Annotated in this window: 47 protein-coding genes and 1 pseudogene (2 of these 48 running past the window's edge); 27 read left to right on the top strand and 21 right to left on the bottom strand. The window is 52.0% G+C overall.

Features of this window, described 5'->3' with window-relative positions:
• Positions 1–1,844, bottom strand: the 5' portion of a protein-coding gene (locus ACO08I_RS15875; RefSeq protein ID WP_421946437.1) for a ComEC/Rec2 family competence protein. It extends 250 nt beyond the left edge of the window; the window shows 1,844 of its 2,094 coding nt (coding positions 1–1,844); it begins with the start codon at positions 1,842–1,844; its stop codon lies beyond the left edge, outside the window.
• A 357-nt stretch (positions 1,845–2,201) separates the two neighbouring features.
• On the opposite strand from ACO08I_RS15875, the gene ACO08I_RS15870 reads away from it, so the two are divergent.
• Complete coding sequence (locus ACO08I_RS15870; protein ID WP_063978259.1) at positions 2,202–2,960, top strand: NUDIX hydrolase; 759 nt, start codon at positions 2,202–2,204, stop codon at positions 2,958–2,960.
• A gap of 10 nt (positions 2,961–2,970) precedes the next feature.
• Here ACO08I_RS15870 and ACO08I_RS15865 read toward each other — a convergent pair whose 3' ends face one another.
• On the bottom strand, positions 2,971–3,759 hold the full coding sequence (locus tag ACO08I_RS15865; protein WP_421946436.1) for a hypothetical protein: 789 nt from the start codon (positions 3,757–3,759) through the stop codon (positions 2,971–2,973).
• Positions 3,760–4,028: 269 nt separating this feature from the next.
• On the opposite strand from ACO08I_RS15865, the gene ACO08I_RS15860 reads away from it, so the two are divergent.
• From ACO08I_RS15860 to ACO08I_RS15830, 7 genes are all read left to right on the top strand, one after another.
• A complete protein-coding gene (locus ACO08I_RS15860; RefSeq protein ID WP_044218049.1) occupies positions 4,029–4,736 on the top strand; it encodes an ABC transporter ATP-binding protein in 708 nt (235 codons plus the stop codon).
• Positions 4,729–5,952 carry an ABC transporter permease gene (locus tag ACO08I_RS15855; RefSeq protein WP_282777096.1) on the top strand — a complete coding sequence of 408 codons (1,224 nt, stop codon included), beginning with the start codon at positions 4,729–4,731 and terminating at the stop codon, positions 5,950–5,952. The genes ACO08I_RS15860 and ACO08I_RS15855 overlap by 8 nt, the downstream gene beginning before the upstream one ends.
• 5 nt (positions 5,953–5,957) lie before the next feature.
• Complete coding sequence (locus ACO08I_RS15850; RefSeq protein WP_052515840.1) at positions 5,958–7,208, top strand: ABC transporter permease; 1,251 nt, start codon at positions 5,958–5,960, stop codon at positions 7,206–7,208.
• 32 nt (positions 7,209–7,240) lie between these two features.
• Positions 7,241–8,479 carry an efflux RND transporter periplasmic adaptor subunit gene (locus ACO08I_RS15845; protein ID WP_282777098.1) on the top strand — a complete coding sequence of 413 codons (1,239 nt, stop codon included), beginning with the start codon at positions 7,241–7,243 and terminating at the stop codon, positions 8,477–8,479.
• Between the two features lie 162 nt (positions 8,480–8,641).
• A complete protein-coding gene (locus ACO08I_RS15840) occupies positions 8,642–9,520 on the top strand; it encodes an RluA family pseudouridine synthase (RefSeq protein WP_421946435.1) in 879 nt (292 codons plus the stop codon).
• A 246-nt stretch (positions 9,521–9,766) separates the two neighbouring features.
• Entirely contained in the window at positions 9,767–11,200 is a 1,434-nt protein-coding gene (locus ACO08I_RS15835; RefSeq protein WP_421946434.1) for a sugar porter family MFS transporter, read from the top strand.
• Positions 11,201–11,291: 91 nt separating this feature from the next.
• Positions 11,292–12,101, top strand: coding sequence for a phytanoyl-CoA dioxygenase family protein (locus tag ACO08I_RS15830; protein WP_421946433.1), 810 nt, complete (start codon positions 11,292–11,294; stop codon positions 12,099–12,101).
• 132 nt (positions 12,102–12,233) lie between these two features.
• On the opposite strand, the gene ACO08I_RS15825 is transcribed toward ACO08I_RS15830, so the two are convergent.
• Positions 12,234–15,374: a gliding motility-associated C-terminal domain-containing protein gene (locus ACO08I_RS15825; protein ID WP_421946432.1), complete on the bottom strand. Its 3,141-nt coding sequence runs from the start codon at positions 15,372–15,374 to the stop codon at positions 12,234–12,236.
• A gap of 89 nt (positions 15,375–15,463) precedes the next feature.
• Positions 15,464–17,302 (bottom strand): T9SS type A sorting domain-containing protein, encoded by a 1,839-nt coding sequence (locus tag ACO08I_RS15820; RefSeq protein ID WP_421946431.1) that lies wholly within the window; start codon positions 17,300–17,302, stop codon positions 15,464–15,466.
• 215 nt (positions 17,303–17,517) lie between these two features.
• Between ACO08I_RS15820 and ACO08I_RS15815 the strand changes: the two are divergent.
• Positions 17,518–17,732, top strand: a pseudogene (locus tag ACO08I_RS15815) (phytanoyl-CoA dioxygenase); the annotation flags it as partial.
• Positions 17,733–17,830: 98 nt separating this feature from the next.
• Here ACO08I_RS15815 and ACO08I_RS15810 read toward each other — a convergent pair.
• Entirely contained in the window at positions 17,831–19,603 is a 1,773-nt protein-coding gene (locus ACO08I_RS15810; protein WP_282774669.1) for a RagB/SusD family nutrient uptake outer membrane protein, read from the bottom strand.
• Positions 19,604–19,647: 44 nt separating this feature from the next.
• On the bottom strand, positions 19,648–22,719 hold the full coding sequence (locus ACO08I_RS15805; protein WP_421946430.1) for a SusC/RagA family TonB-linked outer membrane protein: 3,072 nt from the start codon (positions 22,717–22,719) through the stop codon (positions 19,648–19,650).
• 550 nt (positions 22,720–23,269) lie between these two features.
• On the opposite strand from ACO08I_RS15805, the gene ACO08I_RS15800 reads away from it, so the two are divergent.
• Positions 23,270–24,565, top strand: a complete 1,296-nt coding sequence (locus tag ACO08I_RS15800; RefSeq protein WP_421946429.1) for a hypothetical protein — start codon at positions 23,270–23,272, stop codon at positions 24,563–24,565.
• A 502-nt stretch (positions 24,566–25,067) separates the two neighbouring features.
• A complete protein-coding gene (locus ACO08I_RS15795; protein ID WP_421946428.1) occupies positions 25,068–26,027 on the top strand; it encodes a spherulation-specific family 4 protein in 960 nt (319 codons plus the stop codon).
• Positions 26,028–26,398: 371 nt separating this feature from the next.
• Here ACO08I_RS15795 and ACO08I_RS15790 read toward each other — a convergent pair whose 3' ends face one another.
• The 8 genes from ACO08I_RS15790 to ACO08I_RS15755 all read right to left on the bottom strand — a co-directional run bounded on the left by ACO08I_RS15790 (position 26,399) and on the right by ACO08I_RS15755 (position 34,356).
• Positions 26,399–26,833, bottom strand: coding sequence for a cold-shock protein (locus ACO08I_RS15790; RefSeq protein ID WP_421946427.1), 435 nt, complete (start codon positions 26,831–26,833; stop codon positions 26,399–26,401).
• 332 nt (positions 26,834–27,165) lie between these two features.
• Positions 27,166–27,924 (bottom strand): carbonic anhydrase family protein, encoded by a 759-nt coding sequence (locus ACO08I_RS15785; protein WP_421946426.1) that lies wholly within the window; start codon positions 27,922–27,924, stop codon positions 27,166–27,168.
• A gap of 609 nt (positions 27,925–28,533) precedes the next feature.
• Positions 28,534–29,019, bottom strand: a complete 486-nt coding sequence (locus ACO08I_RS15780; protein WP_421946425.1) for a hypothetical protein — start codon at positions 29,017–29,019, stop codon at positions 28,534–28,536.
• A 50-nt stretch (positions 29,020–29,069) separates the two neighbouring features.
• The gene (locus tag ACO08I_RS15775) at positions 29,070–30,710 is read right to left on the bottom strand and encodes a hypothetical protein (protein ID WP_421946424.1); all 1,641 of its coding nucleotides are present in this window, start codon (positions 30,708–30,710) and stop codon (positions 29,070–29,072) included.
• Between the two features lie 114 nt (positions 30,711–30,824).
• Positions 30,825–31,160 (bottom strand): carboxymuconolactone decarboxylase family protein, encoded by a 336-nt coding sequence (locus tag ACO08I_RS15770; protein WP_421946423.1) that lies wholly within the window; start codon positions 31,158–31,160, stop codon positions 30,825–30,827.
• Between the two features lie 203 nt (positions 31,161–31,363).
• Entirely contained in the window at positions 31,364–32,182 is an 819-nt protein-coding gene (locus ACO08I_RS15765) for a 3'(2'),5'-bisphosphate nucleotidase CysQ family protein (protein ID WP_421946422.1), read from the bottom strand.
• Positions 32,179–33,132, bottom strand: a complete 954-nt coding sequence (locus tag ACO08I_RS15760; protein ID WP_421946421.1) for a phosphotransferase — start codon at positions 33,130–33,132, stop codon at positions 32,179–32,181. Before ACO08I_RS15760 ends, ACO08I_RS15765 begins: the two co-directional genes overlap by 4 nt.
• Positions 33,133–33,246: 114 nt before the next feature.
• A complete protein-coding gene (locus tag ACO08I_RS15755) occupies positions 33,247–34,356 on the bottom strand; it encodes an XdhC family protein (RefSeq protein WP_282779695.1) in 1,110 nt (369 codons plus the stop codon).
• A gap of 178 nt (positions 34,357–34,534) precedes the next feature.
• On the opposite strand from ACO08I_RS15755, the gene ACO08I_RS15750 reads away from it, so the two are divergent.
• The 11 genes from ACO08I_RS15750 (at position 34,535) to ACO08I_RS15700 (ending at position 46,050) form a co-directional block, all read left to right on the top strand.
• On the top strand, positions 34,535–35,008 hold the full coding sequence (locus ACO08I_RS15750) for a CoxG family protein (protein WP_282779693.1): 474 nt from the start codon (positions 34,535–34,537) through the stop codon (positions 35,006–35,008).
• Positions 35,009–35,069: 61 nt separating this feature from the next.
• A complete protein-coding gene (locus tag ACO08I_RS15745; RefSeq protein WP_282779691.1) occupies positions 35,070–35,561 on the top strand; it encodes a (2Fe-2S)-binding protein in 492 nt (163 codons plus the stop codon).
• Positions 35,558–37,927 carry a xanthine dehydrogenase family protein molybdopterin-binding subunit gene (locus ACO08I_RS15740; RefSeq protein WP_421946420.1) on the top strand — a complete coding sequence of 790 codons (2,370 nt, stop codon included), beginning with the start codon at positions 35,558–35,560 and terminating at the stop codon, positions 37,925–37,927. The genes ACO08I_RS15745 and ACO08I_RS15740 overlap by 4 nt, the downstream gene beginning before the upstream one ends.
• Positions 37,928–38,063: 136 nt before the next feature.
• A complete protein-coding gene (locus ACO08I_RS15735) occupies positions 38,064–38,918 on the top strand; it encodes an FAD binding domain-containing protein (RefSeq protein WP_282779687.1) in 855 nt (284 codons plus the stop codon).
• Positions 38,919–39,016: 98 nt separating this feature from the next.
• Positions 39,017–39,919 carry an AAA family ATPase gene (locus ACO08I_RS15730; RefSeq protein ID WP_421949721.1) on the top strand — a complete coding sequence of 301 codons (903 nt, stop codon included), beginning with the start codon at positions 39,017–39,019 and terminating at the stop codon, positions 39,917–39,919.
• Between the two features lie 238 nt (positions 39,920–40,157).
• Positions 40,158–40,568 (top strand): hypothetical protein, encoded by a 411-nt coding sequence (locus tag ACO08I_RS15725; RefSeq protein ID WP_282779683.1) that lies wholly within the window; start codon positions 40,158–40,160, stop codon positions 40,566–40,568.
• A 237-nt stretch (positions 40,569–40,805) separates the two neighbouring features.
• Entirely contained in the window at positions 40,806–42,125 is a 1,320-nt protein-coding gene (locus ACO08I_RS15720) for a citrate (Si)-synthase (protein WP_044217986.1), read from the top strand.
• A gap of 194 nt (positions 42,126–42,319) precedes the next feature.
• Entirely contained in the window at positions 42,320–42,712 is a 393-nt protein-coding gene (gene gcvH, locus ACO08I_RS15715) for a glycine cleavage system protein GcvH (protein ID WP_044217984.1), read from the top strand.
• Positions 42,681–43,142: a VanZ family protein gene (locus ACO08I_RS15710; RefSeq protein WP_421946419.1), complete on the top strand. Its 462-nt coding sequence runs from the start codon at positions 42,681–42,683 to the stop codon at positions 43,140–43,142. Before gcvH ends, ACO08I_RS15710 begins: the two co-directional genes overlap by 32 nt.
• An 11-nt stretch (positions 43,143–43,153) precedes the next feature.
• Positions 43,154–44,056, top strand: coding sequence for an energy transducer TonB (locus ACO08I_RS15705; protein WP_044217980.1), 903 nt, complete (start codon positions 43,154–43,156; stop codon positions 44,054–44,056).
• 176 nt (positions 44,057–44,232) lie between these two features.
• Entirely contained in the window at positions 44,233–46,050 is a 1,818-nt protein-coding gene (locus ACO08I_RS15700; protein ID WP_282779679.1) for a tetratricopeptide repeat protein, read from the top strand.
• Positions 46,051–46,218: 168 nt separating this feature from the next.
• Here the strand turns inward: ACO08I_RS15700 and rpmH are convergent, their stop codons facing one another.
• From rpmH to serS, 4 genes are all read right to left on the bottom strand, one after another.
• Entirely contained in the window at positions 46,219–46,374 is a 156-nt protein-coding gene (gene rpmH / locus ACO08I_RS15695) for a 50S ribosomal protein L34 (RefSeq protein ID WP_282779677.1), read from the bottom strand.
• 143 nt (positions 46,375–46,517) lie between these two features.
• Positions 46,518–47,084: a ribosome recycling factor gene (gene frr, locus ACO08I_RS15690; protein WP_282779674.1), complete on the bottom strand. Its 567-nt coding sequence runs from the start codon at positions 47,082–47,084 to the stop codon at positions 46,518–46,520.
• 141 nt (positions 47,085–47,225) lie between these two features.
• Positions 47,226–47,918, bottom strand: a complete 693-nt coding sequence (locus ACO08I_RS15685) for a zinc metallopeptidase (protein WP_282779672.1) — start codon at positions 47,916–47,918, stop codon at positions 47,226–47,228.
• 42 nt (positions 47,919–47,960) lie between these two features.
• On the bottom strand, positions 47,961–49,238 hold the full coding sequence (serS, locus tag ACO08I_RS15680; protein ID WP_282779670.1) for a serine--tRNA ligase: 1,278 nt from the start codon (positions 49,236–49,238) through the stop codon (positions 47,961–47,963).
• 466 nt (positions 49,239–49,704) lie between these two features.
• Here serS and rho point away from each other — a divergent pair, with 466 nt between their 5' ends.
• On the top strand, positions 49,705–51,363 hold the full coding sequence (rho, locus tag ACO08I_RS15675; protein WP_282779667.1) for a transcription termination factor Rho: 1,659 nt from the start codon (positions 49,705–49,707) through the stop codon (positions 51,361–51,363).
• An 87-nt stretch (positions 51,364–51,450) separates the two neighbouring features.
• On the opposite strand, the gene ACO08I_RS15670 is transcribed toward rho, so the two are convergent.
• Positions 51,451–53,079 carry a mechanosensitive ion channel family protein gene (locus ACO08I_RS15670; RefSeq protein WP_282779665.1) on the bottom strand — a complete coding sequence of 543 codons (1,629 nt, stop codon included), beginning with the start codon at positions 53,077–53,079 and terminating at the stop codon, positions 51,451–51,453.
• Between the two features lie 58 nt (positions 53,080–53,137).
• Here ACO08I_RS15670 and ACO08I_RS15665 point away from each other — a divergent pair, with 58 nt between their 5' ends.
• Positions 53,138–54,001: an endonuclease/exonuclease/phosphatase family protein gene (locus tag ACO08I_RS15665; protein ID WP_421946418.1), complete on the top strand. Its 864-nt coding sequence runs from the start codon at positions 53,138–53,140 to the stop codon at positions 53,999–54,001.
• A gap of 44 nt (positions 54,002–54,045) precedes the next feature.
• Positions 54,046–54,489: a hypothetical protein gene (locus ACO08I_RS15660; protein ID WP_421946417.1), complete on the top strand. Its 444-nt coding sequence runs from the start codon at positions 54,046–54,048 to the stop codon at positions 54,487–54,489.
• On the opposite strand, the gene ACO08I_RS15655 is transcribed toward ACO08I_RS15660, so the two are convergent.
• Positions 54,486–54,869, bottom strand: a complete 384-nt coding sequence (locus tag ACO08I_RS15655; protein ID WP_282779659.1) for a nuclear transport factor 2 family protein — start codon at positions 54,867–54,869, stop codon at positions 54,486–54,488. The two genes, ACO08I_RS15660 and ACO08I_RS15655, sit on opposite strands and share 4 nt — an antisense overlap.
• A gap of 286 nt (positions 54,870–55,155) precedes the next feature.
• Here ACO08I_RS15655 and ACO08I_RS15650 point away from each other — a divergent pair, with 286 nt between their 5' ends.
• Both ACO08I_RS15650 and ACO08I_RS15645 read left to right on the top strand, forming a co-directional pair.
• The gene (locus ACO08I_RS15650; RefSeq protein ID WP_282779658.1) at positions 55,156–55,767 is read left to right on the top strand and encodes an RNA polymerase sigma factor; all 612 of its coding nucleotides are present in this window, start codon (positions 55,156–55,158) and stop codon (positions 55,765–55,767) included.
• Between the two features lie 39 nt (positions 55,768–55,806).
• Positions 55,807–56,556 (top strand): zf-HC2 domain-containing protein, encoded by a 750-nt coding sequence (locus ACO08I_RS15645; protein ID WP_282779656.1) that lies wholly within the window; start codon positions 55,807–55,809, stop codon positions 56,554–56,556.
• A gap of 84 nt (positions 56,557–56,640) precedes the next feature.
• On the opposite strand, the gene htpG is transcribed toward ACO08I_RS15645, so the two are convergent.
• Positions 56,641–57,671, bottom strand: partial view of a molecular chaperone HtpG gene (gene htpG / locus ACO08I_RS15640; RefSeq protein WP_044217958.1) — the 3' portion only. It continues 835 nt past the right edge of the window; only the last 1,031 of its 1,866 coding nucleotides appear in the window; the start codon falls outside the window, past its right edge; its stop codon occupies positions 56,641–56,643.

Below are 57,671 nucleotides of genomic sequence, written 5' to 3'. Positions count from 1 at the left end.
GTCAGTTGCGCTGCGTCTTCGAGGACCAGCAACCGGGTTTCCCCCAGCTGCCAGTAGCCCTTTTGCCCTGCCGCCGCATCCACCTTTGCGGACTGTCGGGGGGAGAGGAGGGTGTCCACACTAGCCCGGCGGCGCCAGCGGTGCGCCTCACAGGCGAAAGCCAGCCGGTCCTCCTTCATTGCAGGGCTGGTGATTTGAGTGATCTGGTTGCCGTGAAATACATCTACCGCAGTATGCTTATACACCTGGTATATCACTACCGATTGTTGTTGCGAGCTTACCCATTTTTCCCAGGCATATCCACCCGCCAGTAGCGCCCCTAACAACAAGCTGCCCAGCACCCATCGGAACTGTCGGGTCCGGTGCCCCAGTACCAGCCCCACCAATAACGCATAGAGCCCCCAAGCGCCTGCGGGCCCCATCCAAATGCCTTCCAAAAGCCCGCCGGGCAGCTGCTGAATGACAAAGATGCCCGCATTGACCAAATAGATAAGGCTGTAGAGTACTTTGGCAATCAGCGCCCCCAGAACAGGCACACTGTGAAAAGCCAGCAGCAAAAGAGTTAGGGAAAGGATAAGCCCGGCAGCGGGCACTACAATCAGGCCCGAAAGCACAAAGTAGAGGGGGAACTGATGAAAGTAATACAGGCTGATGGGCAGTGTGCCGAGTTGTGCCGCCAGAGAAACAGCAGACAGCTGCCAAAGATAGTCGCCAATCCGGTTTTCGATATGCCAAAGGCTGTAGATGCGGGGCTGAAAGTAGACGATGCCCAGCACCGCCAGATAAGACAGCTGAAAACCTACGTGGTACAACAGGTTGGGATTGGTTGCCAGCAGTACAAGCGCTGAGGCCGCCAGGGTGTTGTAGACATTTGTAGTCCGCTGCAAAGCAAGGCCGACTGCCAAAAAGCTAAACATAGTGGATGCGCGGAGCACGGAAGGGGCGGCGCCTGTCAAAAGCGCAAAGGCCCAAATGCCAGCAATGATTAGCCCGGTCTTGACTATTTTCCACCAGGGCTGTCTCAGCGGGACGCGCCCCAGCAACCACATAAGGATGAGCTGTACCAGGCCTACGTGCAGCCCGGATACGGCCAACACATGCATGGCACCGGTATTGGCATAGGCATTTTCGATTTCTTCCGTCAGAGCCGATTTGTATCCCATAGTCAGCGCGGCGCCTACGGCATATTCGTTTGGGGTAGGCAGGTATTGTTTCAGTATTTCAAGGGCCTTGGTGCGCAGGTGCCCGGCAACACTCAGCAGCCCGGGCTGATGCTCCAGCCGTACCCAGTTTGTATCTGCAAAAACCTGATGATGGATATCCCGGGCAGCCAGGTATTTTCTGTAGTCAAACTGATCCGGGTTGAGTGGAGGGGCTACAGACTGGACTTTTCCACGTACCATGATACGGTCCCCCGGAACCAGAGACGCATCAGGCAGCGGCCGGTCCAGATAGGCGAGCACTTTCCCGGCAGAGGGGCGGGCATGTCCGGTTGTGTCTGAAGTGGCGGTAGTACGTAATGTCACTTTCAGCCTTTGACCGGCGGGTACCACTTCTGTGACTGTACCCATAAGTACGGCAGGGTGGTCTTCCCGGAGTTGGTTTTGGAAGTGATGGGCGTAGCTACGGGTATCATGCAATACAGTCAGCACAAGCCCCAAACCAGTAAAAACCACCGTAATTATTGCGCCGGGCAACCATCTGAACCGGAATGCCCACTTTCGGTACCGGGAAAAGCCCAAAGCAATAATGCCAACGAGTGCGAGTCCCAGCCCCAGCTTCCAATAGGGCAAAATGCGAGCCAGGCCGACCCCCAGTATAGTGGGCAGCAGTAGTCTTAGCATGGGGGTCTCTCTCCAGTTCATAATGGCGGAAGAGCGTTTATGTCAAAGTTATCTAACCTGTTGTTTTTCAGCCAGAGTTCCTGTTTTGCTGCCCAACGACTCAAACAGTGCGCTTTGTCAATACCAGTGCGCGCTTGCTTTTTTATTTTTGCATTTTAAGGGCCCCGGCAAATAAAAATAGAACATTTTTTAAAAAACACCTTAAATTCTTATCAGTCGGTGGTCTGCAGTTGATTATCAATAGCTTAATTCGATCTGTAAATTGTGTACAATATACACTAAGCGTGCCCTGTTTAATTTGGTAAGGATTGAAATATTTCTTTATTTTCCACCTGTATACTATAATGACTGGCTATAATGAACGAATTCAACGAATATTTTAAGTCTGCTTTTACAGTTGATAATGTGATTTTTGGATTTGATGAGGGCGACCTGAAGGTATTGCTCATCAAACGTGGAGAAGAGCCCTATCATGGCAAATGGGGCCTGCCGGGCTATTTTGTGTACCCTAATGAAGACCTTGACACGGCTGCGAAGCGGGTGCTGGAGGAGCTGACAGGGTTGCGCAACGTCTTCCTGGAGCAGGTCAAAACGTTTGGTACCGTTAACCGTCACCCTTTTGGGCGGGTCATCACGGTAGCCTATTTTTCGCTCATAAAAATCAGCCACTATACCCTCCAACCTTCTTCCATTGCACGTAAAGCGAAGTGGCACTCTGTAGCCGAGGTGGAAGACCTGGCGTTTGATCACAATGACATCCTTAATGCTTGCTTCAACCGCCTGAAGTGGCTGGTCCGCTCCCGGCCGGTGGGGTTTGAGCTGTTGCCGCCTAAGTTCACCCTGACGGAGCTGCAGCACCTCTACGAAGCCATTCTGGAAACCAAGCTGGATAAGCGGAATTTCCGGAAAAAGATTCTGACGATGGATCTGCTGGTGGATCTGGAGGAAACCCAGGAAGGCGTGGCACACCGCCCGGCCCGATTGTATCAGTTTGACCGCAACCGCTATGAACAGCTACTTGCCGAAGGGCTCAGCTTCGAGCTTAAGGAAAGCAAGCGAAAGGAACCCACAGAGCGCAAGCCCCGTACAAGAAGGAAACCTCAGCAGATGGCCTAGTGGCCTGCCTTTACCATGCTTCGCCGTAAGTATTGCCGATTACAAGGCGCAGCTCTTCGTATGTCTCCCGGTAGGTATTGATGAGTTCGATTACAGCGCTTTTTCGGTCGGCAGTAAGCGTCCGCTGAAAGGCAAGTGTTGTGGATGCAGATGCCGCTATCTCAGGAAAGAAGATCTCATCTCCATTATTTCGCGACTCGAAGAAACCGTAGTGCCCGTCAGTTAACACCTGTCTTTCCGTGATCTGTTCCAGTTCGGCATAGAAATCGGCAGCAGCATTGCTCAGGCTATCAATACCCTGATGGTCAATGTACCCCCAAAGGGTATGCTCAGGCATACGGAACAACCGCTCACGTAGTGGCAGTACCCCTCCCCCGGACTCAATTTCAATTTGAAAAAATGAATCGCTGACCCTCAGCGTCCCTTCCCGTTCCAGCGTTTCCCGAAGGGCAATCGAAACCGGATAAAAACCATTGCTCAGCGTTCCAATCTCTACCAAAGCCCGTGCCGGCTCATCTGCCGGGTCGCAATCACTGGACGTCAATACCTGATTGATGCTTAAAACGAGCGTCTGCCCTTCCTGCCAGTGAAAGGTGTAGTCTATACCGGCATCTTCACAACCAACGGATTCAATAGTGCGCAGCTTCCAGTTTAAGGAACGGTTGCCGTTTTCAAAGTCCTCAGCGAGCTCCAGATAAAATTCGTCTTCCACATCAGGCACCACAACCGTATCTGAATCAAGGTTGCAGCCAGCAGCCAGCAATAGTACACCAATAAGCCCCAGGTAAAATTTTGTCATCTTCATTTTTTCCTTCCGGAAGTCAACGTTTGTCTCTTATCATAGGTATTAACGCACGGTCATTCAAAATGCTGCCTGCAAATCTAATAATACTGATAGGGGAATCCGACTTTAAAACACATCAATAAGGTAATACACCAAAACCAGCACTATCTACATCTAGTATTTGCAGGCTTTTATCCAAAATAAGTGCCTGTCTGGCAAGGGGCGTTAACTTTGTCAGTCGCCTGAAGTACCGATCAGGCCGTACTACTGCAACCCGACTGTATATGATACAACTGAAAAACATTCGTAAAGCCTACCAAACCGGGTACAACCGGTTGGAAGTCCTCAAAGGCATAGACCTCCACCTCAAAGAAGGCGCTTTTGCCTCTATCATGGGCTCTTCCGGTTCCGGCAAGTCTACGCTCCTCAACATCCTGGGTATTCTGGACGAATACGATGAAGGGGAATACCGCCTCGATGGCAAACTCATACAGGGGCTTTCGCAAACGGAAGCTGCTCAGTACCGCAACCGGTTCATCGGCTTCGTTTTCCAGTCTTTCAACTTACTCCCTTTTAAGACCGCTGCGGAGAATGTAGCGCTGCCTCTATATTATCAAAAAGTAGACCGCAACGAACGCCACAAACGTGCTGTCGAATACCTGGACATGGTCGGGCTGGCTGATTGGTCTGATCACTTGCCTACGCAATTGTCTGGTGGGCAGCAGCAGCGTGTTGCCATCGCCCGGGCCTTGATTACACAGCCTAAAGTCATACTGGCGGATGAGCCGACAGGCGCCCTGGATTCCAAAACCTCCTACGAGGTGATGGAAATTTTCAAAAAGGTGAACAACGATGGCATGACCGTTCTGATCGTCACGCATGAGAATGACATCGCTGCCATGACCCGGCAGGTCATCCGCCTGCGGGACGGCCTCATCGAGTCCAACGGAAGCCCTGTAGCCGCTACACCAAATACCCCGGGCCATGATTGATACCGATAAGTGGATAGAAATATTCAATTCCATTCAGCGGCATCCGCTGCGGACCATACTTACTGCCCTCGGGGTGTTTTGGGGCATTTTTATGCTGATCATACTACTCGGTGCGGGAGATGGCCTGCAGAACGGTGTGGAGTATGAATTCCGCGACGATGCTATCAACAGCATGTGGATTCGGAATGGCACCACCTCTATGCCCTACCGGGGACTGCCCAAGGGCCGGCGCATTGAGTTCACCAACGAAGACTACGACATGCTGCGCGAGCAGTTTGACGATATCGAGCACCTGACCGGGCGTTACTACCTTTCCGGCGATCAGATGACGGTCTACAAAGACAAAAGGCTCTCCTTTACCACCCGGGCAGTCCACCCCGGTCACCGCTACCTGGAGAACACCCTGATCGATGCTGGCCGCTACATCAGCGAACAAGACCTGAAAGAGGTCCGCAAGGTAGCCGTCATCGGTAAGATTGTGAAGCAGGACCTCTTTGGGGAAGAGGATGCTATTGGCAAAGCCATCGAAATCGGAGGTATTGTCTACACCGTCGTGGGCACTTACAGCGATACCGGGGGCGAAAATGAGATGCGGATCATTTATATTCCGGTCACCACCGCACAAAAGGTATATGCCGGCACAAACCGCCTGCATCAGCTCATGCTGACGACGAAGGACCTTACCCTTGAAGAGACTAAAAAACTGGAAAACAAGATACACGCTGCCTTTGCTGCCAGGCACGACTTTAGTGTGGAGGATCGCCGCGCGGTATCCATCTTTAGCGCAGCGGAAGAGTACCAGGACTTTATTAATCTGTTTGCCGCCATCAAGATTTTCGTTTGGTTCGTTGGTCTTGGCAGCATCATTGCCGGGGTCATCGGTATCAGTAATATCATGTTGATTGTGGTGAAGGACCGGACCCGGGAAATCGGGGTCCGCAAGGCGCTGGGCGCCACGCCCTACTCCATTATATCCATGATCCTGCAGGAGGCCGTGCTCATAACGGCTGTAGCGGGCTACCTGGGGCTTTTGGCAGGTGTTGGCGTCATTAGCCTGATGGAGTCGATGGAAGTCGATTTCTTCCGCAACCCTCAGGTTGACCTGGGGGTGGGGCTGGCCGCTACCCTGGTACTGGTCATTGCCGGTGCACTGGCCGGCTGGATGCCTGCCCGTCAGGCGGCCCGAATCAATCCTGTTGAAGCCATGAGAAGTTAACGATTATGCTACTAGACCGCGACAGCTGGCAGGAAATCCTTGCCACCCTAAAAAAACACAAGCTCCGCACCGGGCTCACCGCACTGGGCGTATTCTGGGGCATCTTCATGCTGGTCTTCGTACTGGGCATGGGCAAAGGCCTGGAGAACGGCGTCTTCCGGGGCTTCGGCGAGCGGGCCAAAAACATCATGTTCGTCTGGCCGGAGCGCACAACCATGCCCTATCAGGGCTTTCAGCCCGGCCGTTATCCGACGTTCCGGCTGGATGATATTGAAGCTATTCAGGAGACGCTGGGCGATGTGCAGCACGTTGCGCCCCGCCTGTCCATGAATAATGTCCCCGTTTACCGGAAGGAGATTGGCGAGACCCGGGAAATCCGGGGCGAACTGGACAATATGATCAAAGTCGAAGCCCTGAAGCTCTTCACCGGCAGGTACATCAATGAGCGTGATATTGAGGAGGCCCGCAAGGTGGCAGTAGTCGGGCAACGAACGGCAGAGCTGCTCTTTGGCGAGGAAGAGCCCATTGGGCAGTACATACGGGTGCAGGGCGTGGAATTCCAGGTGGTGGGCACCTTTGGTCCGCAGCAAGTGAAGCCCTGGACCGAGAGCGATATGGAAGCGATTGTCATTCCGCTAACGGCCATGTACCGGACCTTTGGGACCGGCGAGCGCATCGACTACTTCGTCTGCATGGCACAGCCCAATGTGCTGGTCAGTCAGGTCGAGCCACAGGTCAAGGACTTGCTGAAAAAGCGCCACCACATCCATCCGGAGGATCCGAGAGGCGTAGGCTCTTTCAACCTGGAAAATGAATTTTTGAGCATCACCAACCTGTTTGGGGGGATACAGGCCTTCCTCTGGTTTGTCGGTATCGGCACCCTGCTGGCGGGTATCGTGGGCGTGGGCAATATCATGCTTATTACCGTCAAGGAGCGCACCAAGGAGATCGGCGTGCGCAAGGCGCTGGGGGCACCGCCATCGAGTATCGTTCGGATGGTGCTGGCAGAGTCGGTCCTCATCACCGCCACATCGGGTTATCTGGGTCTTATCGTCGGGACTTTCCTGATCTGGGGCGTCAGTTCGCTGATGCGAGCCAATGATGTGGTACTCGACAATTTCCACAATCCGGAAATCAGCCTGTCGGTAGGCATAGGGTCCGTGATCCTGCTAACGCTTTCCGGGGTCATTGCCGGGGCAATACCCGCCCGGCACGCGGCACGGGTCAATCCGGTGGTCGCACTCAAAGATGAATAAGTTGAAGTCACCCATAAAAAACAGTCATTATTATGAACAGAGGTTGTCTAATTGGTTTCGGTGCATTCCTGATTATTGCCACCATTGGCCTGGGCATCTACTTTTACCAGCGCAATACCAAAGAAGCAGAAAATTACGAGGTCGTACAGCCTGAAAAGACAGACATCATTAAAAAGACGGTGGCAACCGGCGCAATCCGGCCCCGCAAGGAAGTGATGGTCAAGCCGCAGGTCTCCGGTGTGGTCGATGAAATCTACGTCGAAGAAGGCGAACTGGTGACCAAAGGGCAGAAACTCGCCCGTATCAAGCTGGTGCCTAGTGAGGTCAATATCAACACGGCTAAGTCCAACGTGGAGCTGGCCCGCCTGCGCCTGCAGGAAGCGCAACGCGAACTGGCCCGGCAGCGTAACCTCAACAAGCAGCAGCTCGATGTGGAGGAAGCCCGTGCTGGTTTTGAGAATGCCAAGCAAGAGGAGGCCCGGCAGCGTGGCTTATTCGAGGAAGGGGTGATTTCCGAACAGGACTACAACCGCTTCAAGCTCGACCTGGAGCTGGCGCGTGCGGCTTTTGAAAATGCCAAAGTGGTGGCCCAGAACAGCGTAAAGCAGTTTGAGACGGAGGTTGATATCCGCGAGCAGGAACTACAGGCCGCCATCAACAACCTGCAGCTGCTGCGGGAGGGGGCGAGCGCCAATTCCCGGCAGGTAGCCAATATCGTCACGTCTACTCTCGACGGCATGGTACTTGATATCCCGGTGGAGGAAGGCACTTCCGTCATTGAGCGCAACAACTTCAATGAAGGCACAAGCATCGCCATCGTGGCCGACATGAACGCCCTGATCTTTGAGGGCAAAGTGGATGAATCGGATGTAGGCAAACTGAAGGAAGGCATGCCCCTGTTACTGACCGTGGGCGCCATCGACAATCAGAGTTTCGACGCCACCCTGGAGTTCATTTCCCCAAAGGGCGAAGACGAAGAAGGCACCGTGAAATTTGAGGTACGGGCAGCGGTCAAACCCACCGATGATGTGTTCCTGCGGGCGGGCTATAGTGCTAATGCCGACATCATCCTGGACCGCCGCAAGCAAGTCCTGGCTATACAAGAGCGCGATATCCTTTACGAAAGTGATACCACCTACGTGGAAGTCAAAACCGGCGACCGCTCTTTTGAGAAGCGTCAGGTGGAGCTGGGCCTCTCGGACGGTATTAAGGTGGAAGTGCTGGGCGGACTGGATGGTTCGAGTGAGGTGAAGGTGCAGACGAAGGGGTAGGATTGGGGTTTTGTTAGTGTGGTTTTCAGACTTCGCCCGTACGGGCTACGGCGGGCAGGGGTGTTGTGTTTTTTGGTTTCTTGTTTGTTTGTGATCGGTGCCGTTCTGCTGCATTTGGCAATCTGCCCCAAACCCCGTTCTTTTGCAGGAAAGCTAAGTACTATGCCCAAGCGACAACAAAAGCACCGGGTCCGGAGCATCACGCCCGGCACTTCCCTGACCGACTACTGCCGGACAGCCTTTCCGCTGCTGGGCAGTAAAACGGCGGTGAAGAAAGCCATTGCCGATGGGCGGCTGCTGGTCAATGGACAACCGGCACAGTTACAGACGGTACTCCAAAAGGGCGATCAGTTGCAGCTCAGAGGCGCGGGGCTGCCGAAAGCCCGCAAATTTGATCAGGACCTGCCGGTGGTGTGGGAAGACGACCACCTCGTCATCGTCAATAAGCCCGGGGGCATTGCCACCAACGGCGACCGCGTGCAGACGGTAGAAAATGCCCTGGCCGGCAGTATCCCGCCACCGCCCCTGCCCGATGCCCTGCCCCGGCCGGTTGCTGTACACCGCATTGATTTGCCAACTAAAGGGCTGGTGCTCCTGGCTAAGACCAAAAGTGCCCTGATGGCGATGAGCCAAGCCTTTGAAGACAATCAGGTGAAAAAAGCCTATCAGGCGGTGGTGCACGGGCAGCCGCCGACTTCCGGTACCTTTGATGCGCCCATTGACGGCAAAACGGCAGTCACCCATTTCCAAACCCTGCGCACGGTGCCTTCGCTGGTCTATGGGCATCTTTCCCTGGTTGAATTAAAGCCGGTTACCGGGCGCACGCATCAGCTGCGTATCCACCTGCAGCAGGCCGGGCACCTGATTGTGGGGGACAAGCACTATGCAAAGGGCACCGACACCATCCTGGGCAAGGGGCTTTTTCTCTGTGCCTGCCGGCTTTCCTTTACGCACCCGCACACCGGAGAAAAGGTGGAAGTGCGTATCCGTCCGCCCCGCCGGTTTATCAAAACCCTGGACAGAGAAGAAGGGCGAAGCTAACCCTTTGGTTGCCAAAGAAAATTACGATTCTACGTTAATTTCCGTCTTTAATTCCATTAGTCCGGTGTGTTTTCTTAAATTTCTCCCGTGAGAAATGGGTGCTTATTGTTTGAATAACACTATCTTTCCGCAATTAAAACAACCAACGACGCATCAGAACCTGCTACAAAGGCGGACGCCTGGCAGGGCAACAACAAAACGAAAAACCTAGCCACCCGGCAGGGCGTGGCTTAAAACCAAAACAGTATGGAAAGTCAACCAAAAAAAACCAGCTTAGTACTCATCAGTGGGATTGCCGCGCTCGGCGGTTTCCTCTTTGGGTTCGACAGCGGGGTCATTAATGGCACCGTTGATGCCCTTCAGTTAGCCTTTGATTCGGATGCCGCAGTTACCGGGTTTAATGTGGCCTCCGTTTTGCTGGGCGCTATGGCCGGTGCCTTTTTTGCCGGTAATGCTGCCGATAAGTTTGGCCGGAAGCCGGTGATGATTGTGACGGCAATCGGTTTTACGATCAGCGCCTGGGGCTCGGGCATTTCCGATGGCTCGGTAGAGTTTGTGCTTTACCGTATCCTGGGTGGCGTATCCATGGGAGCAGCGAGTGTGCTTGCACCGGCCTACATCAGTGAGATCGCGCCGCCAAAAATCCGGGGCAGCCTGGCTACCCTGCAGCAGCTGATGATCGTGATCGGGCTTTTCATGGCCTTCATGAGCAACTACTGGCTGGCCGGACAATCGGGTGGCGCATCAGAGGTCTTCTGGGGCGGCTTCCAAACCTGGCAGTGGATGTTCTGGGCGGAAATTATTCCGGCGGCGATCTTCTTGTTTGCCCTGCTGACTATTCCGGAATCGCCCCGCTATCTGGTGGCAGCGGGCCGGGAAGCCGAGGCAGCACAGGTCCTGGCGGGCATTGCACCCGATGAGGATGCCGCAGAAAAGGTAGCGGATATCCGTTCCACCCTGCGCGAAGGCACCAAGCCCCGCCTGAAGGACGTGATCAGTTCTTACACCGGCAAGATTCACCCGCTCGTCTGGGCGGGCCTGGGCCTGGCGGTGCTGCAGCAGTTCACGGGCATTAATGTGATTTTCTACTACGGGGCCACCCTGTGGCAGGCAGCCGGCTTCACAGAAGCGGATGCCCTGTTGCAGAACGTGATCACTGGTAGCGTCAATATTTTCTTCACCATCGTGGCCATCGTTTTGGTAGACCGGCTGGGCCGGAAGCCCCTCCTTTTGGTGGGTTCCATCGGGCAGGCGGTGATGCTGGGCATCATGGCGTACATTTTCTCCAACGCAGCTTCCAGCGGGCCGGACGGGATAGAGCTGTCTTCCAGTCAGGGCACTTACGCTCTCCTGGCGGCCAACGGATACATTGCCTTCTTTGCCTTCTCCTGGGGCCCGGTGATGTGGGTGATGCTGGGCGAGATGTTCCCCAACCAATACCGGGGCGCGGCACTGGCCCTATGCGGCCTGGCACAATGGGGTGCCAACTTCCTGATTACTATTAGCTTTCCCATCTTGCTTGCAGGTATCGGGCTGGGGCTGTCGTACGGCATCTACGCCTTCTTCGGGCTGGTCGCTTACTTCTTTGTGAAATTCTACGTAAAAGAGACCAAAGGCAAGACGCTGGAGGATATGTCCCGGGAAGAGGCGGCGCTGGAGCGTGGCGGCGCGCAGGCGTAATGCCAAACCATCCCGTATAGCTTCCACAGCAAGAGCTTGTCTGAACATACCCTGTTTGGACAAGCTCTTTTTTCTGACCTAAATCATCAATATGAAAGCTATCCTGAACCACCTGAATGAGCCCCTACAGCTCACCGCTGCCCAAATCGGGTTCTACCAAAAGTTTAATTTCATCAAAATTAAGGAAGTACTGAATGCGGAGGCTATTCACTACTTCAATGAGGTCATAAGCCGGAAAGTGAATGAATTGCGAAAAGCGGAACAGCCATTGGAGGAGCGGGACACCTATGGTAAAGCTTTCCTGCAGTTGTTCAACCTCTGGCAGGAGGATGAAGCCATCAGGCAACTGGTATTCAGCAAGCGGTTGGCGAGCCTGGCAGCACAGCTGATGCAGGTCGATGGGGTGCGCTTGTACCACGATCAGGCACTTTTCAAGGAAGCCGGTGGAGGCATCACTCCCTGGCATGCCGATCAGCATTACTGGCCCCTGTCTACCGACAAAGCCATCACGGCCTGGATTCCGCTCCAAGCCACTCCGCTCGATATGGGCCCGCTGGAATTTAGCGCCGGCAGCCAACAGATCAAGACAGGCCGGGACCTCTCTATTTCCGATGAAAGCGAACAGCAGATTCGGGAAACACTCCGGGTAACGGACTTTAAATACATTGTAGAGCCGTTTGACCTCGGGGAAATCAGTTTCCATTCCGGATGGGTATTCCATCGCGCAGGCGCTAATCAAAGCTCCTCCATGCGTAAAGTAATGACCATCATCTACATGGACAAAGACATGCAGCTGAAAGCCCCGGCCAACTCGGGCCAGGAAAACGACTGGAAAACCTGGTGCCCGGGAGCGGAAATCGGTGAGGTCATTGACACGCCGCTGAACCCGGTGCTGATTTAGAGCCCCGTCACCCTATCACAAAGAAGGCAGCAGTATCAAATGTGGTACTGCTGCCTTCACTTTTTAAAATTGAATGCCTGCCTGTGGACCGACTGGGAGTTAAAAAGGCTGGCGCTGCCTCATTTCTCCGTCCTACCTTAGAAGGCTGACTTCCCCCTGGTCCTGCTGTACCCGCCCGTCCGGCCATTCGACCTCGATGTAATAGGCGTAGACTTCAACCGGGGCGGCTTGCCCCTTGAAGGTACCGTCCCAGGGCAGGCCCGGGTCGTCAATGGGCAGGTTTTCCCGCTCGTGCAGCATTGCGCCCCACCGGTTGAACACCATAAACCGCCGTACCCGTAGCTCCTGCATGGCAAAGACCGGTCCTAAGGCATCATTGCGCCCGTCGCCATTGGGCGAAAAGGCGTTGGGCATAGCAAAGCCCTGCCGCTCCTCTACCGTTACCAGCACTTCATCTGAGGCGGTGCAGCCCAGGCTATCTGTCACCTGCAGCTGGTAGAGCTGCGTCTGCGCCGGGCTGGCTTGGGGAGTCAGGCAGTCCGTGCAGGACAGCCCCTCCGGGGGCGACCATTGCACTATGGGCACCAAAAGATTGGTACTGCCCAGCAGGGGGGCAGCTTCCCCCGGTACGATAGTGCGGGAGGGCCCGGCCTCTGCCGTAACCGGCACAGGGCCTGGTAAAACCAATACGGTGTCGAGCCGGCAGCCGTTTGAGCCGGATATGCCCAGCTCGTAACTGCCTGCGGGCAGCCCGGCAAAGACAGGGCTGGATTGCGGCGCACTGCCCGACAGCTCATACTGGTAGGGCGGGCTGCCGCCTTCCAGGTCTGCTATCGTAATTTCACCGTTCTCTTCCCCAGTGCAGCCTGGCGGCAGGAGACTGAAGGCTGCACTGAGGGGTGGCACCAGGAGCACCTCCGTGGAGCCATTGCCCACGCAGCCATTATCGCCCGTCAGGGTAACGCTGTACAGGCCAGGGCTGCCCACTTCAATGCTGCTGCCTTGCGACCCGTCCAGCCAGGTGTACCCGGCGGCGGGCCCGGCCTGCAAAACGGCTGTGCTGCCCCCGCACAGCAAAAGGCTGTCGGGCAGCCCGGCATCAGGGGCAGGCAGTACGGCCAGCGTTAAGCAGCGCGTGGAGTCGCAGCCGCTGCTGCTGGCGTAAGTGATGCAGGCCGTGGTATCTTGTGAGAGCAGCTGCCCCTGCCAGCTGTAGGGCTCGCCTTCGCAGGCGGTGGCTTCTTCTTCTATCAGGATAGTGCCGGTGAACACGAGCTGCAGCTGATAAGCAGAGTCGCACCCTTCCGCTGTAGTGTAAAGGGCGGTGAGCAGCGTATCTGCTGTGTAGGCTGCTCCCTGCCATGTGAAAGTGTCGCCGCTGCAGAGCTGAAGGCTTTCCTGGAAAAGGACGGGCTCTGCCGGCTCGGTGATTTCGGCAGTAGCCGCTTGTGTGCAGCCCGCTGCATCCGTCACGGTAAGGCTATAGGTGCCTGCGGGCATGCCGCTGAGTGGGTTGCCTGCAATGCCGCCTGTCCAGTTGTAGCTGTAAGGGGGCAGCCCGCCCTGCGGCGCCGCGAGGATGCTGCCGCTGCTGCCCCCCCGGCAGAGCGCCGGGCTGGGCTGCAGGCTTACGCCTGAAAGGTCAGAAAAGGCCAGCTCGATGGTATCGGCAGCGGCACAGCCTGCTGAATTGGCTGCCTGCAGCCAAAAGCTCCCCGGGCCTTGTGCGAGCAGGGAGGCCCCGCTGCTGCCGTCGCTCCATGAGTAATTTTGCAGCCCGGCGGGCGCTTGCAGCAGCAGGCTTCCACCGGGGCACAAGACGGTATCCACGCCCAGGCTGAAAGCGGGCGCATCCGCAATTTCTACGGTGGCCACAGCGGTATCCGATGGGCACCCGGCGCTGCTCTGTATGTAAAGGTAGGTGCCGGGGGCGTCTGTTGCCGGGTCGAAGGAGCCGCTGCCCGGCTGCCACTGCCCGCCGGGGGCAGGGCTGCCAGCCAGGCTGTCCAGCAGCTGGAATGGGGCGGCGCCCGGGCAGGCGGTAACAGAAGCGTCTTCTCCTGCGGAGGGCGTACTGCTGAATAAGGGCAGCCGGGCATGGGCTGTGTCTGATACATTATTTGCAGCGTAAGCGATGAAGCGGACTTGACGCTCGCCCGCCTGAAGCGGCATAGCGGTATTGCTGTAGCGCAGGGCCTGCAGGGCTAGCTCCCAAGCCTGAATGCTTGGGCGGAGGGGCGCGCTGAGCAGGAGGGCGCTGCCGCCCCCGCTGACTTGTATGCTGTCCTGGCCGAGAAAACTTAGGGACTCGGCGGCGCCGTCTAAAGTGCCGTCAAGCAGTACGCGGATGGAGTCCACATAACCGAGCTCAGATTCAATTCCGGCATCAGCGTCCACCACCGGCAGGGCACCGGGTGCACAGGCCGTATCGGCAGCGTAAGACAGCAATGGGGCGGTGCTGTCGTCCAGGTCGGGGTCTACAACTAGAGTGCAGGCAGGCGGTGTAAGCTCAAGCGGTGATGCAGCCGATCTTATGCGATATGGCAGTTCGCAGCCGATGTCTATCCTTTGTTGGTTTTCGAAATCTATAATGTCCATGAAGTACCGCTCTTCAATGGGCGCCCACCTAAAGCCATAGGTGATGGTGCTGTCGCAGGATAATTGTAGCGTGACCATATCGTCAATGGCTCCTTCTTCAAAAATGTCTAGCGGGATGACCATTTCGCTATTTTGGAAATTCTCCCGGTCCATGTAATGAATACCAAAACCATCTCCGTAATACAGGCTGTCGTTCCTGATGGTCAAGCCAAACCCATAGCCGACAGGGTCAGTCTCCGTCGTAGTTAAAATTTCAGTCTCTCCGGTATTTACATTGGCAATACCTACCGCACCAATCATCCCTTCGAGTCTTATAGCGTAGAAGATACTGTCGTTAACGAACTGTATTTCTCCAAAATTCGTGTTAAAAGAGCCGATGTATGATAAGGAGCCATCGTTTAAATTGACAGAATAGAAGTCGCCGCTCTGAAGACTTAGGGCGTACAATTGTCCCGAAGGTGTATAACTAAAAAAAGGAGCGTCTATACCAGATGCAATTGACGTATCAACCACAGAGAATGCACATTCAGAAGGATTTAGAATACCTACATTAGTAGGCCCATTTATCCCATTCCGATAAGTCACCAGGATTTCCTGCCCTAAAACAGGAGTTGCGTAGGCCGTAACAATGAGTGCACAGACAAAAAGATTTTGGAGGCTTATGCTCTTTTTCATGGTATTATGTAGTTGGCAGAAACAATGCAAAGGCCAAGCTCGCTGGGGCGCGAGCCTGGCTTTTGAATGAACACTTTAGGGGTGAAGGTCTACTGTTTGATTATTTTCTGAGTTGACGTACTGCCATCATCGCTTACAATCCGAAGCAGATAAGTACCTGAGAGCAGTTGGGAAACGTCAGTAAGTATCAGGTCGTTCCTGCCCGAATGTAATATTCTGCGCAGTTGTAGAACCTGCTCTCCATTCAAATTTAATAATTCTATGTTCGTGGCAGCATCAACCTTCGAAGTAACGCTGAAACGCAGCTCATCGTGGAAAGGGTTTTGTACCTTGTGAAGGTATAACCCACTCTCGCTAGTTCGGGCTTCACTTTGTACAGATACCTTTAGGCTGATCGGGTGTCCTACAATAGTACCATCCGGGTAGACCTTATTTCTGTCAGGAAGGTTTTGTAAATTAATCGCGCTACTCCATTCCACAGGCAGGGCATGCACTTTCATCTTCAGTATAACCAGCGGTTTATCACTATCGACTGTAGCGCCCCCTTCCAAATCATTGAACCACAGCATGCTGAGCCGGTCTGGCTCATTGACAGTATATAGGAAATATTGATGCTCGGGCAAATGAGCTGGTGTCGCCTCTTCAAAGGTCAGATATGAGGGATCTGCCCACAAATGAAGCCCCATTACACCCTCTGAAGTAAAGTCACTGGCATATAATGGTACTTCAATTGTGCCTCCTAAGTTCACATTGGCAGGAAAGCGCAATTCGAACTTTTCCGTATCTGACGTTCCGGACAAAAGCCGCAGATCGACTGACCGGCTACCACTTTCTGTAGGGGTATAACACGCTGAACAGGTTAGGTTAACGTCTCCAATTTTTATGCCAATAAAGGATACAGAAGCGTTAAAATTTAAATTGGAGAGGGTATCGCTATTGCTCACGGAGTTAATTGCCGATGTATCCAAAGGCGTATCATCTAGCGAAAGGTATTCTTCTAATAGGATAAACTCCCAGCCTAAATAATCAAAGAATGTAGTATCGCCGACTATTGCACTCGCAATAAGTATCAGGTCACTAGTGTTAACTGTCCCATCTTGACTGGCATCCGCGGCGATGAACTCATAAGGATAGTCAAAATGGTCAGTGCCTAAAATATGTTCCCTTATCCTAGCAATATCCACCTCAGTTACTCCGCAAGTATCGATATATCTGGAGGTGTCTATAGTCGGGGCAACCACATAATCATGGCCCGGCGCCACGAGCACACCGTAATCGCCCTGGTTTGTCGTCCGGCCACTATCATAAGGAGCCGAGCTTAAATCCTGATAAACAGAAACAATTACATCTCTCATGCCAAAGTCATTAGCTACGGAATCCTGACAATCAACGAGCGCCTCTACCACTCCGGAAATTTCTACACTTGGAAAACACAATGTAGTTGCACAATTCACGAGAGCCAGTGAATCTGGTGCGCATCCCTCAAATCCATTTTCAGCTGAAACAAGTGAATTAGTAAATCCAAAAGATACGTCAATACAGCCGCCCGGAGGACCATTGGCTGTGAAAGAGCACAATTTTATGGTATCCTCTGTTACAATTTTAGGGTCATCAAAATAAGTGTTCTCTGAGCGAAGCTCATCTTCCAATGATCCCTCAACATAAATAGGAGTACCTACGAGCAATACAGTATCAATATCAAAAGCGGTAACATCAAAGGCTTCTGAGGATAAATCAACCGTAACTCTTAATCCCTCTATGGAATCCGGCGGATTGAACAGCAGCACGTCAATTATCGTATCGCCATTACTGTCTACCCTTTTTTCAAAGCATAAAGAGTAATCCGTACAATTACCCGACTGTGCCATTACCAAATGATTAGAGAAAAGAAAAGAAAAGAAAAGAAAAAACAATGTTGTATTTTTCATATCAACAGTTTTTGGGTTGTCCTGGTGTTTTTTGGACAACGGTTGTTTTCAGATCGCGCAGTTGGGCTTGGAATTTGCAGCTGCCTGTATTTTTGTGTATTACGCGTTGTTTTCTTAAAAATATAAAATTTAGGTGATAGCTCCAAGCCGTTTACGCAGATTTAACATTGTGGATTTGTAGTGAGGGTTGAATACACCTGCGGCTGCCTGGCACGGGCGAAGTCTGTTGCCATTCCGGGTGGGTATTCCACCGCGCAGGCGCTATCAAAGCTCCTCCATGCGTAAAGTAATGACCATCATCTACATGGACAAAGACATGCAGCTGAAAGCCCCGGTCAACTCGGGCCAGGAAAACGACTGGAAAACCTGGTGCCCGGGAGCGGAAATCGGAGCGGTCATTGGTACGCCGCTGAACCCGGTGCTGATTTAGCGCCCCGACCTCATATCACAAAAAAGGCAGCAGTACCACATTTGATACTGCTGCCTTCGTTTTTTTACGCTCCAGGCTTATTTAGCCATAGAGTAGGTTTAGTATCCCCGGTTCTGTACCAGGAATCCGTCCAAAACAGAAGCACCATCAATCGCGCTCTGCGGGATAGGGAACAGGCGCTTGTTCACGTCCGTGCTGTTCTTCTCAGTCCAGGTGTCCTCATATTTGCCAAAGCGGATTTGGTCATTACGGCGGTGGCCTTCCCAGTATAGTTCGAAGCCACGCTCGTCGTAAAGGCGATCGAGGTCAATATCACTGAGTGGCGCAGGCGTTTGTTCCGGGCGGGCGTTTCTGGCCGTGCGCAGGGTGTTGATATCCTCCAGCGCGCCGGCCACGTCCCCTTTGCGGAATTTGGCTTCTGCCCGGTTCAGGTACACTTCTCCGAGGCGCAGCAGGACGATGTCCACACTGCTGTTGGAGGTGCCGTTGGGCGAAGTACGGCTGAACTGATGCTTGGCGTAGCGGTAGCCGGTGTTGTGGAAGCTGCCTTCCGTGGTGAAGTTGATGTCTACCACGTGGGTAACGTACACTTCTTCTTCGGCTTCTCTCACGGAGCTTGTCGCGTCTTCCCGTACCGGATAAATGCGGGCGGAACCATCAGCGCAAGCCAGGAAGTTGCCGTCCGGGCCTTCTCTTGGGCCCCACTGAACGCCGCGTAGAATACCCCGGTCCATCTGGAAATCCAATGGGGGCACGCAGAAAAAGTGGTCTTCGTCATTGGCCGGAGAAAGACCCGTCAGGTCCTGCAGTTCCTCAGGGACCATCACATTACGCTTGTAGAAGCGGGCATCGGCATCGGCCGGGTCGATATCGCCATAGGCATCCACCCAAGTCTGATAGAAGTCCGGTGTCATAGCCGGTCCATTGGTGCCGTCAGGGTTGCCGTCCGCAATCCACTCCGGGCGCGCCAGGTAAGCGCCGGAAACCGACCAGTAGGCCCATCTGCCTTGCTCGTTGGACAACTGCCCTCTTTGGTCCAATGCGAAGATCAGCTCAGGGTTGCCGTTGTTGTCGTCATTGAACAGGTCAAAGTACTCCGACTCCAGTGCGTAGCGGCCGGAATTGATGATGAGATCAGAATACTCAATCACCTTGTCCATGTCCTCCGTTGTGAAGTTAGGCGTGCCATAAGGGTCACGGTACACGGCCGCATTCAGGTGCAGCCTTGCCAGAAGCCCCCAGACAGCGCCCTGTGTGAACCGGCCTGTGCCTTTATCGGTGTTGATCACGTCTACCACAGACTCCAGTTCGCTTTGGATGTAGTCAATGGCTTCCTGCCCTCTCAGGATGCGGGAAGTTTCTGTGGAGTTTTCCTTCTGGAACACCAGGCCCCAGCTTTCCAGCATGAGCATATTCAGGTAAGCGCGCAGGGTAATCATCTCGTACAGTGCACCCTCGGCTTCCGTATCTCCTGCATCCGCAAGCGGGCGGAGCACTTCAATAGCGGACAATGCCCGGGAGATGTTGGTCGTCACGCCATTCCAGGAATCCGTGATGACCTCATTGGTAGGGGTCACCTGATGAGCGTGGAGGGCGATGTATTTTCCGCCGTCAAACCAGTCGGTTCCACCCCGTGCCGGAAGGATGGCTTCATCAGAAGAAACTTCCTGCAGGCCAAAATAAATGGTGTGCCTCCATACGCCGTTCCTAATGTAGCCATAAGCCGGCGCAATCGCACCGCTAATGATTTCTGCCTGGCCAGTGCCGGCGAAAGATTCATCCAGTACATTCTCCTCCAGGTCGGTACAGCTCCACTGCATGCAGAGCAGTGCCGTCAGGAAAATGGTTTTATAAAAATGTTGCTTTTTCATTATTGTTGGTGTAAAAAGTCAGATAAAAAGTTGAATACGGCTGATTAGAAAGTGATATCCAGGCCTACCAGGAAGGTCCTTGCTGAGGGGTAAGCAAACCGGTCGATACCGAAGGTCTGAATACCGCCCGCGACACTGCCTGCGTTCACTTCCGGATCAAAACCAGAGTAGTTGGTGATCAGCAGCAGGTTCTGCCCGGTCAGGGACAGGCGTGCCCGCTGAATGGCGTTTCCAATGCCCAGCCGCTGTGTATTCAGGTTGTACCCCAGCGTGAGGTTGTTCAACCGGAGGAAGTCGCCGTCTTCCAGGAAGCGGGTGGATACTTCGTTGAAGTTGGTAATCTCCTCTTCCGGGAACTCTACGGCAAAGTCGGTGGTGTTGGAAGATACCGCCAGCTTGCCTTTGATGAAGCTGCTCATAGCAGTGTGGTTGTACACCTTGTTGCCGGCAGCACCGTTGAAGTTCACGCCGAGGTCGAAATTCTTGTAGTTCAGGTTCAGGTAGAAACCGTACAGGGTGTTCGGCAGTGCGGACCCGACCACCGTCCGGTCGTCATCCAGGATTACACCGTCGCCATTGGTATCCACGAAGCGGTTGAGCCCGTCTTCGCCAATACCGTCGAAGGTTTGCATGTAGAAAGCACCGATGGCCTCTCCATTGATGTAGCCATTGATGGTGGCGCCCGTTTGCCCGGCCCCGGAAGCCGTACCCGTTACGAGCACGGAGAATGGAGAATCAATGATTTCATTATTGATCAGAGAGATATTACCACCGATGTTCCAGCGCAGCTCCCTTGTTGGATTGCTGCCCAGGTCCAGAGACAGCTCAAAGCCGCTGTTGCGGATCTCCATGTTGGGGATGTTGGTCCAGAAGGTAGCCGTAGGCTGAATCGGGTCAGCCGGTGAGATTTCAAGCAGGATGTTGTCAGACACCTTGTTGAAGTAGTCTAGGGTACCGGTCAGGCGGTAATCAAACAGGGCGAAGTCAAGGCCGACGTTGGTCTGCGTAGATACTTCCCACTGAATATTTGGGTTGGCCAGTCGGGTGAAGGTAACCCCAAACGGATATTGATCCAGGGTGAGCTGATCGGGCTCAAGCGGATAGGTGTTGTCGGAAGCGCCACCGCTCTGAGCCCGGGATTCATTGAAACTCTCCTGGGTGATTTTTGAAGGGATTTCCTGATTGCCGGTTTGTCCCCAGCTGGCTCTCAGCTTCAGGTTGTCGAAGGCCGTATTGGAGAAGAAATCCTCCCGCGTGATATTCCAGCCCACCGCCAGAGAGGGGAAGTAGCCGTACTTGTTGTTGCCGCCAAACTTGGAAGAGCCGTCCGCTCTCATGGTACCGGTAAACAAGTATTTGCCGTCGAAGCTGTAGTTAACCCTTCCGAAGAAGGACTGCAGCTCATTTTCTTCGGCAGCGGCATTCACGGTCGTTCTCAGGTCGTCCGGGCTCGTGTGGTCCTGGTAGACGGGGTCAATGCCGTTGTCCACAAACCGCTCAAAGGACGTAGACCGGGAAGTAACGAATAGGTTCTGGTAAGAATGGCCTGCGAGTATATTGAAGCTGCTTCTGCCGGCTTCAAACTGGTACGTCAGGGTGTTTTCCACCAGCTGGTTTTCGTTTTCCACTTCAATGGAGTTCAGGGAGCCTTCAAAGCCTGCCAGAGGCGCGTAGGGTTTCCACTGCACATTTCTGGAAGTGGTGGAATAGTCCACACCGAAGTTCAGCCTGTAAGTCAGCCCTCTGACGATTTCAAGGGACGGAGCGATATTTGCCAGGATACGGTTGTTGATGGAGTTGTCAGAATAGATATCATTCCTTACCAGCGGGTTCAGGCGGTTTTCGTCCAGCAGGCGGGGGTTACCATTTTCGTCTCGGGCAGGTAGGGTGGGGTTGAATTCCAGCATGTCGACCAGTGTGGAAGAGATGTTGGGGCGCAGGTTCTTGGTATGCGCAGCGGTGAGGTTCAAATCGATGCTGAGGCGGCCACCCATCCCTTTCTGCGTCACGTTCAGCTTACCGGAGTAGCGCTCCAGGTTGCTGTTTTGCAGGATGCCTTCCTGGTCCTGGTAGCCGAGGGAAGCGTAGTAGGAAAAGGGCTCATTGGCCGCTCCGTTTACCGAGAGGTTGACGTTGTTGGAAATTCCGGTCTGCGTCAGCTCATCCTGCCAGTCCGTGTTGCCGCCAAAGTCTTCCAGCCGGCCGCCGATAGCCGTGACCTGCTGCCGGAACTCATCCGCGCCAAAGACCGGAAGTTTGCGGGCGATGGTGGAGACTGCTCTGGACGTGGAAAGGGTGGTTTCGGCTTTGCCTTCCTGCCCTTTCTTAGTCGTAATTACGATGACGCCGTTGGAAGCCCGGGCGCCGTAGATGGCTGATGCCGAAGCGTCCTTCAGAACATCGATGCTCGCGATATCATTCGGATTGATGAAGTTCAGCGGGTTGTTGGCCACACCGGTACCGGAGTTGTCCAGTACGAAACCGTCGATTACGTAAAGCGGCGTTGTGCCCGAGCGCAAACTGCCGATACCCCGGATGATCACATTCTGGGCTGCACCCGGCTCCCCGCTCACATTGGAGACGTTGACACCGGCCACTTTGCCCTGCAGGAGCTGTCCGGGGTTGGTCACTACGCCCCGGTTGAACTCATCGGAGTTCACCCCGCCAATAGCACCGGTGACATCTGATTTCTTCTGCGTACCGTAGGCAACCACGACAACGTCGTCCAGTTGAGTGGCATTGGGCTTCAGCTGTAGCTGAATGTTGGATAGCCCGGCTACGGAAACTTCTTCTGAAATGTAGCCGATGTAGGAAATGATAAGCACCGCATCATCCTCCACCTGAATGGTAAACTTACCGTCCACATCGGTAACGGTACCGGTAACGGCACCTTTGACCTGTACGGTTGCGCCAACGAGGGGTTCCCCTGATTCATCTGTAACTTGGCCGGAAATGGGCCGGGCTTCAGTGGCGGAAGCGGTTGATTCGACAAGGTAAGCCTCCCTGTTTTTCGGTTGTACAACAGTTTCAATGTTGCCTGGTGCAGCAACGGCTTGCAGGAAGCTCCCGCAAATGAGTAAGCCTGGAATAAAGGCTTTTAGTCGCATAAATCTCATGGACTGTATGGTTTTAAGTTAATAAAAGTGAGTGTTGGCAGCGGCACTTTTCCAGCTGCAACGTAGACGATCAGGGCACCACAGTGCATTTGCAGTACATTTGTTATTGGGACAGGCTATTTGGGGGCTTACGGGTACCCGGTGCCACTGTCACATTAGTTCAGCACCAATGCTCATCAGGAGACCGGCGCAGCAAACCACGCCGGGGGCAGTGCCATGAAGGCCCGACTTAGATCAGGAAAATAGTTGTGTGGCCTGCCTGTGCATACAGGGCATACTGCCCGGCAGGCTGACTAGCGAATTGATACCCAAAAGTAGATACCAAATGTTAAGTGAAATGGGTAGTGGTGTTAAGAGGAGATTAAGAGTGGGCTGGCCTCATTTAAATCTAAAAAGTTAGCACAACGCTTCCGAAGTGTTCTCTTCGAGTTACAGCATTTTGTCAAATCAACAACTAAACCCGTTTAGTTGTTAGACTTAATAAGAAATCTTAATAACTTACAGCACAGGATAATTTGATTCAAGCACCAAAACCACCTTACTTTCAATCATGCACGACAACAGAACCGCAGAAACTACCCACATTTTCAAAATCTTTGGCAGAGCTTATCCAAAACCCAACTTCCTTTTAGCACTGCTTTGCCTTGCGTTCGTTATTCCCTCCGTATTGCCGGGGCAATCTCAGGGCCGTCTTAAGCTCTTCATAGACTGCAACTGCGACCGTAACTATCTGGTGCAGGAAATCACCTATCTGGACCACGTGCGCGATCAGGGTCAGGCCAATATTCAGTTGTTTATTTTTGATATTTGGACCGGTGCAGGTGGCCGCTCTTTTACCCTCAACTTCAAAGGTCAGGGGTCATTTGAGGGATTGGAGCAGGAACTCAAGTTCGAGTCTAACCCCAATATGACCAATTCGGAGGTCCGGGACGGTTTGCTGAGAACAGTGAATCAGGGGCTGCTCCATTATCTGGTGAATTCTGAGTTGGCCAGCCATATCGATTTCCAGGTTAATGTGCCGGAAGGGACAGGTACTGCCGATGCTGAGGAAAACAAAGATCCGTGGGATTACTGGATTTTTGAAGTTTCGGGCAACGGCCGGTTGTACAAGGAGTCCTCCCGTGAAGAATTTAGTGTGGACCTGGGCGTAGATATAGACCGGGTTACGGATGCCTGGCGGGTGCGGATTGATGGTCAGGTCAGCCACGCGGAGAACCAATTTGAGAGCGACGATGAAATGCTGGTGAGTGTTCGAAAATGGAAGGTTTTATCGGGGAGTATCGTCAAGAGTATCACCGATCACTGGTCTACCGGCGTGTTTAGCGGCATACGCCAAAGCACCTTCAATAATATTGCTCAGGCCTACAATTTTCACCCTGCCCTGGAGTACAACATCTTCCCCTACGAGGAAGTCCTGCGCCGGGAGATTACCTTTGCCTACCGGATTGGGTTTCAGCATCAGCAATACTTTGAGCGTACGGTTTTCGGGCAAATTGAGGAAAACCTCCTGAACCACTCTCTGGATATTCAGCTGCGCTTCCGGCAGCCCTGGGGTGATATTTTCACCACTTTGCAGGCCTCTTCTTTCCTGCACGATATGTCCAAAAACCGGGTAGAGTTCGACAACTGGATAGCCGTAAGGCTGTACGAAGGGCTCGCTCTCCGGTTTTCTGCTAATTTCGACCTGGTCAGCGATCAAATCAATTTGCCGGAAGGGGACACCTCTGTGGAGGATATCCTGCTGCAGCAACGGCAGATCGCGACGGACTTTGCAGCAAGCACCGGACTGGGGCTGAGCTATACCTTCGGGTCTACACTTAATAATATTGTGAATACGCGCTTGTAAAGCCATATTGCAGCCTGACAACCGAAGGTATGCCTGGCTTTAGATAGGCAAAACCAGAGATTGCAGTATCCGTTCAGACGCTATGCCAACGAGCTTAAAGGGCTGTTTTGGGAAGCTTTACGCATGGAGTGACCTATGATGGGCAGGGCTTTTTGCTGATTTGGTAGTGCATTCCCCCTTTACGAATAGACGAAGACCAAGACTTGGGCGCCTATTCAGTCCAGGCATTGGCAAGCTCCACAACTACGGTATCTGACCAGCCATCATCAACCGTGACTGAACGCTCTCTATTGCTGATTCAACGGACAGACAAACCGTTGCACCCATTTGGTAAGGTTATTTGGGCAGGCTACTCCCATCTTTGCAGCATCAGTTCTTCACTTGGTGAACTTAGGATTTGATCCACGGCAATAGCCGTTCTTCTCCACTGGGATTATTTTTCACCGGTAAGGAGTAACCTATGCTTTCACCAGCAAATAAAAGGACAAAATATAAACTGATCATGAAACAAACTCCATTATTGCTTCTTGTTTTCCTGGCCCTGTTCTTCCTTCCACAGCTTGGCAGTGCACAGTCCTCCGGTCATAAGGTAATTGTACCGGCCTACTTCTTCCCCTACGACAATGCGGAACCTGGTCAGCATAATGTTGGCCCCTACTGGTCTACCCTCATTGAGGCGGCCGGGCAGTACGGCGACCGCCTGGTGGTCATTGCCAACGTCAATAGTGGGCCGGGGGACGGCAGTAATGCCTGGGCCGTACAAAAGTATCAGGAAGCCATCACAAAGGTGCGCAATGCCGGTGGCGTCGTATTAGGCTATGTACACCTGTGTTACGGGCTGGATCACAGTTCAGCCGCCTGCAGTGGCCGTAATCTGCAGCAAGTACAGGGAGAAATCTCCAGATGGCACAACACTTACAGTGTAGACGGTTACTTTTTTGATGAGGCTCCTACGGATGCGGGTAAATTGCAGTGGCTGAAAGACCTGGACAATTACGCCAAAAATTACGTAGCCCTGAACTTTGACGCCGGGCGAAAGCTATACCGGGTCATGCATTACGGCACCACGCCAGGGTCGGGTTACCTCAGCACTCCCGACTGGATTCACTCCGTATGCGAACGGCCGATCAATTTGTACCCTTCCGGCCCCGGAGCGAAACCAGATGTCAATGCTGCTCTTCAGCAAGTAGGGTACAACGCACAGTTGATGCAAGGCAAACCAGCCGCCGCCATGCTCTATCAGCAGGGAGGGCTTACCGCCAATCAGCAAGATGCGCACATTCTTTCGCAATTACAGCAGCAACTGCGCAGCGGCGCTGCCTATAGCGCCCTGGACTTTACCTGGGACGATGCCAAAGCCAGATTAGCACAAAAGGGTTTTACCTACCTCTACGTCACCGATGACGGCGCGGACGGCAATCCCTGGGACAAATTGCCGGACTTCTTTTGGCGGTTGTTCTGAATTTTTTAGACGGAGGGCGCTTTGGAAGTGCCTTCCATTTACCATAACATGCCGGGAGCGGCATGTTGTATGAGCCTGTATTCCTAATTTGATTCACTTGTACAAAGAGCACTGGGACATAAGCCGCAATTTTTTTTAGAACTGGTTGGATGCTAACATAGCATCTCTTAGCTCCATAAATCCTGAACGGGGCGCTAAAACCGGTTTCTATAACTAAGCCATTAGCATACAGGCCTCAATAACATGAAAAACGACATCTGCAGAGACTACTTCGCAAGGAGTTGGCTGATCCAGAGATGAATACCAGATGGAGAGTATCGGCACTAAGATGGCTTTGAGCCCTTGTAGTGCTGATACTCCTTCGTTAGCAATTAAGCTTTCTGTAACTGTACGTTGATGGCGATGGGGCCTTTGGGGCCAGACCCGATTTCAAAAGCGACTTTATCTTCCGCATCGATCTCTTCTTCCAGATCGTTCGCGTGTACAAAGTAACTCTCCTGAGTGTCCTTTTCAATGATAAAGCCATAGCCCTTTTCGGCGTTGAAGAACTTTACTTTGCCTTCTCTTTCGTACTTAGACTTTCCGTCATCTTCGTACTTTGGGACGCCAATTTCAATGTCTTCCAGCTTGACCTCTTTCTTTGGCTTGTCGGGAGGAGTAGTAGAAAACTGGCCGTTTTCATCCACATACATGAATTCGATCTGGCTCTTGTCCTCAAACTTTTTTTGTTCTTTCCGCTCCTGTTTCTCTTTCCTCTTTTTACGTTTTTTCTTTTCCCGTTCTTTCTTTTGATAGCTATCCGCCATTCAGATTTCTGTTTTAGTGAATAATTTGACTACATCCAAATCAAAGCAAATAGCCGGTCTTAACGTTCTATTTCAGTAATATTGAAAATAGCTCAGTTTCTCAAGGTACACTTTTTTAATGGCTTTTGTGCGTATTCTCTCTTAATTAGGTCAAATCATGACAATGAGGGGAGTATTCGGCTTCATTTTCTCAGAAACCGGGTAGATATGGGGCAGGGCTGCTTTTTCGTTTGAGTCGATAACAAAGGGAGCCATCTCCTGTCAAAGTCATGCTGCTTTAGAAGGTGGCCCCCTCCTGTCGGAATGTGGTTTGAACGCGTGTGCGGCGCCCGCTAATTCAGGAAAGACACCTTCCCGTTATCCATGTCGTAGACGCCACCGACAATTTTGATCTCACCATTGTCTTCCATCTCCCTGAGTATGGGGCTGCGCTCCCGGATTTGCGCCATGGCATGCTGCACGTTGTTTTCGCAGACCTCATGGACAAAGGCTTCGTTTTTCGAGCTTCGGTCCCCTTCATATTCGGTCGCCTCCACGGCTGGCTTTATTTTGGAAAGCATTGGCGTAATATTGCCCAGTTCTACCCCGTCCACTGCGGCTTTGACGGCACCACAGTGCTCGTGCCCTAAGACCAGAATCAGCTTAGAACCGGAGACTTTGCAGGCGAACTCCATACTGCCCAGGATGTCCTCGTTAACGAAATTGCCTGCCACACGAGCGACAAACACATCGCCAATACCACGGTCGAAGACGTCTTCCACCGGAACCCGGCTGTCGACGCAGGATAAAACAATGGCTTTAGGATATTGCGCATTGGTGCTCTTGCGCACTTGTTCTGAGTGGTTCCGGGTGGTCAGGTCATTGCGCATGAAGCGCCCGTTGCCTTCCTTGAAGGACTGAATGACCATATCGGGCGTGAGCGCTGCCTGCTCTTCGGCGGTCAGTACATCCTCAACCAGGCCCACAATTGATTCTTCCTCAGTATTTTCAGTCGCTTCTTCCGCCTTTTCAGGCTCCGTGGGCGGGCTGCAGGATAGTAGGAACAGGGTGAAAAATGTTAAGATAATAACGAAAGGCCGTGAAGTATTCATAGTGTTCAGATTTTCAGGTAAGTAATATTTCAATCCGCAAGCATTGCTGATTGGATAATTAACACCGGCCGGGAAACCTGGTTCGCACTTGTTTTAAAGCGTAGCTTCGCTGTAGTACGGAGATGCTAATCCGTTTACCGATTTAAAGTTTTAGACTATGTTGGGAATTCGCTTTTGGAGCGAATGTAGTCAAATTTTATTCTGAACAAGGCGGGATGAAGGAGCCTAGCCTAAGCTAAGCGACTGAAGAGCAACGAAGTTCAGGATAAAATTTGGCAAATGCAGCCCAAAGGGTGAAATCCAAACATAGTCTTAGTCCGTTGCTAATGCGGTATCGTTCCATTGGCGAAAACAAAGGATAATTCTCAGTAAGCCAACGTCTGCTTCGAACGTTCAAATTCCTCCAGGCAATCGTCTAAGGAATGCCCCTCTACATGAATACACTCGCAAAACCTAAACCCAATCGCTTCCTGCCCGGTATCGGCAAACTGTGTTTTGCAATCTTTTAGGGAGTTTCTTGGCATGACTTCATGGCCAAATTCCGCAAAGGCAACGGCGGCCACTACGGTGAAGAATACGAACGCGAAAAACAAGAGCGGGAACTTCGTATTATAACTTCGCCGGCTTTTGAAGAATCCCCATTTCTGAAAATTCCTTCAGCGGCAAGAGGTACCTCAACCGGTCATAATTCCAAACGAGGAGGTACAAATTGGCGAGGACCATCAGGGGAGAGGTCACATAAGAATCTTCAAAACGAACGGCATAGGAAAGCAGCCATATATTCACGATGATGGGGAAGTACAGGAGTGCGCCCAACGCCACCGTCCTCGGGATGAGCAACAGCATAGCCGCTGCTACCTGCGCAATACCAATAAAAGTATAATAGTATCCGGTATGGTGCAGGGCTTCCAGGTAAGCGCCCATGGGGTGGAGTTCGGATAGCCCGCTGGCGAAGCGCTCCCCCACGATCTTGACCATCCCGGCAGCAAAGAAAGCAAAGGCCAGCACCGTCCGGCAAAAGATGGAAAAGAGCCAGTACCACCGGTTCTGCCTGGCGCTGAGAAAATATTTTTCAAATGTGGATACTGCGTTCAAAATCTTTATTTTAACAAGGCTAACCAATGCGGCCTACTAAGCCAGGTTGCTCAAAATTTCCATGAATTTAGCAAGTTCCCATCTTTGTCATACTGCTCCGTCAATTCCGGCATAGAGTGCCCGCATCGGTTCATCAGCTCTTGCTGTCCTGTAGGGTAGTACAATTTCCGGTACCCGCCTCCTTTTTCGTACTCTGTCCATACGCCCGTCCGGTACCCCATCCAGTACGTTCCTTCCGCTATTTTTTCGCCGGTCTCGTAGTGGTGCTGCACGAAGGAGCCGTTCAAAAAACCGTTAACGAGATAAGTGCTATTGCCTGGGTCACTTACGGTGTAGGCTCTTGACTGTACATACCGCAATTCCCGGTTGACGGTGCCATCTGTATTGAAGAAGACACTGGTCCCGGACCGGCGCCCGTGCTTGTAATACTCCATACTTTTTATGGTGCCGGACTGGGCAAAAACCGTTTTCCAGCCATGCTGCAGGTGGTTGGCATAAGGTGTGTGCTCAAAGCCGCCTGATTCGTAAAAGCGGGTTTTGGAAAGCAAATTTCCATCGGAGCTGTACACTTCTTCATGCTCCAGCTGCCCATCGTAGAAATATTGCCATACCCCTTGCCTTTTGCCATCCGTATAAGTGCCGCTCAGCCTGACCTGCTCTTCCTCATCAAAAATTTGAAGAGTAGAAGTATCAGCTGGAATATCCGGATAGGTTTTGGTGGCCACGATCGCCCCTTCCTTGTTAAAAAACGTCCACGTCCCTACTCTCATACCCCGGAAATAAGCACCTTCTGCCAATGGGCTATAGCTGCTGGAGTCCTTACTTACTTTATGTAGGTAGTATCCGTGCCTGAACCGGACGGGGTAAAGTGGGGGCTTGTTGTTATACCCCAGCTCAACCTGTGCGATGTGCCTTAGTTTTTGTCCCAGGGAATCTGTAAATGTTGCGACCACCATTCTCCTTTCATCACTGCTGTACTCGTATCTGACCTGCCCTTCCACTCTATATCTTTCCTGCAGTAATTGCCTGTCATCGCTGTACACTTTGCGCTCAATAACGAAATTGTCCTCTTCCGTCTCACGATAAACGCGATATTCGCCATTCAGCTTCCCGTTTTGGTAGGCAATTTCACTTCTCATGATTTCCTTTTCGAAATCATCACGCCTGCTGTAGTGCACCCATGCTCCATGAGGCGCCCCCGACAAAAACTGACCCTCGGCGATGAGCCTGCCCGCACTGGTTATTGCTTTGCTTCCCGAAAATTTATTTTCCCATACAGACTCGTAAGCCTCCAATACGTCAAGATAAGTGTTGCCTAACGGGCTGATGGACCTGGAACAGGCTTGATCATTCCCTGTCTTAATCCGGGCTGACAAAAAATCGCAAACTGTCGCTCCATAGTGCAAGCTATCTTTGGTAGTGCTGAAGATCAGCCATACTTCGCCAGGGTATAGCTTTTGTCCGCCCGCTGTGGTGCCTCCGCCTGTGTTTAGGAAAATAGTGTCTTCCGGGCTACCTCTAAATCTTTTTTTCACCGCAGCAATGCTTTCGAAGCTGTGCCCCCTTTTGTACGTTTCCAGTACCTCGCAGGTGAAAATATGGTGGTTGTTAGGGTCGTGGTTGAGCAACTCTGTAATGGAAAAAACCTCCCCGGAACAAGATCCAAAGACGAACAATGAATGTGTTAACATTATGCTGGTAAGCAGGAAGTGGGGACATTTCACCGACACACTTTTTTTGTATGAAACAGTTCGATACTACGTAAATAAGCCAGCCTGTTTTTTGGGGCTGGCTTACAGGAAATGCTACATCATTTCCTTCATTGCCTGGTACGCTTTCTCGCCATATACCACAGATGGCCCCCCGCCCATAAGAATAGATACGCCAATGGTTTCGACAATCTCTTCCTGAGTCGCCCCGGCCTTAAGTGCAGCCTTGACATGGCATGAAATGCACCCTTCGCAGCGTATAGCTATGGAAATACCCAATGCAATGAGCTCTTTCTGGCGGCCAGTCAGGGCGCTATCTCCCGCTGAGGACTTGTGCAGGGTAAGAAATCCTTCAGCGGCTTTTGGGTGCTCCCGGGAAAGGGTTTCAACAAAACCTGCCACAGTTTTTGCTTGCTCTAAGTAGGTACTCATTTGTATCTGTTTTTATGGTTTAAACCCTTGTTTGCGGCAACCGCAGCCCCGCTTGTTCATCAAAGGCTTTTCATGTACTTCCGGTCTCTGTTATTAACAATTTCAGGGAGAAGAAATTTCTGCCAATACACCAGTTTTTTCTAAAAAAGCCTAAGCGGGCGCAGCGTTGTTCTGATATTGCAGGAAGAGGTTTATACGTTGCTTTAGAGGTTCAGATAGAGCACCCCTTCATGGTTCATGAAGGTACTACCTTGTCTGTTTAAGTCCAAAGGGTTTCCATTGAAACTCGTAGCCGGTCGGTCCGCTTCCTGAAAAATACAGGATGTTGCTGCAAAGTCCCAGATGCTCCCGCCGCCTTGCTCCTTTTTGGGGAACTTGAGCATGCAGGCCGGCCCATTTTCAAGCACGCGTATGGCATTCAGCACAGCGCCCCCACCTGCCCATTCCCGTACACCGCTCAGCCCAAGCTTTTCGACCTGCTGCCGCAAAAACTGCCGGATGTCGTCCGCCCGGGGCGTATCCTTCAATGGACGATCGGTCACGTAGGTCAGGTGATTGTTGGTGTTTTGGATGGTCCAGGGCTTGTTGTTTTTCCAGGCCCCTTCGCCCCGTATGGCGTGGTACAGGGTATTGGTGCTCGGGTCAGCAACTACCCCAAGGTGGGGTGTACCACCTTTGTCTACCAAAGCAATGGATACGGAAAAGCCGGGTTGTTTCCGGATAAAGGGCAGCGTCCCGTCCATGGGGTCAATGCACCAGAAAAAGTCTTTTTCAAACCGGCTCCCATCGTCTTCGGTTTCTTCTGATAAAAGCGCCAGGCCAAACGCCTCGCAAGTGGGCAGGAGGTGGGAAAGAATGACGGCTTCAGCGGCTTTATCTACAGCGGTGACTACCTGAGAGGCATAACTCTCGCCGCCCTGCTTTTCCTCCACCGGTACCTCTTCACCAATTGCCTTTTGGATGACCTGACCGGCAGCGATTGCAGCCTCCGTGGCGACTTGGGTAAGTTGCGAAAGGTTCATGGTGTAAGGCTTTTAATCACTGCTGCAGTGACGCGCTCGCTGTAGCTGTTGATTTTCCAGTGGCCAGGGCTCCACCCTTTCAGAAAACGGTGGAAATCTGCCCATGCGACCCGGTACAAGGGCCGCCACTCTTTTTCCAGTGCGTCATTGGGCTGTTCAAGTGCGGCTTGCAAATGGTCAAAGTACGTATCCAGAATTTGCCCTTCCAGGCGCTCGCATTCACGTTCGTCCAGGCAGCTTCCAATAAAATACGCCACGTCTTTCATCCCACAGCCACCACCCACATACTGGAAGTCGACGCCCGACACCTTACCGTCCCCGGCAAAGCAAAAGTTGGCCAGCTTCGCATCCCCATGCACAAAGGTTTTGAATTGGCAGGCATTTAGCTTTTCGTCGATGAGGGGAGCCGCTTCCTTCAGCGCCTGATCGTCCAGCGCTTCCAGTTCCTGAGGGCGGGTACCCAGGTGCCAGTAGGTGCCGGTTTCCCAGAGCCCGTCCGGTGTCTTTCCCAGGTAACTGGCGTGAAATTGAGCCAGCCATTGCAGGCAGGCATTGATTTCCTCCCAGGAGGCAGCTTGTTTGCGCAGGGCGTACCCGGCTTCGTCCAGGTCCTCGAGCACCATCAGGACTTCATCGCCCCGCCTGGCAATCGCGATGCATTGGGGAAGGCGGGCGGTACTATCTTTGCTGTAGGTGTCATACCACCGGGTTTCCACCTGATAGGATTTCACTTTGCGTTGGTGCCCCAAATCAGTATTCCACCCCCGGGGATGGTTTTGTTGCGCCGGGAGTTGGACATGCTTGACAACGACACTTTTAACGGCCGCATCTGCTAATTTAATGCGTAGAATTTTACCATAGCCGCTCCATAAGGCTTGCAGGGTTTCCTGCTCCTTTAATGCCGATGCACCGGTCTTTTGCTGAATGATTGATAGAAAGTAGGGATCCATAGAGCGGTAATATAAAGAGGATGCTACAAATGAACTTTACCCTGCGTAAGGAAACCTGCTTTTCTAACCTCATAGCATTTGGTGGAGCAGCCCATGCACAATTAAAATAGGGTGTTAACCCCGCTCATGTATGGTCCCCGACCGGTGCTTCAGGAACCCTCCCTGCCGCCCGCTAAAGTACGCCCGGATTTCCGCCAGCACGGACAGCGCAATTTCTTCCGGCGACAGCGCTCCGATGTCCAGGCCTACCGGGCTGTGGAGGCGTTCCTGATCGGATTCAGAAAGCGTGATGCCTTCCGCTGTCAGTTCGTCCAGCATCTTGTTGGTCCGCTTGCGGGGGCCGAGCATACCGATGTAGGGTACCTCCGTTTGCAGCAGGCGCCGGAGGTTGTTCAGGTCGGTTTTGTAATCGTGCGCCATGAGTATGCAGGCCGTGTATGCGTCTACTTCCACCGGCTCATCCTTGGCTTTAATTTCGTCGGCCTGTTGAAAGACGGAGCGGCTCAGCTTGTGCGGATTGGCATAGACCGTCACGTGGCGGCCCAGGTCTTTAGCCAGTTGGGCCATAGGAAAAACATCGTAATTGCCGCCAAAGAGCAACAGGCGTATAGTGGGCGCCAGGAATTCAATGAATGCGCTGACGGAGCCGCTATTCTCCAGTTCATAATGCCCGGTGACGGACTTTTGCCGGCTCAGTGCAGTTTCCACGTCTGCCTGTAAGGCATCTACCGGGGTGCCTTCCGGCAAAACCGCTTTTAGTTGTTCGGCGCTTTCGTACCGGAACATACGGCCCGGGTACAAAGCCTCCGGTCCATCCTCATTATGCGATATCGTGATCAGAATGTTAGGCTGCCGCTCGTCTGTGCACCGCCGCAGTACCTCCAGTGCGTTATCTGGCTCGTCTTTGAGCGGGGCGATGAGCACATCAATGATCCCGTTGCAGCCCAGCCCCACCCCAATCGACTGCGCGTCATCATCGGTGGTATCGTAAGTGACAAGAGAAGGTTTATCCTGAAACATTGCCAGTTGGGCTTTACGCAAAGCATCTCCTTCCAGGCAACCTCCGCTAATGCCGCCAATCCAGTTGCCATCTTCCATGACCAGCATACGGGCACCGGCCCGGCGGTAGGAAGACCCCTCCACACGTACGACCGTAGCGAGGGCCAGCTTTTGGTTGCGGTCCAGTTCGTCATAGGTTTTGATAATCGACTTGATTTCTTTCATAGCGGAAATGCGGCACAGTTTTAAAGTTCATAAATGCTAACAAATAAGTATTGCGCTTAGATTTTAATTGTGTAAATTTTAGTTAGCGCATTGAAAACCAATTTTTATTCTTATTTTTTTACTAAAATAGCACTTAAATTTATAACTTTAAAGTCCTTGTAAAAGGATAAACCGATAAATGACAAGCACACCCATGCATCTTAAAGGATCACACCAATTCAATGCGCCTGCTCACCAGATTTTCCAAATGCTAATGGACGCGGACACGCTTGCGCGGATCACGCCGGGGGTCTCTGAACTCGAGGCAACCGGGCCAGATACTTACAAGGCGATCGCCAATGTCAAAATGGGTCCCGTTAGTGGTTCCTTTTCAGGTAACCTGGAGGTTGCCGAAAAGCAGGAGCCGGAAAGCTTCGTCCTCAAGATTCAGCAAAACAGCAAAATCGGTAACGTCGCCGCAGATGTGAAAATCGACCTGGAAGAGACCGGGGCAGAAACGACCCAGCTTTCTTTTGATGGCAAGGCACGACTGTCTGGCCTGCTCGCCCGCACCGGGCAGCGCGTCCTCTCCGGCGTGGCCAATACCTTGAGCAAACAATTTTTCAAAGCACTGGAGGAAGAGCTGGAAAACCCGGCCCATCAGCCTGCCTGATGGCGTATCAGCTCTGAACCACCGGATATATTTCCAATTGATCAAAAACTCAGAATACCCTATGCCGACTAAAATCACCATGACCGTCAATGGGCAGTCTGTTACGAAGGAAGTAGAAGCACGTACTCTTTTGGTACACTTCCTCCGTGACAATCTGCAGTTGACCGGTACCCACGTGGGCTGCGATACCAGCAACTGCGGGGCCTGTACCATCCTCGTTGATGGCAACGCTGTCAAATCCTGCACCATGCTCGCCGTTCAGGCCGATGGCTCAGAAGTGACTACTATCGAGGGGCTTTCGCAAAATGGCGAAATGCACCCCCTGCAGGAAGGCTTCCGCGAAGAGCACGGGCTGCAGTGTGGCTTTTGTACGCCTGGCATGATCATGTCTGCCGTAGACTTGCTGGAGCGCAACCCTAACCCTTCCGAGCAGGAAATCCGAGAAGGGCTTGAGGGCAACTTCTGCCGCTGTACCGGCTACCACAACATCGTACGCTCCATTCAGTACGCTGCCAAAAAAATTAACGAACCGAAAAAAGCTGTCGCATCATGACCAATTATATAGGCAAGGCCGTCAAGCGCGTAGAGGACAAACGTTTCCTCACGGGCAAAGGCCGCTACACCGATGATATTGTGCTGCCGGGCATGCTGTACGCTTATATTGTACGCAGCCCCTACGCACACGCCAAAATCAACAATATAGACACGAGCCGGGCTGAAAAGATGGACGGTGTCGTCAAAATTTATACCGGAAAAGATATTGCCGAGTCCGGCATCAATGGCATCCCAACCGGCTGGCAGGTTAATTTCAAAAATGGCGAGACCATGAAGGAACCGCCACACCCGCTGCTGGTTGCCGATAAAGCCCGGTACATGGGCGACGGCGTGGCCGTGGTGATCGCAGAAAGCAGAGAAGAAGCCCGGGATGCTGCCGATGAAATTGACGTCGATTGGGAAGAATTGCCCGCTGTAGCGAATGCTAAAAAGGCTACAGAGGACGGTGCGCCCCTTGTACATGACGAAGCCCCCAACAACAAGTGCTTCGACTGGGAACTGGGCAACCCTAAGGAAGAGGTCGATAAGGCAATGAAGCAGGCGCATCATATCACCACCCTTGAGTTCACCAATCAGCGGGTGATCCCGAATGCGATGGAAACGCGGGCTGCTATCGGGCAGTACGAAGAAGCCACCGGAAAGTATACCCTGTATACCACCTCACAAAACCCACACCTGACCCGGCTGCTGCTTTGTGCTTTCGTGCTGGGCATCCCCGAGCACCGTGTCCGCGTGGTCGCCCCGGATGTAGGCGGCGGCTTTGGCAGCAAAATCTTTCACTATGCCGAGGAGGCATTGATGATCTGGTGCTCCGAACGCCTGAAACGCCCGGTAAAGTGGACTTCCGACCGCAGCGAAGCATTCATGACGGATGCGCACGGGCGTGACCATATTTCCAAAGCCGAAATGGGCTTCGATAAAGAGGGCAATGTGTTGGCCCTGCGGGTCAAAACCCACGCTAATCTGGGCGCCTACCTGTCTACCTTTGCACCTTGTGTGCCCACCTGGCTGCACGGCACGCTGATGCAGGGGCTGTACGTCACCCCCAAAATCAACGTGGACGTAACCGGTGTCTTTACAAATACGGTAATGGTAGACGCCTACCGGGGCGCCGGCCGGCCGGAAGCGACCTACCTGCTGGAGCGCCTCATGGATACGGCTGCTCTGGAAATGGATATGGACCCTGCCGAACTCCGCCTGAAGAATTTTATCCCTCCATTTGATGGGGTGGAGCAGCCGGGCTATCAGACTCAGGTCGCCCTGCAATACGATAGCGGTAATTACCATGCGGTGCTTAAGCGAGCCCTGGAGATGGTCGGTTACGAAAAATTCCGCAAGGAGCAGGCAGAAGCCCGCAAGGAAGGCAAGCTGCTGGGCATCGGGTTTTCCACCTATATCGAAGCCTGTGGTATTGCGCCATCGGCAGTAGTGGGTGCCCTCGGCGCCCGGGCCGGTCTGTACGAAGTCGGTCAGGTAAGGGTGCAGCCAACCGGCAAAGTCAGTGTATTTACCGGAGCTCATTCCCACGGGCAGGGGCACGAAACGACCTTCGCACAAGTGGTGGCTGACCGCCTGGGCATTCCGCTGGATGACGTGGAAATTATACATGGCGATTCCGATTCGGTAGCCTTCGGTATGGGCACTTACGGGTCGCGTAGCCTGGCAGTTGGAGGCAGTGCTATCGTGAAGAGCCTGGATAAGATCATCGAGAAAGGAGCCAAGATAGCCGCCCACAAACTGGAGGCTTCCGAGGAAGACCTGGAATTTGCAGAAGGCAAATGGACGGTAAAGGGTACTGACAAGAGTATTGCCTTTGGGGATGTAGCCCTGACCGCTTACGTGCCTCACGACTATCCGGAAGGAGTAGAACCGGGCATGGACTTCTCCAGCTTCTACGATCCGGCCAACTTTACCTACCCTTACGGTGCCCACGTAGCGATTGTAGAGGTCGACAGGGATACTGGCCATACGAAACTCAAGCGCTTCATTGCAGTGGATGATGTAGGCAACGTCATCAATCCTATGATCGTGGATGGGCAAATACACGGTGGGCTGGCGCAGGGTATTGGACAGGCCCTCTTCGAAGGCGCAATGTACGACGAAGACGCACAGCTCATCAACGGCTCCTACATGGATTACACCATGCCACGGGCGGACGATCTGCCAAGTTTTGAGATCGACCGCACGGTGACGCCCTGCCCACACAACCCACTGGGTGTGAAAGGCGCCGGGGAGGCGGGCTGTATCGGGTCCACGCCGGCTGTGGTCAACGCTGTGATGGATGCTCTCCGGCCGTTCGGTATCAAGAAAGACCTGGAGATGCCACTGACGCCCGAGCGCGTATGGCGGCACATGCAGAGTTAACCTATACGCAATACGAAGTGGTTTGCAACATCGGAGCAAGCCACTTCTCAGCGTGAATGCTGACATTCAGTAGGTTTGCTGTGGCAAACCACTTAATCGTCAGTATATTGTCAGACTTTCAAACTTAACAACAACCATGGTAACCAATAAATTTGATTACATCCGCGCCGAGTCCGTTGACGACGCCATCACTCTGATGGTCAAGCACGGCATGGATGCCAAACTGCTGGCAGGGGGGCACAGCCTCATTCCTGCCATGAAGCTGCGGCTCAATGCGCCCGGCGTACTTATCGATATCCGCAAAATCCAGGAGCTGCGCTACATCAAAAAGGATGGCAATAAGCTGGTCATAGGTGCCGGTGCCACCCACCACGATGTGGCTACTTCCGAACTGGCGCACCAAACCTACAGTATGTTGCCGGAAGCGGCCGACCTTATCGGTGATCAGCAGGTGCGTAATATGGGGACGATTGGGGGCAGCCTGGCCCACGCGGACCCTGCCGCCGACTGGCCCGGGGTGATGATTGCTGCCGGGGCTTCCGTCCACCTCAAGGGGCCGGATGGAGAGCGCAGTGTGCCCGCCGAGGACTTTTTTACCGGATTCTACATGACCGACCTGCAGGAAAATGAGCTGCTGACGGCAATCAGCATCCCTTTGCCGCCGGAAGGTACACGAAGTGCTTATAAGAAGTTTATGCAGCCGGCCTCCCGCTTTGCAATTGTCGGTGCCGCCGCCGCAGTGACGGTCAAAGGTGGGAAGATAGAGCGCGTCAAGGTCGGCATCAATGGCCTGGCGGATGCGGCTTTTGCTGCCGGGAATATCGAGAAAGCCCTGGTGGGCAAGGAGCCTACGGAAGCCAATATCGATGCTGCCGTGGAAGGCACAGGAGCGGATGCAATGGTCATGGCAGACCACTTCGCCTCCGAAGAATATCGTTTACATTTGGCGAAAGTCTATGCCAAACGGGCATTGATGGCCGCTACGCAATAGCCACTTTTCAGAGTAGTGTATGAAACTTGAATGATTGGAGACTGCCGGGTGGTGATGCCGCCCGGCAGTACTGTTTAACTGAACCTTTCCACGCCGTTATGATTAAAAACGAGGGCTTACAGCACATTCAGCAGATGCTATACGAGCAGGGCTATATCACAGAGCCTTCTATCGTAATGTCCGTATTTCTGGCCAAGGAACTGCGCAAGCCCCTTCTTATTGAAGGGCCGGCCGGCGTAGGCAAAACGGAAATCGCCAAAGTGATGAGCCGGGCGCTGAATACAGACCTCATCCGTCTGCAGTGCTACGAAGGGCTTGATGCCACCCATGCCATTTATGAATGGAATTATCAGCAGCAGCTGCTCCACCTTAAGATGGATGAGCATAGCGGAAAAACGCTGGAGGAAAAAGAACGCGATATCTTCAGCGAACGCTTTCTGCTCAAGCGCCCCCTGCTTCAAGCCATCACCCACCACAAAGCCCCGGTCTTGCTGATTGATGAGATTGATCGGGCCGATGAAGAATTTGAAAGCTTTCTGCTCGAAGTCCTCTCCGACTGGCAGATTAGCATTCCGGAAATTGGGACCATCAAAGCCAGCCATATCCCGCAGGTGATCGTTACCAGCAACCGGGTGCGGGAACTTTCGGAAGCCCTGCGCCGCCGCTGCCTTTACCTCTACATTTCCTATCCGGAATTTGAAAAAGAACTACAGATTGTGCGCAGTAAAGTACCGGGCATAGATGATGACCTGAGCCGTCAAATCTGCACCTTTATGCAGGAAGTCCGACAAATGCGCCTGGAGAAAGTGCCCGGCATCGCTGAAACGCTGGACTGGGCCATGGCCCTCTCCGCGCTCCACATTGACTACCTCGATAAAAGCATTGTGGAATCCACCCTTGGTATTGTCCTCAAGGACTGGCAGGATATCCGCCATGCTCAGGATTCCCTGTCGGAGTTATTTGAGAAGGTGGGAGCTATTTCGAAACTGGAAGACTTGTAAAGGTGTGGCGTCTCCACACAATGAAGGCAGGACTGTAGAAGGATGTAGATCGGTGTTTTAAAGAGCCATAATAGGGAGGCAGTTGCACTGTATTTCCTCAGTATCAGCTAACAAGCCACTAATGACTGAAAAAATAAGCCACCCCTGCGTCTGCTGCCAGGCAATTATTGGTATTTAGACCGGATAGGGAGTTGCAGAACGCACAAAAATTGTATTTTAGCCCAAAATCAAGTTAGTTATGAAATATATCGTTGTTATCGCACTCTTATTGGGCGCATCCATCCACCTTCAGGCACAAGCTGTCGGCAAAGCCCAGGTGAATGCGGTAGCGGAAGATTTGATTGCTACCTACCAATTGACGGAAGCACAGGAAGAGGGAGCTTATACCATTGCGGAGCGGCGTCTTCGGAATCAGGAGGAAATTGCCCACCTTGCATCCTCTGACCGAAAGTTGTACCTGCAAAAGAAAAATGCGATCCGACAGGGGGAAATCGTCTCTCTTAAGCGGCTGCTCAATCAGGAACAACTCCCTGTTCTCAGAGAACAAATGGTCGAACGGCGAAAAAAAGAATCTGAGCTGATTAAGCAAATGAAAGCCCGGGGCGCCACACGTGAGGAAATACAACTTGCAGTCTGGGAAATGGAATAAAAAATAAGCGGTTCGTCAAGGGCCGCTTTTTTTATTTGGGAGCAACTATTCTTTGCTTATTGATGTAATATTAGCGGTGCCGTAAAATAATATGTATCATCAAACAGGGTCTTCCCAACATAATCCCTGATTTCAATGACCCTCTTCAGCAGAATACCTACGAACAGGATTTGCTGTCTTGTGTTTTACCTGTACGGTTACCTTTTTACATGACACCATAATAACTATAAAGCATTAATGGATCCTTTAAAAACGAAATTCAACGAAAAAGCGACCGCTCTGCGGACTGAAATTCGTGCTATGCTCAAAGAGCATGGCAACAAGAAATTTGACGAAGTCACCCTGAAACAGATTTATGGTGGTGCCCGCGGTATCAAAACCATGATTTGGGAAACCTCACAGCTTGACCCCATTGAAGGGATCAGGTTCCGGGGTTATTCCATCCCTGAACTTCGGGAGGTGCTCCCCAAAGGCCCGGACGGCAAAGAGCCTCGCCCTGAAGGCTTGTTCTGGCTGATGTTGGTTGGTGAAATCCCAACGGAGCAGGAGGTGAAGTGGCTGACTGAGCAGTGGCTGACCCGCAGCCATGTGCCTGAGCATACTTTTAAGGTGCTGGACAGCTTGCCGGTCAATACCCACCCGATGACGCAGTTTTCTCTCGCTATTGCTTCCATGCAAACTGAGAGCTGCTTTGCCCGCCGTTATGATGAGGGTATCGATAAGGCAGACTACTGGGATCCGACTTACGAAGATACGATGAATCTCATCGCCCGGTTGCCGCGCATTGCGGCTTACATCTACCGCCGTACCTATCACAATGGTGATCACATCTCGCCTGATGTTTCTCAGGACTGGTCGGGCAACTTTGCCCACATGCTGGGTATTGAGGGGGATGACTTCAAAAACCTGATGCGGCTTTACCTGACGATCCACGCTGACCACGAAGGTGGAAATGCTTCTGCCCATGCCACACACCTGGTAGGGTCCACCCTTAGCGATGCTTACTACTCTCTCGCAGGAGGTATGAATGCTTTGGCTGGCCCATTGCATGGCCTGGCGAATCAGGAAGTCATCCGCTGGATTTTCAAGATGCTGGATGCACTGGGTACCAAGTCGCCTTCCAAGGAGCAAATCGCTGACTACGTGAATAGCACACTCTCCTCGGGGCAGGTGATTCCTGGATATGGGCATGCTGTATTGCGGCAGCCAGACCCCCGCTTCATGGCGCAGAAGCGCTTTGCGGAAGAATACATCAAGGACGATGAGGTGGTAAAGGTGGTCTGGAAAATATTTGATGTGGTGCCGCCAATCCTGGAAAGCCTGGGCAAGGTGAAGAACCCATGGCCTAATGTGGATGCTCACTCTGGTGCCCTGCTGGTGCATTACGGGTTGAAGGAATACAGCTTCTACACCGTCCTGTTCGGCGTGTCGCGTGCATTGGGCGTACTATCTGCTCTATGCTGGTCCCGTGCACTGGGCTTCCCACTGGAACGACCAAAATCCGTTACCACAGAATGGGTGAAAAGCACGCTTGCTAAAATGGAGCAGGAAGCTTAAACGGACTTAAAAAAAGGCAGTTGTCTGACAGGGCAGCTGCCTTTTTCAGTTCCTTGGGGCCAGCTCCGTTCAAACTTCCCGGTTATAAAATTCTTTATTCCTAAAATTCCTTTATTTTTGACCGCGCCGGGTATTCCTCCTACCGCTGAGTAGGTTCAGCCTGGCAGTAAAAAACGAAAATAACTCAAAGAAATATGGAATTTCCTGATACGCTCAAATATACGAATGAGCACGAATGGGTCCGCGTAGAAGAAGGCAACATCGCTTATGTTGGCATTACGGATTTTGCGCAGGGCGAGCTGGATGAGCTGGTTTACGTCGAAGTAGAAACGGTGGATGAAACCCTGGACAAAGACGAAGTCTTTGGAACCGTGGAAGCCGTAAAAACCACGTCTGAGCTTTTTATGCCGGTCTCTGGCAAAATACTGGAATTCAATCCTCAGATTGATGAGGCGGATGGTGATAACCCTACCCTGGTCAATGAAGACCCCTACGGAGAGGGCTGGATCGTTAAGATCGAGATGACCAACCCTGCTGAACTCGAAGAACTGATGGATGCAGAGGCCTATAAAAAGCTGGTCAGCTAAAAAAAATAATATTTTTTCTTTCTTCACACACCAAAAACTCAAAGCGCTGCATCTACCAGATATAGACAACAACAAAATGATGTTGTTGCCTGCCCTAATCTGGGCAGGGGCGCTTATTTTTTTCTCAACCGGAGGGCAAGTCTCTCCGCCGAAGTTAACCTCACTACTGGAGCCCGATAAGCTCGCACACGCAGTTGCCTATTTTATACTGGCGAGCCTGCTTGCTTTCGGATTCGCCCGGTCTGGAATGAGGGGGCTGCAAAAGCACCCCATTCTATGGGCCATAGGGATCAGCAGCCTGTTCGGTTTTTCACTAGAAATCGTACAATATTTGTTTTTCCCGGGGCGGCTTTTTGAGCTTTACGATATTCTTGCTAATATTATCGGCTCCGTAGCATGTGTATTATTGTCTAGTTTTTTGATAAAATAAACCTTGTCAGTATGGATGTTTCAATTACTGGTGGGGGATTAGCCGCCGCGCTGGCGTTAATCACTGTAGGCATCGTTGCATTTATTGTAGTAATGCGCAGTATTTATTCCAAGCGTGCGAAAGAAGGATTACAGCAATCCGATTCCGGCTCATCGCTTACCTCCAGAACCAAGTACGCTGGTGCTGATGCTTTTAAGTACAGCGGTACGTACTTCAACCTTGGCCTTGCTCTTGCAGTGGGCCTTACTGTGCTCGCCTTTGGCTGGACGCAGTACGAAGAGGAAATTTACATTCCGGATGATGCGCTTGAGCTGCCGGATGAGATTGAGGTAGAGCCCCCACGTACGGCTGAGCCCCCGCCCCCGCCACCTCCACCACCGCCACCGGTGATCGAAGAGGTACCGGATGAAGAAATTCTCGAAGACGAAGAAGTCACCTTCGAGGACCAGTCTATCGACGATCAGACGATCGTAGAGGCGCCCGTTGTTGATGACGCGCCTCCACCCCCACCACCGCCGCCACCCCCACCACCCAAGCCAAAGGTGGAGGAGATATTTAAGGTAGTGGAAGACATGCCTCGTTTCCCGGGCTGTGAAGACCTCCCCACCAAAGAGGAGCGTAAGCAGTGCGCGGACAAGAAAATGCTTGAATTTATCTACAAAAACATCAAGTATCCGGCTATAGCCCGGGAAAATGGTGTGGAAGGCACTGCTGTTGTGCAGTTCGTTGTAGAGAAAGACGGGTCTATCACTGATGCGAACGTTGTGCGTGACCCCGGTGCTCAAACCGGTGCAGAAGCGTTGCGAGTGGTTAACCTGATGAAAGAGCAGGGAATACAGTGGATCCCAGGTAAGCAGCGTGGACGTGCCGTTCGCGTACAGTTTAACCTGCCGGTCCGTTTCCGCCTTGAGTAGTATACTACTTTGGTTGTCTTATAAAACGGCTGATGGCTCTGAGGAGCGGTCAGCCGTTTTTGCTTTTATGGCCGCCTGCCCAACCAATCCTGCTGCTCCTCCGTTATTTGAGGAGAAAAAGCATACCTTTTCCTCTGGAAAAACGTTTGGGATATAATAGCTACAACGATACATTGATGAAGAAGAGACACTTGAAATGGGTTTTCGCTTTGCTGCTCACGGGCACCCTCACCACTTTAACCTTCGGGCAGGACCGGCAGCTGGCCAATCAGTATTACCGGGACGGGGAGTTTGAAAAAGCCTCTGTGTTATACGAGCAGCTGTATAAGGAATCAAACTATAATGACTTCTATTTTGACCGCTACATTGAGTCGCTCATGGCTATGGATGACTATGATGCCAGCGAGAAAGCCATTAAAAAGCACTTGCGGCGCGACCCGGAAAATGTACAGACTTACGTTACCTACGGAAAGCTGCTGGAGCGGCAGGTGAGAAGTGAAGAGGCAGAAGACATGTACAAGACCGCTATTGAGAAGCTGCCTAAAAACCAGATACAGGTCACGAGGCTGGCCAATGCCTTCATGACGCTTACGAAATACGACCTGGCTATTGCCGCCTATGAGCGGGGGGCTGAAATGCTTAAAAACAGAGATGTCTTTGCCTATGACCTGGGCGAATTATACCGCCGAAAGGGAGATATTCCCAAAATGATCGAAAACTATCTGGTCAGTATAGAGGCAGACCCCAACCGTATTACCCGGGTGAAGTCCATTCTGCAGCGTTACCTGAATGCAGAAGATTACCTGGAGGTGCAAAAACAGCTCTATGCCAAGATTCAGGAAGATGCAGATAACCCCCTTTATCCGGAGCTCTTGTCCTGGGTGTTCATTCAGCGTAAAGATTATAACGGGGCGCTTCGTCAGATGCGTGCCCTCGACCGGCGCTATAATGAAAACGGCGGCCGGGTGTTCGCTCTTGCTGATATCGCTGCAAATGATGGTGACTACGCAGCGGCTATCAAAGCCTACGAATACATCGTGGATGAAAAAGGCCCGCAATCGCCCTATTATCTCGACGCCAAGAGGCAGTCTTTGCGCTCCAAGCGTAAACAGCTCGTTAGTGGGTACGATTACACTATGGAGGAACTCCGGGAGCTGGAAAAAGAATACGAAGAGTTCCTGACTGAATTTGGCCGCTCTAAAGTGACCGCCAGAATTATCCTTGAGCTCGCTGAGCTGGAAGCCCTCTACATCAATGACCTCGACAAAGCCATTGAGCTGCTCAATCAAATGATTGCTTACCCGAACGTCAACCCAAATGTTCAGGCCAGAGGGAAGCTGTCACTGGCTGATTATTATCTAATGCAGGGCGAAGTCTGGGAAGCCACGCTGCTGTATTCCCAGGTAGATAAAGCATTTAAGGAAGATCTGCTTGGCCATGAGGCGCGCTTCCGGAATGCCCGGCTGTCTTACTACGCCGGCGATTTCCAGTGGGCTCAGGCACAATTTGATATTCTGAAGTCTTCGACATCCAAGCTGATTGCAAATGATGCACTCGATTTATCCGTATTCATTATGGATAATCTTGGGCTGGATACCACAGAAACGGCACTAAAACTATATGCTGATGCCGACCTTCTGGTATTCCAAAACCGCTTCGGGGAAGCATTTGCTAAAATGGACTCCCTCAAAACCAGCTTCCCTAACCATTCTCTGGGAGACGATGTGCTCTATCTGAAAGCACAAATTCAGAAGAAAAAGCGCAACTATGAGGAAGCAGCAGCATTGCTACAGGAAATAGTGGATAATCATCCGGATGAAATCAGGGCGGACAATGCGCTATTCCAATTGGCGGGGCTTTACGAAAATCAGCTGGAGCAGCCTAGCAAAGCGCAGGAGCTTTACGAAACGTTATTTATTGATTACTCCAACAGCACACTGGCTGTAGAAGCACGCAAACGCTACCGTATACTCAGGGGAGACGATATACAATAGGGGGGATGTACGGATGTCTTTTTGCCCTGCCGATGTAGGTATTAACACAAAAGATGGAGCTAAGTACAGGACACCTCCTGCTTAGCTCCATCTTTTTTCGCAGCGTACACTTCAATACTGCACACCGCGCAAGCGTAATAAGTGAAAGGGGCGGAACGGCCCCCGCTATTACTTCAGGCGTGTCTCGCTGGAAACGGTCAGCTTCTTACGGCCTTTCTTCCGGCGGCTTGCCAGTACTTTACGGCCATTTTTCGTTGCCATCCGTGAACGGAAACCATGCTTATTCTTACGCTTTCTTCTTGAGGGTTGATATGTACGCTTCATTGCGGTATTTTCTTTATCCTTCTGTGTAAATTCTACCTTTTCTCAAAAGTGCGACAAAGGTAGGGGATTTGGTTGGAAAGACCAAGCCAAATCTTTGATTATTAATAATAGGATATGCCAGCGGGGTGCCTTAAAGCGGCACTTTAGATGGTCATGATGTCTTTTTCCTTGCCTTCGACGAGCTTATCGATCTTACTGGAATAAGACTTGGTGATGTTTTCGACTTCCTCTTCCATGCGTTTGCCCATGTCTTCCGGGTAGCCGTCTTTCACTGCTTTTTTGATCTGTTCCATAGCATCGCGGCGGGCACTTCTCAGCCCTACCTTCGAATCTTCGGCAGCAGCTTTTGCCTGCTTTACCAGTTGTTTACGGCGGTCTTCGGTAAGGGCGGGGATATTGATGCGGATCACCTCTCCATCGTTTTGCGGGGTGAAGCCGAGGTTGGCTTCCATGATCGCTTTTTCGATTGGCTGAATCATGCTTTTCTCCCAGGGCTGAATAACGAGCGTACGGGAGTCAGAGGTGCTTACGTTAGCGACTTGATTCAGTGGCGTCTGCGAACCGTAGTACGGTACAGTCAGGCCGGAGAGCATATCCGGGGTAGCTTTGCCTGCACGGATTTTGAGCAGCTCTTTTTGCAGGTGTTCCACGGCATGGTCCATACCTTCTTTTGCCGCCTCAATATAAATATCAACTTCTTCCTGTTGCATGAGCGTAAGTTTTAAGCAGTGGATGAATTTGGTTGCCTTCTGGCTTCGGTCAACGTATACCGGTAGCCAAGGCAGGGCAAAAATACATAAAATTCGAGCGATTTATTAAGCAAATTCGCTTTACGGAGCCTGTAACGATGGCTAATCCCGTGTGGCAGCAGAGTACCGCATGAGCAGGTAAAGCAGCATTACAAGTGCTGACAGCGCCGCTGAAACGTAGGTCATAGCCGCCCACCAAAGGGCATCCTTGGCGCCTGCCTGCTCTTGCCCGCCGGTTACGCCACTACTCTCCAGCCAGGCCAGTGCCCGCTTACTGGCATCAAACTCTACAGGCAGGGTAATAAAGCTGAATAAAGCCGTTACCCCAAATGCTGCAATCGTGATCAGCATAATTGAAGGCATGGACGACAAGGTCATGAAAGCAATGATCAACAGCCACTGCTGTGCCATAGCCGAGATATTGACCATTGGCACGAGGGCAGAGCGTACCTGTAGCATACTATAGGCTTGTGCATGTTGCACAGCGTGCCCGCATTCGTGTGCCGCTACTGCCGCTGCAGCGATCGTATTGCCCCGGTACACGTCCGGGCTAAGGCTTACCGTTTTGCTCACCGGATTGTAGTGGTCAGTAAGAAACCCCTGCCCCTCCACAATCTTGACATCCCGAATGCCATAATGATCAAGCATCCGCTGAGCAATCTGATAACCGGGCAGGCCGGAGCGCAGGGGAATTTGACTGTAATGGCTGAACTTGCTCTTCAGTCGCTGGCTAACGAACATGCCGATCAAAGACATAACGCCTGCCACAATCATATAGCCCATATCAAAGACCATAGCTTCGCAATTTTAAGATTCTGTCTGCGCGAATCATTTTGGTTAATCAATCAGGTCAAAGCCGGTGTAGCTTTGCAATACTTTAGGAATAATAATTCCATTTGCAGTTTGATTGTTCTCCAGCAGGGCTGCAAAAATACGCGCCAGTGCCAGTGCAGACCCATTCAGGGTATGCGCCAGCCGGGTGGACTTGCCATCCTTAAACCGCAGCTTCATCCGGTTGCTTTGGTAAGTCTCAAAATTGGACACAGAGCTCACCTCCAGCCACCTTTGCTGCGCGGCAGAATAGACTTCAAAGTCGAATGTAAGTGCAGCCGTGAAGCCCAGGTCGCCCCCGCAAAGGCGCAGGATACGGTAAGGCAGCCCGAGTTTGTCGAGCAGCCCGCCTACGTGTGCGAGCATCTCCTCCAGCGCCTCGTAGGAACGGTCGGGGTGTTCGTAGCGTACAATTTCCACCTTGTCAAACTGATGTACCCGGTTTAGTCCCCGTACATGCGCACCATAGGAACCGGCTTCGCGCCGAAAGCAGGGGGTGTACCCGGTTAGCTTTACCGGGAAATCATCTTCCGACAGAATCTCATCCCGGAAAATATTGGTGATGGGTACCTCCCCGGTGGGGATGAGGTAAAAGCCATCCTTTTCTATATGGTACATTTGCCCCTCCTTATCCGGTAGCTGACCGGTAGCGCGGGCAGAATCCTCGTTGACGATGAGCGGTGGCAGAATTTCTTCATAGCCCGCCCGGTTGGCTTCATCCAGAAAAAAGCTGATGAGCGCCCGCTGAAGGCGAGCCCCTTTGCCCCGGTACAACGGGAAACCGGAACCGGTGATCTTGGTACCCAGTTCCAGGTCAAAGAGGTTATATTTTTTAGCCAGTTCCCAGTGCGGTAAAGCATCGTCGCCCATCTCTGGCAGATCTTTTGCCCATGCTTTGTAGACTTCATTGTCGTCCTCGGTAGAGCCCTTAGGGACAGAAGGGTGCGGGATATTGGGTACCTGATACAAGGCTTCGTCCAACTCGGCTTTTATCGATTTCAGAGTGTCTTCCAGGCTTGCTGCCTCCTCCTTAATATCGTTGACCCGGTTGCGTTTTTGTTCGGCTTCGTCCTTCTGGCCTGACTTGAAAAGCTCCCCGATTTCCCTGGAGAGCGTATTGCGCTCCGCCAGCAGGCTGTCCAGTTCAGTCTGTGTGGCTTTACGGCGGTCGTCAAGATTAATAATGTCGTCTACAATGGATAGTGCTTCATCTGAGAAGTTGCGGACCCTAAGGCCTTCTTTTACACGTTCCGTATTGACTCTCAGAAAGTTAAGTTCCAGCATGATGCGGTTTTCTTTTACAGATTTTGGCGGGTGGCAGTTCCCGATTGAACTTATGGAAGAATAATCAGTTTAATTTTTGCAAAGATACTATTTGAATTCAGAAAATAAACGTATTTTTGTAGCACCAAAGCACAAATGCACGCCAATACAGCCTCTGTGAGAGCGTTCCAAGGCGCACAAATTCTATCCTGCTTATTCCTGCAAGTTTATAAAGGTTAAGATTTTAAGTGACACGTCATGTGTTTTGGATGTTCCTGAACATCTTAATTGAAGCTTGAATGAACTCGCTCGCCCCCTGTCTTCAGGAGTGGTTTCCAGGGTCAAACCTAGGAGTTCATCCATAGGAATAGCAAGAATTTTTTCATGCCTCCGCTTTTACTATTTCCCCAAACTCATTCATTTCATTAACCACACAAACCGTCCTTAAGCGACACACAAATCAAACTCTAAGTAACACAGCGATACTATGTTAGATATATCACAGTTAAACTACATGCTGGTTCCAGAGCTCCGGGAACTAGCCGAAAAACTTGGGCTTTCCGGGTATAAACGCCTGAACAAGCAAGAATTGATCTACAAAATTTTAGACCATCAGGCTGCCTCCGGCGAAGGTACAGATACTGATTCCGGCAAAGCAGAAGAAGAGGAGGATAGCAAGCCCCAACGCCGCTCTTTTGACAAAAAGCCTAACCGACGGACCAATGATTCGGAGGAGGACGATGACAACGGCAAAAAAGATGGTGGCCGCCGCCGCTCTACACGTAGGGTAGTAAAAGTCGCCAATGATGATAATTCAGGGAACAAAAAGCCGGAACCGGCAGATGATGCCCCGGAAGAAATGCCTGATGAGCCAGAGGAAAAGCAAAAGGAGGTGGCGCCCCGCTCTGACCAAAGAGAGCAGAACCGAAAAGAGGATAAAAGAAAAAGAGCGGATAGCCCTCCCCCTTCCAAGCGTAAGGAGAAGGAGCCCAAAGCTGAACCTGAAGAAAAGTTCGATATTGAACTCGATGGAATTATCGAGGGCGAAGGCATCCTGGAAATGATGCCGGATGGATATGGCTTCCTGCGCTCCTCCGATTACAACTACCTGACTTCACCTGACGATATCTACGTCTCTCCCTCTCAGATCAAGCTCTTCGGCTTGCGTACCGGGGATACGGTACGAGGTGCTATTCGCCCTCCAAAAGACGGAGAAAAGTACTTCGCGCTGTTGCGGGTGTCCCGTATCAATGGTCTTGAGCCACAGGATATCCGTGACCGGGTACCTTTTGATTACCTCACGCCACTGTTCCCAACGGAGAAGTTCACTCTTACCAGCTCGCCTACCGGCCGAGATATTGGCAACCGGATGATTGACCTCTTCACGCCGATCGGTAAAGGACAGCGTGGATTGATCGTTGCTCAGCCAAAAACAGGTAAAACCTTCCTGCTGAAGGACGTTGCCAACGCTATCGCAAAAAACCACCCAGAGTGCTACATGATCGTATTGCTGATCGATGAGCGCCCGGAGGAAGTAACTGATATGAAGCGCAGTGTGAATGCAGAAGTGGTCTCCTCTACCTTCGATGAGCCTGCTGACAATCACGTGCGTGTAGCGAATATCGTGTTGGAAAAAGCCAAGCGCCTTGTGGAAAGCGGGCACGATGTGGTTATCCTGCTGGATTCTATCACTCGTCTTGCACGGGCTTACAATACCGTAGCCCCTGCCAGCGGCAAGGTGCTTTCCGGTGGTGTTGAAGCAAACGCCCTGCACAAGCCTAAGAAATTCTTCGGTGCCGCCCGTAATATCGAGGACGGCGGCTCTCTGACTATCCTGGCAACTGCCCTGATCGATACCGGATCCAAGATGGACGGTGTGATCTTCGAAGAATTCAAGGGTACCGGTAACATGGAGCTGCAGCTTGACCGCTCACTGGCGAACAAGCGCCTCTACCCTGCGATCGACCTGACCAAGTCGAGCACGCGCCGGGAAGACCTCCTGTTGGACAAAGATGCTTTACAGCGGATGTTTATCCTCCGCAACCACCTGGCCGATATGAAGCCGGACGAGGCATTCGAGTTCCTGCGTAAGCACATGGTCAATACCTCTTCCAACGAAGAATTCCTGACTTCCATGAATGGCTAATTAAGCCATCGGTTAACATAAAAATCCCCCGCACCGGCTTTCCTGCCGGGCGGGGGATTTTCTTTTTCTCGGGTTGCACGAGCGTCTTTAATTTTGGCTATGCTGTTTCATGAAGTCCTGTAGCCGCCGGTCCAGTTCATTGGGGTCTGTATTGTAGTGCGGCGTGGTTGGCGTGGTGCCCGGCATTTCTTCAAGGTGCAGGGTTTGGGTAGGGAAAGCAAACCGTACGCCAAGGGCTTTCGCCAGCTTGAGCACTTCGAGCAGGATTTCGTGCCTGCCTTTTAATTCCTCCGACCAGCTGGGTGCCTCAAAAAAGATATAGAATAAGATATCCAGGGAGTGCGCCCCCATGCCATTCAGATGGATCTCGTAGTAGTCCTTGCGTGTAAGCGGGTGGCGGGCGACAATAGCCTTCAGCCCTTCCACAAATTTCTCAATCAGCTCCGGTGGGGTGTCATAGGTCAGCGCCAGTGTGGTACTGTAACGCCGGTACTGACGCAGCCCGTAGTTGTTCACCACCATATCAGCCACTTTCCCATTGGGTACATACACCAGGGAGTTGGCAAAGGTCCGTACTCGGGTAGACCGGAAACCAACTTCCTCCACCGTACCGTCCACACCAGCAAAATTGATCCAGTCACCGATCTGGAAAGGCTTGTCCATGAAAATAGTGAGGGAGCCGAAGAGGTTTTTTATTGTATCCTGAGCTGCCAGGGCAATGGCTAAGCCACCAATGGAAATACCGGCAATAAGCGTGGTAATGTCCACCTGAAATACCCGCAGCATTTGTATGATGGCGCCCGCAAAAATCAGGAACTGCACCCCGCGTTCGATGACCGGCAGCAGCTGCTCGTCCATTTTACTCTCGGTCTTTTGGGCGCCCTTTCCGGCATACAGGATAATCACATCCAGGATGCGCAGCAAAATGCCTACCACCAGCCCAATCGTGACCAGCTTAATGACCACAATGGTGAAATTGGCCGCTTCAATGGGAAGCTGTAAGGTGGGCACGAACAGCTTAAGCATTCTTACCACCACCAGCACACTGATAAGACGGGCGATGGTCCAGACCAGCCTGGGCGGCACCAGTGATGGGTAGAGCCGGGAGTGGGAAAGCTTTCTGACCACAGGTTTGAGCAGCCGGCTAAGTATAAAATGGACCACAACTGCCAAAATCAGGAGCAGAAGCAAGCCCACCAGTTGCCAGGCTTTCAGCCCCAGTATTTCGCGTTCACCAATATGCGGTATGAGCTGTAGCAGGAGGTCGGTGCCGAAGGGGTAGACCTCTTCGTGCAGGGTGTTGATCTGACTGACGGTCTCCTCTGAGTAGTACCATCGGCCATCCACTTTTTCCAGGTAAACCTGAGGCAGCTCGTTGGGGAAGGGCGTGAACACCGATTGCGCAACCGTGGAATCGACGTAATCGGCTTCCTTTGGTATGCGGTTAAGGCGAACGTACAAGCCAAGCCCATCGTAGACCTGCTTGAGCTTTATGGCAAGGCGGCTTGCCTGGGTGCTGTCAGCCACACCATAAAGGGTGCGGGCAGCAGTAGCTGGATCATAGGTAGCCGGCTGCAGGTAGTGAAGGTGCACCAGTGCTGTATTATGAGGAGTTTCCAATGTAACGGATACATTGTCGCTATTTTGCGCAGACAGCCAAAATGGTGTCAGAAGCGCGGCTAGCAGCAATCGGTAAACAGGCTTTAGCAATCGCATGATTTCATTTTGGTTGGTTCTCTGCAAATCTAAGGAATCACTTACCTTTGAAAGAAAAATGAAAGCCCAAGCCCTCGGTATTTTCCTGCTCTTCTTACTGAGTACCGTTCTTAGCGCCCAGCCTGTTAATGTGATGACCTTCAATATCCGCTACCCGAATCCGGACGATGGGGTCAACTACTGGCCCAACCGTAAGGAAAAGGTGGCCAGCATCATCCGCTTTCATCAGGCAGACATCATTGGGGTGCAGGAAGCCTTCCGTGCACAGCTGGATGAAATTTCAACTATGTTGCCCGAATACGAATGGGTTGGGCACTGCCGTACGGATGGCAGTCTGCAACCGGATCCTGATAATGAGTTTTCTGCCATTTTGTACCGGTACGCACGTTTCGAGAAGCTCAATGGCGGTACTTTCTGGCTTTCGCCCACCCCGAATGAGGCCGGCAGTAAAGGCTGGGATGCCGCCCTGCCAAGAGTTGCTACCTGGGTGAAGTTGAGGGACAAACGAAACGAGGGCGTGTTTTTTGTTTTCAACACCCATTTTGACCACCGGGGCGATACGGCCCGCCTTGAAAGCGCAAAGCTAATCCTACGGAAAATCCGTAGTATCGCAGGCGAAGCACCGGTAATGCTGACAGGCGACTTCAACTGTGGGCCAGGGTCATTACCCTACAATGCGATCACGGCTGCAAACAGCCCGGTGGAAGACGCCATGCACCGTTCAGAAATGCCCCATCATGGTCCGAACGCGACTTGGACGGACAGCTTCAAGGTGCCTGGCACCGGAGAGCGGATTGATTACATCTTTGTGACCCGGGGAGTTATTGTGCACCGTCATGCTGCACTGTCGGAAAGCTGGGGTGGACGGCTACCGTCAGACCACCTGCCTGTATTTGCCGAGCTGGAACTGCCAAAGGATTAAACAAACCCTGCCGGCCGGCGTTCAGCTTCTGTCAAAACGATAATATGAATCTGAAGCTCACAACTATAGTCAGCGGGAATTACAAAGTGGTGATGAGCCGCTTTGACCGTGATCTGTTTGAGGCACTTACCCCAAAACAGGGCCAACTTGAAATCGTGGAATTCACAGGCTCCAAAAAAGGCGACCGGGTGCATCTCCGTTTCCTAAGCCCCATAAAAGCAGATTGGGTCAGCCTGATTACTGAAGATGGGGTGAATGAGCAGCAGGCCTACTTTGTGGATGAAGGGGAGACACTGCCTTTTCCGCTCCGGTACTGGCACCATCGTCACGTGGTGGAAAAAGTCACAGAGGATACCTCCCGCATCGTCGATGATATTACTTTCAAAGGCCCCAATGCCCTTGTTACGCTACTGATGTACCCGGCTATTTTCATTGGTTTCTACCCCCGCAAACGGATTTACCGGGCCTATTTCGGACAGCCGGATTAATACATCGGGTTGCCGTTTTCTGAATGGTCGGGTATTTGTTGGATGGCATCCCAGTGCTCGACAATTTTCCCTTGCTCGTCAAACCGGAAAAAGTCCATAGTGACATATTCCTCCTGTCCGGGCCATACTTGATGGGTGTGTAAAGCGACTAAGTCTCCCTCAGCAACCGCTCTTACGAAATTCACTTGCTTATCCGGGTATTCTTCAGCCATGCGTTGGAAGTATTCTATGAACCCTGCTTTCCCGTCTTTTACCAATGGGTTGTGCTGAATATACTGATCGCCTACATAGCGGTCAACGGCTTCCTTTGGGGCTCCGTTAAAGGCTGTTTCATAATAAGCTATAGCGTTTTGTTTGTTTTGATCGGCATTTTGCGGCATAACATATTTTTTATTACAACCGATCGCCATGTAAAATAGCTTGTACTCAAAAAAGTGATAAAATCAATAAAATACGCAAAAAAGTTTTTATTTTACTGCTTTGTCACTATCTTGCTGCCCGGATAAAACCTGATGTGTTTTCAAACTAAACCCTGGTAACCCCAAATGGATGATTCCATAATTTATACGGATGCGCGCTCTGTTTTTCTTCTAAGTATACCACGTTGAACAACTTGCTGGTGGTTTGTGTCAAGTTCATTATATTGCATAGACTTACAGCATTGGTATGAAGCTCTTCCTCCGCTTTGCTCCACGCAGGCGATCAGACTGGACCGACGAACAACTGCTTGCCGCCTGGCAGGAGCGGCGGGATGAGGCTTGTTTCAACGAAATTTACCAGCGTTATCACCACCTGGTCTATAAATTATGCTGTACCCACCTGCAACAGGTGGCAGACCGTCAGGATATTACCCTGGAGGCCTTTGCTGCTCTAATGGAATTACCTGCCTCCAAATCAATTGATTCTCTGCCGCGTTGGCTTAACCGGACTGCCCGAAACCTTTGTGTCTCGAGGTACAGAACAGAGGCTGCTGGTCCCTTTTTAAACGGGGAAGAAACTTTTTTTGAAAAAAATGCCGGTGAATTTGTGGAAAATGAGGGTTTGCTGCGACATATAAGTAGAGAACACCCTCATTTAACCGACTTGCTACCGCAGGCGCTGGAACAACTGGAGACGAAACAGCGCCAATGTATTGAGCTTTTTTACCTCGAAGAAATGACCTATAAGCAGGTCAGCGAAACATTGGGGTATGATCTTAAAGCGGTAAAAAGCTATCTACAAAACGGGCGGCGAAAGCTGTCTGTGCTACTGCGGGAGCTACTGTCGGAGAGGTCTTAGCGGGTTCGGCACCGGTACCGGCCGCTTAAAATCTGGAGTATGAAATCATTTTTTAAGGAGCGGCGCTGCCTTTCAGCGCGGGAGCTTCAAAGGTATGCCAATCATGAGCTTAGCCCCCGGCAGGCGCATGAGGTGGAGGCGCATTTGCTGGACTGCCCGCTGTGCGCTGCTGCTGCTGAAGGGTATACGGATCATTCTTTTTCTGCAGCAGATGAAGCTGCCCTGGAAGAGCTGGGGGCAATACATTTTCCGGCCCGGGGGCGTTCGTTCCCACGGGTGTGGATGAACCAGGCGGCAGCAGTCCTGCTGATTGTTGCGGGAGCATATGCGCTTTGGCAGTATGAGTCCGCTACCCGGCATCAGGCAATATTTGCAGCTTATTATGAACCCCTTCAGCCGGCTTACCTCAGCTTGCGTAGTGCAGCGATAGTAACAGGTACTACAATGGACGCCGGGCTCAAAGCCGCATTGCAGCTTTACGATCAGGGGGACTTCAAAGGGAGCCTTGTTTTTTTGGAGCGGTACCTGAATGAGCATCCCGAAGATGTTCAGGCCGGACTGTTAATGGCGAGTGCTTTACTTGGAGACTGGCAGCCGGAGCGGGCCATCAATATCTTACATCAGATGGAAGAGACAACGGTGGAAAAGGGAGATTTGTACTGGCTGCTGGTCTTGGCGCATATCCAAAACGATGAGCTGGGCACTGCTATGGCATTGCTTAACCAAACCGCTTTTCAGGGGGCAAGAGCTGAAAAAGCGGCCCATCTGGAAGCGGAACTGGAGCCCTGAATGGGCAGCGCTGACAAACAAAAAAAGCCCTCAGCAGGCATTTATAGCGGCTGAGGGCTCCTCTGTTTTGCTATTTCCTCCTGCTTACTTCAGGAAGTCGAGGCTCTTATTGATAAAGGCAGTAAGGTCTGCGCCCTTCAGCATTTGCTGATTGAGCATAGCCAGTTTATAGAGATAGTCGGCTACCTCCTGCTGTTTGCCTTCATCCTCTTCCTTGAGCAGCTTTTGCGCCACAAGCGGGTGGTTGGTGTTTACGACCACGTTGACGCTGTCGGGGAAATCGCCAAAGCTCATACCCTGCAGGCTCTGCATTTCCTTCATGCGGCGCATAAACTCCGGGCGGGTGATAGTCACCGGCTGATCTTCCGGCGATAGAGCTTTAGTAATTACGCTGCTGCCTTTGTCTGTGACGATTTTCTCGAAGACCCCTTTTACGGTATTTTGTTCGTCTTCGTTCAAAACGGACTCGGTGGCTTCGTCTTTTTGTACCAGATTATCAACGGTATCCGAGTCTACGCGCACGAAGGTCACGTCGCCAAGCTTTTGCTCCAGGTGCTGCATGAAGTGGTTGTCGATGACGTTGTCGAAGATCAACACGTCATAACCTTTGTTCTTAGCCGCTTCCGTAAAGGTGTTGTGCTGGTCCGGAGCGTGGGTGTAGAGCATGACGATTTTATCGTACTTGTCGGTCTGCTGCTCTTTTACTTTCTCTTTGTACTCGTCAATTGGCGTAAAGGTGCCGTCCAGGCTTTTCACCAGCGTGAAGGGGAGGGCACGGTCGTAGAATTTCTCATCGGAAATCATACCGTACTTAATGAAGACGCCGAGGTCGTCCCACTTGCTGATAAAGTTGTCCCGCTCCTTTTTATAAAGGTCCGCCAGTTTGTCGGCTACCTTTTTGGTGATGTAGCCGGTGATTTTCTTAACATTTGAATCGCTCTGCAGGTAGCTGCGCGAAACGTTGAGGGGAATATCCGGTGAGTCGATTACGCCGTGCAGCATCGTCAGGAATTCCGGTACAATATCCTTCACATCATCAGTGACATAGACCTGATTGCTGTACAGCTGTATCTTGTTTTTCTGGACCTCAAAGTTGTTGCCCAGCTTGGGGAAGT

Source organism: Phaeodactylibacter xiamenensis, from assembly GCF_965229835.1.
In the GTDB taxonomy this organism is placed as follows: Bacteria; Bacteroidota; Bacteroidia; order Chitinophagales; family Saprospiraceae; genus Phaeodactylibacter; species Phaeodactylibacter xiamenensis.
Note: the sequence above shows the minus strand (reverse complement) of the source record. Positions and strands in the feature narration are given on the sequence as shown.

Bases quoted from the DNA above. Each gene is read 5' to 3' on its own strand.
- ACO08I_RS15870 (WP_063978259.1), top strand. From the start codon at position 2,202: ATGAACGAATTCAACGAATATTTTAAGTCTGCTTTTACAGTTGATAAT.
- ACO08I_RS15865 (WP_421946436.1), bottom strand. From the start codon at position 3,759: ATGACAAAATTTTACCTGGGGCTTATTGGTGTACTATTGCTGGCTGCT.
- ACO08I_RS15860 (WP_044218049.1), top strand. From the start codon at position 4,029: ATGATACAACTGAAAAACATTCGTAAAGCCTACCAAACCGGGTACAAC.
- ACO08I_RS15855 (WP_282777096.1), top strand. From the start codon at position 4,729: ATGATTGATACCGATAAGTGGATAGAAATATTCAATTCCATTCAGCGG.
- ACO08I_RS15850 (WP_052515840.1), top strand. From the start codon at position 5,958: ATGCTACTAGACCGCGACAGCTGGCAGGAAATCCTTGCCACCCTAAAA.
- ACO08I_RS15845 (WP_282777098.1), top strand. From the start codon at position 7,241: ATGAACAGAGGTTGTCTAATTGGTTTCGGTGCATTCCTGATTATTGCC.
- ACO08I_RS15840 (WP_421946435.1), top strand. From the start codon at position 8,642: ATGCCCAAGCGACAACAAAAGCACCGGGTCCGGAGCATCACGCCCGGC.
- ACO08I_RS15835 (WP_421946434.1), top strand. From the start codon at position 9,767: ATGGAAAGTCAACCAAAAAAAACCAGCTTAGTACTCATCAGTGGGATT.
- ACO08I_RS15830 (WP_421946433.1), top strand. From the start codon at position 11,292: ATGAAAGCTATCCTGAACCACCTGAATGAGCCCCTACAGCTCACCGCT.
- ACO08I_RS15825 (WP_421946432.1), bottom strand. From the start codon at position 15,374: ATGAAAAAGAGCATAAGCCTCCAAAATCTTTTTGTCTGTGCACTCATT.
- ACO08I_RS15820 (WP_421946431.1), bottom strand. From the start codon at position 17,302: ATGAAAAATACAACATTGTTTTTTCTTTTCTTTTCTTTTCTTTTCTCT.
- ACO08I_RS15810 (WP_282774669.1), bottom strand. From the start codon at position 19,603: ATGAAAAAGCAACATTTTTATAAAACCATTTTCCTGACGGCACTGCTC.
- ACO08I_RS15805 (WP_421946430.1), bottom strand. From the start codon at position 22,719: ATGAGATTTATGCGACTAAAAGCCTTTATTCCAGGCTTACTCATTTGC.
- ACO08I_RS15800 (WP_421946429.1), top strand. From the start codon at position 23,270: ATGCACGACAACAGAACCGCAGAAACTACCCACATTTTCAAAATCTTT.
- ACO08I_RS15795 (WP_421946428.1), top strand. From the start codon at position 25,068: ATGAAACAAACTCCATTATTGCTTCTTGTTTTCCTGGCCCTGTTCTTC.
- ACO08I_RS15790 (WP_421946427.1), bottom strand. From the start codon at position 26,833: ATGGCGGATAGCTATCAAAAGAAAGAACGGGAAAAGAAAAAACGTAAA.
- ACO08I_RS15785 (WP_421946426.1), bottom strand. From the start codon at position 27,924: ATGAATACTTCACGGCCTTTCGTTATTATCTTAACATTTTTCACCCTG.
- ACO08I_RS15775 (WP_421946424.1), bottom strand. From the start codon at position 30,710: ATGTTAACACATTCATTGTTCGTCTTTGGATCTTGTTCCGGGGAGGTT.
- ACO08I_RS15770 (WP_421946423.1), bottom strand. From the start codon at position 31,160: ATGAGTACCTACTTAGAGCAAGCAAAAACTGTGGCAGGTTTTGTTGAA.
- ACO08I_RS15765 (WP_421946422.1), bottom strand. From the start codon at position 32,182: ATGAACCTTTCGCAACTTACCCAAGTCGCCACGGAGGCTGCAATCGCT.
- ACO08I_RS15760 (WP_421946421.1), bottom strand. From the start codon at position 33,132: ATGGATCCCTACTTTCTATCAATCATTCAGCAAAAGACCGGTGCATCG.
- ACO08I_RS15755 (WP_282779695.1), bottom strand. From the start codon at position 34,356: ATGAAAGAAATCAAGTCGATTATCAAAACCTATGACGAACTGGACCGC.
- ACO08I_RS15750 (WP_282779693.1), top strand. From the start codon at position 34,535: ATGACAAGCACACCCATGCATCTTAAAGGATCACACCAATTCAATGCG.
- ACO08I_RS15745 (WP_282779691.1), top strand. From the start codon at position 35,070: ATGCCGACTAAAATCACCATGACCGTCAATGGGCAGTCTGTTACGAAG.
- ACO08I_RS15740 (WP_421946420.1), top strand. From the start codon at position 35,558: ATGACCAATTATATAGGCAAGGCCGTCAAGCGCGTAGAGGACAAACGT.
- ACO08I_RS15735 (WP_282779687.1), top strand. From the start codon at position 38,064: ATGGTAACCAATAAATTTGATTACATCCGCGCCGAGTCCGTTGACGAC.
- ACO08I_RS15730 (WP_421949721.1), top strand. From the start codon at position 39,017: ATGATTAAAAACGAGGGCTTACAGCACATTCAGCAGATGCTATACGAG.
- ACO08I_RS15725 (WP_282779683.1), top strand. From the start codon at position 40,158: ATGAAATATATCGTTGTTATCGCACTCTTATTGGGCGCATCCATCCAC.
- ACO08I_RS15720 (WP_044217986.1), top strand. From the start codon at position 40,806: ATGGATCCTTTAAAAACGAAATTCAACGAAAAAGCGACCGCTCTGCGG.
- gcvH (WP_044217984.1), top strand. From the start codon at position 42,320: ATGGAATTTCCTGATACGCTCAAATATACGAATGAGCACGAATGGGTC.
- ACO08I_RS15710 (WP_421946419.1), top strand. From the start codon at position 42,681: ATGCAGAGGCCTATAAAAAGCTGGTCAGCTAAAAAAAATAATATTTTT.
- ACO08I_RS15705 (WP_044217980.1), top strand. From the start codon at position 43,154: ATGGATGTTTCAATTACTGGTGGGGGATTAGCCGCCGCGCTGGCGTTA.
- ACO08I_RS15700 (WP_282779679.1), top strand. From the start codon at position 44,233: ATGAAGAAGAGACACTTGAAATGGGTTTTCGCTTTGCTGCTCACGGGC.
- rpmH (WP_282779677.1), bottom strand. From the start codon at position 46,374: ATGAAGCGTACATATCAACCCTCAAGAAGAAAGCGTAAGAATAAGCAT.
- frr (WP_282779674.1), bottom strand. From the start codon at position 47,084: ATGCAACAGGAAGAAGTTGATATTTATATTGAGGCGGCAAAAGAAGGT.
- ACO08I_RS15685 (WP_282779672.1), bottom strand. From the start codon at position 47,918: ATGGTCTTTGATATGGGCTATATGATTGTGGCAGGCGTTATGTCTTTG.
- serS (WP_282779670.1), bottom strand. From the start codon at position 49,238: ATGCTGGAACTTAACTTTCTGAGAGTCAATACGGAACGTGTAAAAGAA.
- rho (WP_282779667.1), top strand. From the start codon at position 49,705: ATGTTAGATATATCACAGTTAAACTACATGCTGGTTCCAGAGCTCCGG.
- ACO08I_RS15670 (WP_282779665.1), bottom strand. From the start codon at position 53,079: ATGCGATTGCTAAAGCCTGTTTACCGATTGCTGCTAGCCGCGCTTCTG.
- ACO08I_RS15665 (WP_421946418.1), top strand. From the start codon at position 53,138: ATGAAAGCCCAAGCCCTCGGTATTTTCCTGCTCTTCTTACTGAGTACC.
- ACO08I_RS15660 (WP_421946417.1), top strand. From the start codon at position 54,046: ATGAATCTGAAGCTCACAACTATAGTCAGCGGGAATTACAAAGTGGTG.
- ACO08I_RS15655 (WP_282779659.1), bottom strand. From the start codon at position 54,869: ATGCCGCAAAATGCCGATCAAAACAAACAAAACGCTATAGCTTATTAT.
- ACO08I_RS15650 (WP_282779658.1), top strand. From the start codon at position 55,156: ATGAAGCTCTTCCTCCGCTTTGCTCCACGCAGGCGATCAGACTGGACC.
- ACO08I_RS15645 (WP_282779656.1), top strand. From the start codon at position 55,807: ATGAAATCATTTTTTAAGGAGCGGCGCTGCCTTTCAGCGCGGGAGCTT.